56 protein-coding genes, 2 tRNA genes, 2 rRNA genes and 2 pseudogenes (1 of these 62 running past the window's edge) are annotated in these 57,671 nt (G+C 43.5%); 34 read left to right on the top strand and 28 right to left on the bottom strand.

The annotated features are described in order from the left end of the window. Both F988_RS00965 and leuB read left to right on the top strand, forming a co-directional pair. Positions 1 to 32, top strand: the 3' portion of a protein-coding gene (locus F988_RS00965; RefSeq protein WP_004680572.1) for a hypothetical protein. 544 nt of this gene lie to the left of the window's left edge; 32 of the gene's 576 nt are visible here — the last part of the coding sequence; its start codon lies off the left edge, out of view; it ends in the stop codon at positions 30 to 32. A gap of 45 nt (positions 33 to 77) precedes the next feature. Beyond that, positions 78 to 1,157, top strand: a complete 1,080-nt coding sequence (leuB, locus tag F988_RS00960; protein WP_004680571.1) for a 3-isopropylmalate dehydrogenase — start codon at positions 78 to 80, stop codon at positions 1,155 to 1,157. Positions 1,158 to 1,221: 64 nt separating this feature from the next. On the opposite strand, the gene F988_RS15640 is transcribed toward leuB, so the two are convergent. Next, positions 1,222 to 1,590 (bottom strand): hypothetical protein, encoded by a 369-nt coding sequence (locus F988_RS15640; RefSeq protein WP_081399026.1) that lies wholly within the window; start codon positions 1,588 to 1,590, stop codon positions 1,222 to 1,224. Positions 1,591 to 1,772: 182 nt separating this feature from the next. Between F988_RS15640 and F988_RS00955 the strand changes: the two genes are divergently transcribed. Next, positions 1,773 to 2,144, top strand: coding sequence for a lysozyme inhibitor LprI family protein (locus F988_RS00955; RefSeq protein WP_004680570.1), 372 nt, complete (start codon positions 1,773 to 1,775; stop codon positions 2,142 to 2,144). 62 nt (positions 2,145 to 2,206) lie between these two features. Here F988_RS00955 and infA read toward each other — a convergent pair whose 3' ends face one another. Continuing rightward, a complete protein-coding gene (gene infA, locus F988_RS00950; protein ID WP_001284370.1) occupies positions 2,207 to 2,428 on the bottom strand; it encodes a translation initiation factor IF-1 in 222 nt (73 codons plus the stop codon). 229 nt (positions 2,429 to 2,657) lie between these two features. Between infA and F988_RS00945 the strand changes: the two genes are divergently transcribed. Then, the gene (locus tag F988_RS00945) at positions 2,658 to 3,665 is read left to right on the top strand and encodes an AraC family transcriptional regulator (protein ID WP_004680569.1); all 1,008 of its coding nucleotides are present in this window, start codon (positions 2,658 to 2,660) and stop codon (positions 3,663 to 3,665) included. 44 nt (positions 3,666 to 3,709) lie between these two features. On the opposite strand, the gene truA is transcribed toward F988_RS00945, so the two are convergent. The 5 genes from truA to asd all read right to left on the bottom strand — a co-directional run bounded on the left by truA (position 3,710) and on the right by asd (position 9,631). After that, a complete protein-coding gene (gene truA, locus F988_RS00940) occupies positions 3,710 to 4,507 on the bottom strand; it encodes a tRNA pseudouridine(38-40) synthase TruA (protein ID WP_004680568.1) in 798 nt (265 codons plus the stop codon). A 9-nt stretch (positions 4,508 to 4,516) separates the two neighbouring features. Next, entirely contained in the window at positions 4,517 to 5,488 is a 972-nt protein-coding gene (locus tag F988_RS00935; RefSeq protein ID WP_004680567.1) for an asparaginase domain-containing protein, read from the bottom strand. A 62-nt stretch (positions 5,489 to 5,550) separates the two neighbouring features. Continuing rightward, complete coding sequence (locus F988_RS00930) at positions 5,551 to 6,807, bottom strand: hypothetical protein (protein WP_004680565.1); 1,257 nt, start codon at positions 6,805 to 6,807, stop codon at positions 5,551 to 5,553. A gap of 61 nt (positions 6,808 to 6,868) precedes the next feature. Further along, a complete protein-coding gene (locus tag F988_RS00925) occupies positions 6,869 to 8,368 on the bottom strand; it encodes a FimV/HubP-related protein (protein ID WP_004680564.1) in 1,500 nt (499 codons plus the stop codon). 144 nt (positions 8,369 to 8,512) lie between these two features. Continuing rightward, positions 8,513 to 9,631 (bottom strand): aspartate-semialdehyde dehydrogenase, encoded by a 1,119-nt coding sequence (gene asd / locus F988_RS00920; protein WP_004674561.1) that lies wholly within the window; start codon positions 9,629 to 9,631, stop codon positions 8,513 to 8,515. A gap of 202 nt (positions 9,632 to 9,833) precedes the next feature. Between asd and F988_RS00915 the strand changes: the two genes are divergently transcribed. Further along, on the top strand, positions 9,834 to 10,967 hold the full coding sequence (locus F988_RS00915; protein ID WP_004674563.1) for an endonuclease/exonuclease/phosphatase family protein: 1,134 nt from the start codon (positions 9,834 to 9,836) through the stop codon (positions 10,965 to 10,967). A gap of 259 nt (positions 10,968 to 11,226) precedes the next feature. On the opposite strand, the gene F988_RS00910 is transcribed toward F988_RS00915, so the two are convergent. Both F988_RS00910 and F988_RS00905 read right to left on the bottom strand, forming a co-directional pair. After that, positions 11,227 to 12,159: an LpxL/LpxP family acyltransferase gene (locus F988_RS00910; protein WP_004680563.1), complete on the bottom strand. Its 933-nt coding sequence runs from the start codon at positions 12,157 to 12,159 to the stop codon at positions 11,227 to 11,229. A gap of 2 nt (positions 12,160 to 12,161) precedes the next feature. Beyond that, on the bottom strand, positions 12,162 to 14,069 hold the full coding sequence (locus F988_RS00905; RefSeq protein ID WP_004680562.1) for an ATP-binding cassette domain-containing protein: 1,908 nt from the start codon (positions 14,067 to 14,069) through the stop codon (positions 12,162 to 12,164). Between the two features lie 32 nt (positions 14,070 to 14,101). On the opposite strand from F988_RS00905, the gene F988_RS00900 reads away from it, so the two are divergent. From F988_RS00900 to F988_RS00845, 12 genes and pseudogenes are all read left to right on the top strand, one after another. Next, positions 14,102 to 14,347 carry a SlyX family protein gene (locus tag F988_RS00900; RefSeq protein WP_004674576.1) on the top strand — a complete coding sequence of 82 codons (246 nt, stop codon included), beginning with the start codon at positions 14,102 to 14,104 and terminating at the stop codon, positions 14,345 to 14,347. A 15-nt stretch (positions 14,348 to 14,362) separates the two neighbouring features. Further along, positions 14,363 to 15,307: a PIN domain-containing protein gene (locus tag F988_RS00895; protein WP_004680561.1), complete on the top strand. Its 945-nt coding sequence runs from the start codon at positions 14,363 to 14,365 to the stop codon at positions 15,305 to 15,307. Positions 15,308 to 15,379: 72 nt separating this feature from the next. Then, a complete protein-coding gene (locus F988_RS00890; protein WP_004680560.1) occupies positions 15,380 to 15,829 on the top strand; it encodes a hypothetical protein in 450 nt (149 codons plus the stop codon). 33 nt (positions 15,830 to 15,862) lie between these two features. Then, positions 15,863 to 18,502 (top strand): type I DNA topoisomerase, encoded by a 2,640-nt coding sequence (gene topA / locus F988_RS00885; RefSeq protein ID WP_004680559.1) that lies wholly within the window; start codon positions 15,863 to 15,865, stop codon positions 18,500 to 18,502. 88 nt (positions 18,503 to 18,590) lie between these two features. After that, a complete protein-coding gene (locus F988_RS00880; protein WP_004680557.1) occupies positions 18,591 to 19,349 on the top strand; it encodes a hypothetical protein in 759 nt (252 codons plus the stop codon). Between the two features lie 178 nt (positions 19,350 to 19,527). Then, on the top strand, positions 19,528 to 20,100 hold the full coding sequence (locus tag F988_RS00875) for an HdeD family acid-resistance protein (protein ID WP_004674586.1): 573 nt from the start codon (positions 19,528 to 19,530) through the stop codon (positions 20,098 to 20,100). A 122-nt stretch (positions 20,101 to 20,222) separates the two neighbouring features. Then, complete coding sequence (locus F988_RS00870; protein ID WP_004680555.1) at positions 20,223 to 22,202, top strand: ATP-dependent helicase; 1,980 nt, start codon at positions 20,223 to 20,225, stop codon at positions 22,200 to 22,202. Positions 22,203 to 22,263: 61 nt separating this feature from the next. Then, positions 22,264 to 22,509: an RNA recognition motif domain-containing protein gene (locus tag F988_RS00865; RefSeq protein ID WP_004680554.1), complete on the top strand. Its 246-nt coding sequence runs from the start codon at positions 22,264 to 22,266 to the stop codon at positions 22,507 to 22,509. 6 nt (positions 22,510 to 22,515) lie between these two features. Beyond that, positions 22,516 to 22,897: pseudogene (locus tag F988_RS00860) on the top strand (ASCH domain-containing protein). A gap of 89 nt (positions 22,898 to 22,986) precedes the next feature. Beyond that, positions 22,987 to 24,045 carry an RNA-guided endonuclease InsQ/TnpB family protein gene (locus F988_RS00855; RefSeq protein WP_034426780.1) on the top strand — a complete coding sequence of 353 codons (1,059 nt, stop codon included), beginning with the start codon at positions 22,987 to 22,989 and terminating at the stop codon, positions 24,043 to 24,045. Positions 24,046 to 24,161: 116 nt separating this feature from the next. Further along, on the top strand, positions 24,162 to 24,665 hold the full coding sequence (locus F988_RS00850; protein WP_004674592.1) for a DUF6586 family protein: 504 nt from the start codon (positions 24,162 to 24,164) through the stop codon (positions 24,663 to 24,665). 112 nt (positions 24,666 to 24,777) lie between these two features. Then, complete coding sequence (locus F988_RS00845) at positions 24,778 to 25,056, top strand: hypothetical protein (protein ID WP_004674593.1); 279 nt, start codon at positions 24,778 to 24,780, stop codon at positions 25,054 to 25,056. A gap of 56 nt (positions 25,057 to 25,112) precedes the next feature. Here the strand turns inward: F988_RS00845 and F988_RS00840 are convergent, their stop codons facing one another. The 4 genes from F988_RS00840 to F988_RS00825 all read right to left on the bottom strand — a co-directional run bounded on the left by F988_RS00840 (position 25,113) and on the right by F988_RS00825 (position 29,072). Continuing rightward, positions 25,113 to 26,828 (bottom strand): cation:proton antiporter, encoded by a 1,716-nt coding sequence (locus tag F988_RS00840; RefSeq protein WP_004680550.1) that lies wholly within the window; start codon positions 26,826 to 26,828, stop codon positions 25,113 to 25,115. 216 nt (positions 26,829 to 27,044) lie between these two features. After that, complete coding sequence (rpmG, locus tag F988_RS00835; protein WP_003654787.1) at positions 27,045 to 27,200, bottom strand: 50S ribosomal protein L33; 156 nt, start codon at positions 27,198 to 27,200, stop codon at positions 27,045 to 27,047. 12 nt (positions 27,201 to 27,212) lie between these two features. After that, a complete protein-coding gene (gene rpmB / locus F988_RS00830; protein ID WP_004649871.1) occupies positions 27,213 to 27,449 on the bottom strand; it encodes a 50S ribosomal protein L28 in 237 nt (78 codons plus the stop codon). A 168-nt stretch (positions 27,450 to 27,617) separates the two neighbouring features. Beyond that, positions 27,618 to 29,072 (bottom strand): coniferyl aldehyde dehydrogenase, encoded by a 1,455-nt coding sequence (locus F988_RS00825; RefSeq protein ID WP_004680548.1) that lies wholly within the window; start codon positions 29,070 to 29,072, stop codon positions 27,618 to 27,620. Positions 29,073 to 29,192: 120 nt separating this feature from the next. Between F988_RS00825 and F988_RS00820 the strand changes: the two genes are divergently transcribed. The 5 genes from F988_RS00820 to F988_RS00800 all read left to right on the top strand — a co-directional run bounded on the left by F988_RS00820 (position 29,193) and on the right by F988_RS00800 (position 32,877). Then, positions 29,193 to 29,894, top strand: a complete 702-nt coding sequence (locus tag F988_RS00820; protein WP_004680546.1) for a TetR/AcrR family transcriptional regulator — start codon at positions 29,193 to 29,195, stop codon at positions 29,892 to 29,894. 84 nt (positions 29,895 to 29,978) lie between these two features. Beyond that, on the top strand, positions 29,979 to 30,842 hold the full coding sequence (gene purU, locus F988_RS00815) for a formyltetrahydrofolate deformylase (RefSeq protein ID WP_004680545.1): 864 nt from the start codon (positions 29,979 to 29,981) through the stop codon (positions 30,840 to 30,842). Between the two features lie 213 nt (positions 30,843 to 31,055). Continuing rightward, positions 31,056 to 31,808: an energy transducer TonB gene (locus F988_RS00810; protein WP_004680542.1), complete on the top strand. Its 753-nt coding sequence runs from the start codon at positions 31,056 to 31,058 to the stop codon at positions 31,806 to 31,808. A gap of 42 nt (positions 31,809 to 31,850) precedes the next feature. Beyond that, on the top strand, positions 31,851 to 32,471 hold the full coding sequence (locus F988_RS00805) for a MotA/TolQ/ExbB proton channel family protein (RefSeq protein WP_004680541.1): 621 nt from the start codon (positions 31,851 to 31,853) through the stop codon (positions 32,469 to 32,471). Between the two features lies 1 nt (position 32,472). Continuing rightward, on the top strand, positions 32,473 to 32,877 hold the full coding sequence (locus F988_RS00800) for an ExbD/TolR family protein (protein ID WP_004680539.1): 405 nt from the start codon (positions 32,473 to 32,475) through the stop codon (positions 32,875 to 32,877). 55 nt (positions 32,878 to 32,932) lie between these two features. Here F988_RS00800 and msrA read toward each other — a convergent pair whose 3' ends face one another. From msrA to F988_RS00760, 8 genes are all read right to left on the bottom strand, one after another. Next, a complete protein-coding gene (gene msrA, locus F988_RS00795; RefSeq protein ID WP_004674608.1) occupies positions 32,933 to 33,457 on the bottom strand; it encodes a peptide-methionine (S)-S-oxide reductase MsrA in 525 nt (174 codons plus the stop codon). A 107-nt stretch (positions 33,458 to 33,564) separates the two neighbouring features. Further along, positions 33,565 to 33,981 carry an META domain-containing protein gene (locus F988_RS00790; protein ID WP_228127116.1) on the bottom strand — a complete coding sequence of 139 codons (417 nt, stop codon included), beginning with the start codon at positions 33,979 to 33,981 and terminating at the stop codon, positions 33,565 to 33,567. Positions 33,982 to 34,048: 67 nt separating this feature from the next. Next, positions 34,049 to 35,104: an Lnb N-terminal periplasmic domain-containing protein gene (locus F988_RS00785; protein ID WP_004680535.1), complete on the bottom strand. Its 1,056-nt coding sequence runs from the start codon at positions 35,102 to 35,104 to the stop codon at positions 34,049 to 34,051. 20 nt (positions 35,105 to 35,124) lie between these two features. Further along, positions 35,125 to 35,634 (bottom strand): dihydrofolate reductase, encoded by a 510-nt coding sequence (locus F988_RS00780; RefSeq protein ID WP_004680534.1) that lies wholly within the window; start codon positions 35,632 to 35,634, stop codon positions 35,125 to 35,127. 23 nt (positions 35,635 to 35,657) lie between these two features. After that, entirely contained in the window at positions 35,658 to 36,500 is an 843-nt protein-coding gene (gene thyA, locus F988_RS00775; protein WP_004680532.1) for a thymidylate synthase, read from the bottom strand. Between the two features lie 183 nt (positions 36,501 to 36,683). Further along, complete coding sequence (locus tag F988_RS00770; protein ID WP_004674619.1) at positions 36,684 to 37,259, bottom strand: xanthine phosphoribosyltransferase; 576 nt, start codon at positions 37,257 to 37,259, stop codon at positions 36,684 to 36,686. Between the two features lie 144 nt (positions 37,260 to 37,403). Beyond that, a complete protein-coding gene (locus F988_RS00765; RefSeq protein ID WP_004680528.1) occupies positions 37,404 to 38,120 on the bottom strand; it encodes a DUF3108 domain-containing protein in 717 nt (238 codons plus the stop codon). A 463-nt stretch (positions 38,121 to 38,583) separates the two neighbouring features. Further along, entirely contained in the window at positions 38,584 to 39,264 is a 681-nt protein-coding gene (locus F988_RS00760) for a hypothetical protein (protein ID WP_004680526.1), read from the bottom strand. Positions 39,265 to 39,505: 241 nt separating this feature from the next. On the opposite strand from F988_RS00760, the gene F988_RS00755 reads away from it, so the two are divergent. Next, entirely contained in the window at positions 39,506 to 40,390 is an 885-nt protein-coding gene (locus F988_RS00755) for an energy transducer TonB (RefSeq protein WP_004680524.1), read from the top strand. Positions 40,391 to 40,431: 41 nt separating this feature from the next. On the opposite strand, the gene F988_RS00750 is transcribed toward F988_RS00755, so the two are convergent. From F988_RS00750 to miaB, 5 genes and pseudogenes are all read right to left on the bottom strand, one after another. Further along, a complete protein-coding gene (locus F988_RS00750; RefSeq protein WP_034427441.1) occupies positions 40,432 to 41,490 on the bottom strand; it encodes an RNA-guided endonuclease InsQ/TnpB family protein in 1,059 nt (352 codons plus the stop codon). A gap of 144 nt (positions 41,491 to 41,634) precedes the next feature. Continuing rightward, positions 41,635 to 41,742 (bottom strand): annotated as a pseudogene (locus tag F988_RS15310) (antibiotic biosynthesis monooxygenase family protein); the annotation flags it as partial. Positions 41,743 to 41,753: 11 nt separating this feature from the next. Beyond that, positions 41,754 to 42,239, bottom strand: a complete 486-nt coding sequence (gene ybeY / locus F988_RS00745) for an rRNA maturation RNase YbeY (RefSeq protein ID WP_004680521.1) — start codon at positions 42,237 to 42,239, stop codon at positions 41,754 to 41,756. Positions 42,240 to 42,311: 72 nt separating this feature from the next. Continuing rightward, on the bottom strand, positions 42,312 to 43,388 hold the full coding sequence (locus F988_RS00740; RefSeq protein ID WP_004680518.1) for a PhoH family protein: 1,077 nt from the start codon (positions 43,386 to 43,388) through the stop codon (positions 42,312 to 42,314). Between the two features lie 39 nt (positions 43,389 to 43,427). Beyond that, positions 43,428 to 44,879, bottom strand: a complete 1,452-nt coding sequence (miaB, locus tag F988_RS00735) for a tRNA (N6-isopentenyl adenosine(37)-C2)-methylthiotransferase MiaB (protein WP_004680516.1) — start codon at positions 44,877 to 44,879, stop codon at positions 43,428 to 43,430. Between the two features lie 309 nt (positions 44,880 to 45,188). Between miaB and F988_RS00730 the strand changes: the two genes are divergently transcribed. The 4 genes from F988_RS00730 (at position 45,189) to F988_RS00715 (ending at position 49,355) form a co-directional block, all read left to right on the top strand. Then, the gene (locus tag F988_RS00730) at positions 45,189 to 47,087 is read left to right on the top strand and encodes a lytic transglycosylase domain-containing protein (protein ID WP_171055724.1); all 1,899 of its coding nucleotides are present in this window, start codon (positions 45,189 to 45,191) and stop codon (positions 47,085 to 47,087) included. Positions 47,088 to 47,112: 25 nt separating this feature from the next. Then, positions 47,113 to 47,799, top strand: coding sequence for a ribonuclease T2 family protein (locus F988_RS00725; RefSeq protein WP_438837805.1), 687 nt, complete (start codon positions 47,113 to 47,115; stop codon positions 47,797 to 47,799). Positions 47,800 to 47,968: 169 nt separating this feature from the next. After that, positions 47,969 to 48,955 (top strand): malate dehydrogenase, encoded by a 987-nt coding sequence (locus tag F988_RS00720; protein WP_004680510.1) that lies wholly within the window; start codon positions 47,969 to 47,971, stop codon positions 48,953 to 48,955. 157 nt (positions 48,956 to 49,112) lie between these two features. After that, a complete protein-coding gene (locus F988_RS00715; protein WP_004680507.1) occupies positions 49,113 to 49,355 on the top strand; it encodes a DUF2789 family protein in 243 nt (80 codons plus the stop codon). Positions 49,356 to 49,379: 24 nt separating this feature from the next. On the opposite strand, the gene F988_RS00710 is transcribed toward F988_RS00715, so the two are convergent. Further along, complete coding sequence (locus F988_RS00710) at positions 49,380 to 49,907, bottom strand: hypothetical protein (RefSeq protein ID WP_004674632.1); 528 nt, start codon at positions 49,905 to 49,907, stop codon at positions 49,380 to 49,382. Positions 49,908 to 49,971: 64 nt separating this feature from the next. After that, positions 49,972 to 50,580 (bottom strand): 2OG-Fe(II) oxygenase, encoded by a 609-nt coding sequence (locus tag F988_RS00705; protein ID WP_004680506.1) that lies wholly within the window; start codon positions 50,578 to 50,580, stop codon positions 49,972 to 49,974. Positions 50,581 to 50,698: 118 nt separating this feature from the next. Here F988_RS00705 and F988_RS00700 point away from each other — a divergent pair, with 118 nt between their 5' ends. The 7 genes from F988_RS00700 to F988_RS00670 form a co-directional block, all read left to right on the top strand. Beyond that, a complete protein-coding gene (locus F988_RS00700; RefSeq protein WP_004674634.1) occupies positions 50,699 to 51,556 on the top strand; it encodes a 23S rRNA (adenine(2030)-N(6))-methyltransferase RlmJ in 858 nt (285 codons plus the stop codon). Between the two features lie 39 nt (positions 51,557 to 51,595). Further along, positions 51,596 to 52,429 carry a CDP-diacylglycerol--serine O-phosphatidyltransferase gene (gene pssA, locus F988_RS00695; RefSeq protein WP_004674635.1) on the top strand — a complete coding sequence of 278 codons (834 nt, stop codon included), beginning with the start codon at positions 51,596 to 51,598 and terminating at the stop codon, positions 52,427 to 52,429. A gap of 16 nt (positions 52,430 to 52,445) precedes the next feature. Further along, positions 52,446 to 53,507: a DUF6670 family protein gene (locus F988_RS00690; protein WP_004680504.1), complete on the top strand. Its 1,062-nt coding sequence runs from the start codon at positions 52,446 to 52,448 to the stop codon at positions 53,505 to 53,507. 372 nt (positions 53,508 to 53,879) lie between these two features. Then, positions 53,880 to 55,416: ribosomal RNA gene (locus F988_RS00685) — 16S ribosomal RNA — on the top strand. A gap of 177 nt (positions 55,417 to 55,593) precedes the next feature. Next, positions 55,594 to 55,670, top strand: a tRNA-Ile gene (locus tag F988_RS00680). A gap of 71 nt (positions 55,671 to 55,741) precedes the next feature. Beyond that, a tRNA-Ala gene (locus F988_RS00675) sits at positions 55,742 to 55,817 on the top strand. Positions 55,818 to 56,283: 466 nt separating this feature from the next. Continuing rightward, positions 56,284 to 57,671, top strand: a 23S ribosomal RNA gene (locus F988_RS00670); the annotation flags it as partial.

Below are 57,671 nucleotides of genomic sequence, written 5' to 3'. Positions count from 1 at the left end.
GTTTGGGTGAATTTGTTGAGAAAAAGATTTAATCCGCTTGCAGTATGAACGCTGCATATATGAAACTGGAAAAATAGATGTCTAAACATATTTTAATTTTGGCAGGTGATGGGATTGGTCCTGAAATTGTGGGCGCTGCTGAGAAGGTCCTGAACAAGGTCAATGAAAAATTTAATTTGGGTTTGACATGGGAACAGGGTTTGTTGGGGGGGGCTGCGATTGATGCACATGGAGAACCTTACCCAGCTGTCACCAGTGAGCAGGCGAAAAAAGCCGATGCAATCTTGTTGGGCGCGGTTGGTGGGCCTAAATGGGATACCATTGAACGTTCAATCCGTCCAGAGCGTGGCCTGTTAAAAATCCGCAGCGAATTGAACCTGTTTGCCAACCTGCGTCCTGCAATCCTTTATCCACAATTGGCGGGCGCTTCAAGTCTGAAGCCAGAAATTGTTGCTGGTCTGGATATCCTGATTGTACGTGAGCTTACAGGTGGTATCTACTTCGGTCAGCCACGTGGTATTCGTGAACTGGAAAATGGTGAAAAGCAAGGCTATAACACTGATGTTTATTCAGAAAGTGAGATCAAGCGTATTGCCAAGGTGGCGTTTGAGCTTGCAGGTCTGCGTGGTGGCAAGGTGTGTTCAGTTGACAAGGCAAATGTCCTTGAAGTGACTGAATTGTGGAAGCAAACCGTAACTGACTTGCAGCAGGCACAATATCCAGATATCCAGTTGTCACATATGTATGTGGACAATGCAGCGATGCAGTTAGTACGTGCACCAAAGCAGTTTGATGTGATCGTCACAGGTAATTTATTTGGTGATATCCTATCTGACGAAGCAGCAATGTTGACAGGTTCGATCGGCATGTTGCCTTCTGCATCTTTAGATGAAAATGGTAAAGGCATGTATGAGCCATGTCATGGTTCTGCACCAGATATTGCTGGTCAAAATGTTGCTAATCCATTGGCAACTATTCTTTCAGTTGCGATGATGTTACGTTATACCTTCCGTGAAGAAGATGCAGCAAAAGCAATTGAATATGCTGTAGGTCAAGTATTGGATCAAGGTTTGCGTACAGCAGATATTATGTCTGAAGGCATGACAAAAGTTGGCACAGATGCTATGGGTGAAGCTGTAGTTTCAGCACTAAACTAAGTGTTATAGCCAATTTAAAACGCAGCTTAGGCTGCGTTTTTTATAACTCAATGCAATAGGCGAACTAACACACCTTGCCTTCATAGCGAATAGAGCGAGCAATTTGTTGTTGGTCTAGCTCAAAAATGATATGACATTTTAAATTGAGATCATAATTACTATCTGTATTGCCAGCACTTTGAATTGGTATATTTTGAGCACCAAGTCCAGCCGATTGAGCGGTTGGAGTAGGAATACGAATTCGGCGAATGACAGTGTAAATTAGCTGACTGCTTTGTTTGATTGGCTGGGCGATAGTCTGAAAACCTAGAGGTTTTAAATCGAACTGCTGTTGGATTATGATTGCAGATTGCCCAATAAAAAGTTGTAAATAATTAGGTAGGCTGGTTCGATTTTGGTATGCAGTGGTACATGCTTGTAAAGATAATATGATTAGAAATTATAAATACTTAATTTTTCCATTTTGATCTATTTTTATTCAATTCTTAAATTATGTTGGTGGCAAGTTCATTTGTATGAACTGACAAAAATATACAAACTAGTCTATTTTAGGCAATATTCAATTGAGTTCAAATGTGCATAGATAGATCGCAAATAAGCGATTGAGAAAACTTGATGCACAAATTTATATTTGGGCTGATGTGTGGCGCTTTAGCAACATTCAGTCATGCAGATAATTGTGATAAGGCACGCAATACGTATGATGATATTTACTGTACCAATAAAATTTATGCGAGTGCCGATGCTGACTTAAACAAGAATTATCAGCAGTTACGCCAGCAGCTCAATGAGACACAACAAAAGATTCTGAAAAAGGCACAGCTCGCATGGATACGTCATCGCGACGCAAGCTGTACAGATTCACAGCAGAACAGTGTTGATGTGCAATGCCGCCTGACCACAACACAGGAACGCAATCACTGGTTGCTGGAACGTCTACGTGAGTGCCAAACCGTAGGATGTAAAACCACACGTTTAAGTGAATAAACCCTTGTTTATGCACCTAAAAAAGCCACATATTGATGTGGCTTTTTTGCATTCACTAATTCTTAGCGTGCACGGTAAGTGATACGACCCTTGGTTAAGTCATAAGGTGTCATTTCAACTTTTACGCTGTCGCCTGTCAAAATACGGATATAGTGTTTACGCATTTTACCAGAAATGTGAGCAATAACTTCGTGACCGTTTTCTAGACGTACACGGAACATCGTATTAGGAAGCGTTTCGGTGACAACGCCTTCGAACTCAATGAGTTCCTCTTTATTGGCCATAGCCTACCTGATGATCAAATTGGAAAGGGGCAAATTATAGTCAATTTATTTGAATTTTACAAGGTGAAGCTTATGTAAACCTTTTAGATCTTTATTAATAAAAACTGTCAGACAATCGACGAATTTTTTTAACAATAGAAGCAGAATAGTGTTGTCAGTTTGGTCAATCAACGTTAATCTAAATTTAGTGTTATTGTCATAATAAAGTATCTACAGGGAAGGGCACTGCGTGGGTCAGTTAACAGATGCATCAGTTGTATTGCGCTTTGGGTATCAGGCGATTCGTAAAGCTGGATTACCAACTGAAGAGATTTTAACAAAGGCAGGTGTGGCACTCAATCAGGTTGATACAAACGCCAGAACACCATTAAGTGCGCAAAATGCATTCTGGATTGCGGCACAGGAAGTCAGCAATGATCCTGATATTGGATTGCATTTAGGTGAGCATTTACCGCTCTATCGTGGTCAGGTGATTGAGCATCTATTTATCAGTAGTGAAACCTTTGGGGAGGGCCTGAAACGTGCTCTGGCCTATCAGCGCTTGATCAGTGATGCCTTTGATGCCAAACTGGTGATTCAGGATGGACGCTGTTATTTAAGCAATGGCGAACAGTACTGGTCTGACAATCTGGTCAATCGCCATTTTTCTGAATGTGCGATGTCAGGTATTCTTCGTTTCTTTAAATTCATTACCGAAGGGCAGTTTCAGCCAATCTACATTGACTTCAACTTCAATGAAGGTGCGGATGATGATGAATATTTTCGGGTGTATAGTTGCCCTGTCAGTCTGGGTCAAAAAGAAACCCGCCTTTATTTTGATGATGCCGTGCTTGATTATCCATTATGGCAAGCTGAACCTGAATTACTGCAGCTGCATGAACAGCTTGCGATTGAGAAGTTGCAGGAACTGGCTCGATACGATTTAGTGGGTGAGGTACGCCGTGCCATTGGTTCGACACTGGAAAGTGGTGAAACCACACTGGAAACTGTTGCGGCACAACTGAATATTACCCCACGCCGTTTGCGTACCCAGTTGAGTGAAGCCAATACCAGCTTTCAGCAGATTCTTTCCGATTATCGCTGTCGTTTGGCGAAGAGGCTGCTGGCGAGCACCAATGAAAGTGTGGAGCGAATCGTTTATTTAACAGGGTTCTCCGAGCCAAGTACGTTCTACCGTGCCTTTAAGCGCTGGACCAATGAAACGCCAGTGGAATACCGTAAACGCAAACAACGCTAGATTTTTTAGAATGACTAAGCCTTATCTTTTATCGATAGGGCTTTCTATTCAGGCAGGTTTAACCACTGTGGACCTAGTGGTGGCTGTGGCAAGTCAAATTCTTCAGGGTAATAGGCCTGAATAAAGTAAAGTCCGTCAGGCGGTGCAGTAATACCAGCAGCTTTACGGTCCTGTGCAGCGAACATGGTGTCAATATGCTCAATCTCATATAGGCCCTGTCCAATCTCCAGTAAACAACCCATGATATTTCGTACCATATGGTGTAGGAAACCGTCTGCCTGAATATCAAGAACTAAATAACGACCATGTTTAAATAGACGACAATGCTTTACATGGCGTACAGGCTGGTTTGACTGGCAGGCCGCTGCACGGAATGACTCAAAATTATGAGTGCCCTCAAACTTGGCCGCTGCCGCAATCATTTTCTCTGCATTTAACGCATGATAGATATGGGTAACCTGTTTATGGAGTAACGCTGGGCGGTGAGGGGCGTTATACACGACATAGCGATAACGACGCGCAACCGCCTTGAAACGCGCATGAAAATTTTCATCCATGCACTTGATCCACTGAATTGAAATATCCTTTGGAAGCTGGCTGTTCGCACCCATCAGCCAACCGCGTTCAGGGCGGACTGCCTCAGTGTCAAAATGGGCAACCATATTGGTGGCGTGCACGCCTGCATCGGTACGTCCAGCACCATGTAGTAGGATAGGTGCATTGGCAATTTTGCTGAGAACTTTCTCAATGGTTTCCTGAACACTTGCAACGCCTGCCTGTTGGGTTTGCCAGCCACGGTATTGAGTACCACAAAATTCAATACCAATTGCATAACGTTGCATATTTAAACCTCAGTGCGAATGATGATGCCAATGTTCAAAGCGTTGATCATGGGTTGGGTATTTTAAATACATTTGCAATGTTTTTGCATATAAATCGGCATGACTGTGACAATCATTGATTAAAACCCTGGCAGATTGCATCCATGAGCTGACCGCATAACGCTGGTCAAGTTGGCCAAAAGTAACCTGACTGCTGACAATGCTCAGGCACTTTTGATGATATAGATCTTCAAACAAGGCCAAAATCTCATCATTGACAGCGATATTGCCTGTTCCAAAACCTTGCAGCACCAAAAACTGTGGGGGTGCAGCCAGAATGTTTTTGAGTTGTAAGATTAGTTGCTGTTGCGGTATTGGCTGTAGCATGAGGTTAAGCACACACAGTTGTGCAGCCTGTGTAATGTGATCATCTTTTACAATAAACTGATTGGTAGATGTCAGGCATTCTTTGGTAGCAGGGATTCCTGTAAAAGCATCCAGTTCGGTTGTGTGTACTTTCAATGTGGTTTGAGCATGAAAAACCTGTTGGTGGAAAGCAAGATATACACCCTCAGGGAGCTTTAGTACCTGTTCCAGTGCCAAATACAGATTTCCAAGCGCATCGGTAAATTCCCGTGTGTCATTTCCCTCAATATTCAGTAGCGGATACTGGCTTCCTGTAATGATTGCATGGCATGAATCTCCCAGAAAACGGGCAAGTGTTGCCGCAGCATAACTTAGTGTGTCTGTACCATGAATAATCACGAAATATTGGTAATTGTTGTGCTGTAATTGCTGAATCTGTTGTATCAGTTGCAGCCAGTCCACTGCTGTGCATGCACTGCTGTCCTTAATGCTAGGAGCTGCGAAACATTCAACCTGTAAATGGGGGGGGATAACCTTTTCCAGCAAAGGTAAAAAGGCTTGTTCGGGCATTGGCATAAGTGGTTCGCCAATACAGCCAAATGTACCACCCATATAAATCAAAGCGATTTTTTGCATAATCAGAATTTTTGGTATAAAAAAAGCAGTCTATAAGACTGCTTATATTAGACGGATCAAATTCAGGAAGCTATTTTATTGAGTAACTTTTCTGAACGTTGTTGTTGCTCCGCATTTAGAAGCGCTTGGCTGTTCTTTAACAGTTCCCGTGCTGACTCATAGACACCGAGCTCAATATATTGTTCAGCCAGTTCAAGGTTAAGCTGTGCTTCATCAAGCTGTTGCAGATCAGGGAATGATTGGGCCAAAGGATCATTGCCTGTTGCGGGGGCTTGCGGTGCTGGTTCAATAAATGCTGTTTTAGGTTCAGTCTGGGTAACTGTCTCTGTAACGTCAAAGGTGAACTCGATTTTTTCAGCCGCAGGTGGCGTCTCTAGTTTATTCTCAGATGGCTCAAAATTAAAATCCAGGCTTGGGGCTGGAATATCCTCTGACTTGGTTTCAGTCTGGTTTGAACCGACTTCCAGAATGGATAGATCGAAGTTTAATTCTGGCTTGCTCTCTATAGTTTTTGTTTCTTCAACTGCTGGAGAGGTGGTGCTTGGTTCTAAATTGAATGAGAATTCAAGTGGTTGCTGTTGTTGTTTTGTCTCAACGGGTTCAGCTACAGGACTAGGCTCAGCACTTTCTTTCTGTTCAAAAGAAAAGTTGAAATCCAGAGGTTGAACTTCAGGAACTTGTTCAGCAGCTTTCTCCTGTTCAGCAGGTGTGCTGTATTCAGACTGTAAATCATCAAAAGACTGTGTTGCTGGGGTTTGAACCAGTGCATCAAAATCAGCGGTATGGTTCTGAACAGGCGGTGCAGCAGGTGTATGCGGTTGTTGAAAATTGCTTGGGCTAAACTCGATTGTATCAAAGGATTGATCATCAACTACATGATGTTCTTTCTTTTTAGTTTCCGCAGCTTGAACTATATCAAAGAGTTTTAATGATTTAATTTGATTTAGCAATTGATTGTATGCAAAATCATCTTTTTGTGCCAAATGGATATCAAGCAGGAACAGATACAGCTCATGCTGGGTATTATCCTGTTTTAAGGCCTGATTGATCTGTGCCTCAGCAGTCTGGTAGTTGCCACTTTGAATCTGCTGTTCAAGTTTCTGGCGCAGACGGTCTGGAATCGGGTTCGTGGATTGTGGGGCGGCTTTCTGCTCTTGACGTGCCAGTGTTGTACGTGAAACTTTTTTTGTAGCTGCTGTTTTAGCTGTCTTGCTAGCACCTTTTTTGGATGCTGTATTGCCTTGATTGTCACCCCGTTTTTTTAAAACGACTGCAACAACCAGTACGACGACTAGCAGTACAATTATTATAGTTGACATGATCCATACCCCTTGAAGATAGAGCCGCTTTTGTGCAAATTTATGAGAATCTTCCCGTAACCTAGCGTGTTGGCTTTTTAGTTTCCTGTTGCGCTTTCAACTGTTCCTGTAGCTCTGCAAGCCGAGCGTTCAGTAACTGAATTCGTTGTTCCTTACCACGTAATGCCAATTCTAACTGTGTTACGTTTCTTTGTAATGTAACGGTTTTTTCGCGTGCTGTCATAACTTTTAATGATAAATCTGCACTGGTTTTTTGTTGTTGTGTGTCTTTTTTCGCACTTCCAGTACTGGAATCTTGATTACTTTCAGCAATCAGGGTCATTTCCGCCTGTTGTAGGCGATATTTTGCTTTTCCTGCTGGCACACCATGCGCTGTTTGGGCTGCCATTTGATTTGTACTTGGGTTTTTGTGGCTTGGGACAGTGCCCAAATTGAAATTTAAATGAGCACCCTGTCTTAACCGATTGGCATTACCCCCAACAAAAGCATGTTCATTCTGCGCCTTGATCTGGTTCATGACTTTGTACACAGGTTGCTGGGTTTGTCCTGCAATTCTCTGTGCAATGCTCCATAGTGACTCATTACGTCTAACCAGATGTTGCTGTTGACTATTTTCACCTGATGCTGCGGATGGGGTGCTTTGGGGCGGTGGCTGTTTAATTGGCTGCTCTTTATTTTTTGCCTGATACTCAGCCATGGTATCCTGCTTTTTTTCCACAAGTTTATTTTCAGTATTTTGGATTGGTTTCTCAGCAGGAATATTTTCATTGGCTGGCTGGGCATTTGTCGCCTGAACAACCGCAGCCTGCTGAACTTCCTGCTTGATTGTTGGTGCAGGCGTTACTGGTTTTTGCTCGGCCACTGCTGTATTGGAAATAGGAGGCGGTGTTGGATTGTTTGCTGCCTGAATGGTGGTCGTCTGTTCTGCTTTAGCTGGAGGTGCAACCGAGATAGCTGTGACGACAGGCGCTTTGCTCTCTGGAATATTTAATGCAGGAGGAAGAGCAAAGGGTGCGTTTAGGAGTTTCTCCTGCTTTAGGTTTGTTTCTTTTGAATTTGTTGCTGAATTTGCGTTGTAACGTGTGCTTTCTGGCAAGTTCAGTGCTATATCTTTTTCACTGACAATGTATTTAGGCGCCAGCGTTTTTTCATTGCTGCTTTTGGCTGCTGCAATCTGGGTTTTTTGGCGTATTGGCTGTCTGATGTGTTTTAGGTGTGCTGCGCCATTTTCCTGAATTTTAATAATAATGTTCAGCTCGGCGTCGGTCATGGGTCTTGAAGAGGTAATGACAATCACCCCTTCACCCTTGTTGTTACGACGTGTAAAAAAATTAAGGGCGGCGGGTGGTTGGTGTATTGCACCGAGCATCATCAGGTCTTCTGGCGTTGCAAGGCTAACATCCAGTTTTGAATTGGCATCTGCCTGATGAAAGCTCATTTCGGCATAAAGCAACTCGCCTGGTGCGGACTGGATTTGCAATGGATCAAGTGTGATTGCATAAAGATGTTGCGAGGATAATATGGTTAAAATGGCAATTTTTAATTTGTTATAAATAGTCATCTTGATCCATGAAACAGTGATGTTTTAGTCAATTCAAAAGTATACATTACCGTGATGTAAATGAATTGTAAAATCTTCATCGGCAATCACAAGAAAAAAAGCCGATCAACTGTGATCGGCTTTTGATTTTCATCTATTTTTTGCTTAGGCGTTCTTGTATTCCACTAAGATGCGCAGCATGCGGCGTAACGGTTCTGCCGCACCCCACAGCAGTTGGTCACCCACTGTAAATGCGCCTAGGTATTCTTTACCCATATTCAGCTTGCGCAGACGGCCCACTGGAACAGTTAAAGTACCTGTAACCGCCACAGGAGTCAGGTCAGTCATGGAGGCTTCGCGGGTATTTGGAACCACTTTTGCCCACTGGCTTGAATTGCGGATCATGTCCTCAATCTCGTCAAGTGGCACATCTTTTTTCAACTTCAAAGTAATGGCTTGAGAGTGACAACGCATTGCACCAATACGAACACAGTGGCCATCAATAGGAACGATTTGCTGGTTACCCAGGATCTTGTTAGTTTCGACCTGACCTTTCCATTCCTCTTTTGACTGGCCGCTTTCCAGTTGCTTGTCGATATAAGGAATTAGGGAACCTGCCAACGGCACGCCAAAGTTGGCTTTAGGGAAACCCTCACCACGTTGTAAATCAGCAATTTGACGGTCAATGTCAAGGATGGCAGATTTTGGATCGTCTAGTAACGCTTTGGTGTTGTTATACAAATAACCCATGCCGGTTATGAGTTCACGCATGTTTTGCGCGCCCGCACCAGAAGCGGCCTGATAAGTCATTGAGGTTGCCCATTCCACCAAATTGTTCTGGAACAGTGAACCCAGGCCCATCAGCATTAGGGAAACGGTACAGTTGCCGCCAACGAATGTTTTAGTGCCATTCACCAAACCATCCTTGATCACGTTCAGGTTGACTGGATCAAGCACAATGATGGCATCATCCGCCATACGCAGGGTGGATGCGGCATCAATCCAGTAACCATCCCAGCCCTCAGCCTTAAGCTTTGGGAAAACTTCAGAGGTATAGTCACCGCCCTGGCAGGTTAAAATGACATCCATTTGCTTCAGGCTGTTAATGTCTGATGCATCCATAAGTGCTGGGGCAGTCTTACCACCAAATGCAGGTGCTTCACCACCTGCATTACTGGTAGAAAAATAGAATGGCTCAATGTGAGCAAAATCATTCTCTTCAACCATACGTTGCATCAGGACAGAACCAACCATCCCACGCCAACCGACCAGACCTACTTTCATGTCATTGTGCCTCGGTATGTAAAAAACTTTATAAGGGGTTTGAGTGTATCAAAAGTGCCTGCAACTGCAAGCTTTACCTAAATAAAACCATAATTTTCTTGAGTGGAATAACTTGTTTGTATTAGATAGAAAATTGATAAGACCATAATATGATTAAGAAATCCATAATATCAGCAATGAAGTGTAATAAGAGTAGGGCAAAATGATAGCAATTGAGGTTTGTGCGGTGCTGGCGATCTGGTTGAGTGGATGGTCATTGATTCGACGGGATGAGTGGTGGTTTCGGGGGGCTGATTTTCCAAGATTACAGATTCTGTTCGTGGGGTTGGTTGCGCTTGCTGGCCTGCTTTTTATTAATGCAGAGTGGACATCCGTTAGGGAATTGCTGCTTTTGGGTGTGATTGCGGCGGTTGCCTACCAACTTAAGATGGTGCTGCCTTATACACCTGTCTGGAAAAAGCAGGTTTTGCATGTGCGTCAGGATCAACTGAATGTTGAGCAGCAAATCTCATTGCTGGTCGCCAATGTGCTGACCCCGAACCATAAATATCACCTGTTGCTGGAACAGATTAATCGTTTGCAGCCTGATGTGGTGCTGACACTGGAAACTGACCAGGTTTGGCAGGAAGCATTAAAACCGATTGAAGCGGATTATCCTTACCGCGTTGCAGTGCCTCAGGATAATTTGTATGGAATGCATCTATATAGCCGCTTGCCGTTAGCGGACACCGAAGTGAAATTCATCCTGAGTGATGAAACTCCATCCATCCATGCAACAATACGCCTGCGTTCGGGGCTAAGTGTGCAGTTGTACTGTCTGCATCCAAAGCCGCCAAGTCCCACAGAGGCAAAGGATTCCACCTTAAGGGATGCTGAACTCCTGATTGTGGGCGACCAGATCAAGGATATTGATGAGAGCTGTATTGTGATGGGTGACCTGAATGATGTGGCATGGTCAAGAACCACCCGCCTGTTCCAGCGGATCAGTGGTCTGCTTGACCCGCGTGTGGGGCGTTATTTTATGAATACCTTTCATGCGGATTATCCACTATTACGTTGGTCGCTGGACCATATTTTCCACAGTACAGACTTTGGTCTGGTTGAAATGAAGCGTTTGCCCCATATTGGTTCAGACCATTTTCCAATCTATGTGGTGCTGCAAACGGGACGGATATTTGAACAAAAGCAGCAAGAGCTGGAGCAGACAGAAAGTGATGAGGATGAGGCACAGCAGGCGATTCAGGAGGGTATAGCGAAAGCGGAGCAGGAGGGGAAAGTGGTGGTGGATGAACTTGCCCAGACTCATAAAAGTGTAATCATTAAGAATAAGCACTAAACGCTCATGTAAGCATTATCGTACAGTGATTTCAGTCCACAGCGAATAGTCATGGTCGCTTAAAAGATTTATTCTAAATACATCAGCACAGGGATGCAGGAAAGGATTTTCGATTAAGGATAGCAACGCTGAGATGGAAAAAGCATTATGGATATGATGCATGCTATGGAAGCAAGATAATAAAAATATTGTGAAAGCACAACCTCATTTGCCCGAGCTTTGCAGGATGCGAAACTCGGGTTTTAATTTTTTCAAATTATTAATAAATTTTCTCGTAACCCTCAGCTCTAGTTTTAAAACGGCGGTGGAACCACATCCATTGTGTTGGTGCAATACGAAGCTGGGCTTCAATAATCTTATTCACGCGAACAGCATCAGCCACCTCATCTCCACTTGGCATATTTTCAACAACAGGTTCAAGTACAACTTTATATTGCGGATTCCGAATATCGCCATAACGATAAAAATACAGCGGAATAGCAACACATTTCGACATTTTGATGAGTCGACGATACGCTGTAACGGTAGCGGCAGGCACGCCAAAGAATGGTGCCATGACCCCTTGTTTTAAGCCAAAATCCTGATCGGGACTATACCAAACGGTAGCACCCGCTTTTAAGTGGCGAATTAAACCCCGCATATCATCATGATCAATTTGATGTTGATAAATCGTGGCACGGCAACGATAAATTAGCATATCCAGCATGGGATTGTTTTGTGGACGATAAACCACATCGGGCTCAAAGTATTGAGCACAGATATAACCACCTGCATCCAGCAGGGTACTATGTGTGCCAAGCAATAAGATGCCTTTACCCTGTGCTTTGGCATGGGTAATGTGTTCCAGACCGTCAATGCTATGACGACCTTTAAACCATTTCGGACAGTACCAGGCATTCAAGGTTTCAAATACGCCTAACATCATATCGACAAAGACTTGCTTGGCCTGTGCTTCAACCTCAGCAGGTGACCATTCGGGAAAACACAATTCCAGGTTTCTAAGCGTGGTTCTACGACGTGACTTGAGTAAATGCCAACATAATGCCGCCAGACTATGTGCCAGTCGCCATTGAATTGACCACGGTAAAATCGCTAATAACATCAGAAAAATAATGGCAATCCAGATTTTCCAATATTTAGGTAGTAAGAATTCCCATTGAAATTCTCCTGCGATGTATTGTTTCCGCCCCATGTTTAGTTGCCCTTTGACAGGTTCTCCAACGTATCCCAACGTTCCAGTTTTTCCAGCATGACTTCCTCAATTTCTGCTAAACGCTGGCTGGCTTTGGTGGCTGCTTCTGCATCTTTTACAAACCACGAACCATCCGCAAGTTTTGCAGAAAGCTCAGCCTGTTCCTTTTCCAGTTTCTCAATTTCAGCAGGAAGCTGTTCAAGCTCACGCTGATCTTTATAACTCAGTTTGACTTTTTTCGGTGCAGTCGTAGCCAATGCTGCTGCCTCTGCTTTGGCCTGAGCTTTTTTCACATCGCTTTTTTGATCAACCACTTTTTGGTCAGGACGTTGCTCCAGATAGTCTTGATAGCCACCGATATACTCATCAATATTGCCCTTGCCATCAAAGACCCAGGTTGAAGTCACGACATTGTCCATAAAGGCACGGTCATGCGAGATCAGCAACAGGGTGCCTTTATACTCAGACAGCATTTCTTCCAGCAGTTCCAGCGTCACCATATCCAGATCATTGGTTGGCTCATCCATCACAATCAGGTTTGATGGTTTAAGCAATAATTTTGCCAGTAGAATGCGGTTTCTCTCACCACCAGACAGTGCTTTGACGGGCGTACGAGCGCGCTCTGGTGAGAATAAAAAATCTTGTAAATAGCTATAGATATGACGGCGGTTACCATTCACATCGACAAAATCAGAGCCTTCTGACACGTTCGCCATTACGCTCTTTTCTAAGTCTAGGGCATTACGCAGTTGGTCAAAATAAGCCACTTCCAGTTGAGTACCTGTTTTCACCGCACCGCTATGTTCAATTTCACCTAAAATCGCTTTGATCAAGGTGGTTTTACCCACACCATTGTCACCGACTAAACCAATGCGATCACCACGTAATACGATCGCTGAGAAGTCTTTGATTAATGGTTGTTCACCATAACTAACGCTTAGGTTCTCAATCTCAAACACCAGCTTGCCTGAGCGATGAGCTTCTTGTGTCGCCATACTGACCTTGCCCTGCTGTGAACGACGCGCTTTAGATTGTTCACGTAAGTCTTTTAAGGCACGGACACGTCCCTCGTTACGGGTACGGCGTGCCTTGATGCCTTGACGAATCCACGCTTCTTCTTCAGCTAATTTTTTATCAAATAAAGCATTTTGTTTTTCTTCTGCCTCCATTTGTTGTGCTTTGAGGTCGAGGTAACGTGAATAATTGCCCTCATAACCACGCAAAACACCACGATCAAGTTCAACAATACGTGTTGCAATGCTGTCAACAAAGGAACGGTCATGTGAAATAAATAAAAGAGTTAGATTATTCTGGTCGAGCAGGAATTTCTCCAGCCATTCAATGCTTTCAACATCCAGATGGTTGGTTGGTTCGTCCAGCAATAACACATCAGGCTGGGTCAGTAGGGCACGGGCAAGCAAGACACGACGCTTACGCCCACCAGACAAGTCAGCCAGATCGGCATTTGGGTCTAGCCCCATTTTGCCCAAAATGGTATTGACCTTGTTTTCCAGTGCCCAGCCATCCAGTTGGTCGAGTTTGTGCTGGAGCATGCCCATACGGTCACAGGCTTCCATATCGCCTAATACACAGGCATCACTTGCTTCATGGTAGTCTTTGAGTACGGTTGCAGCTTCGCCTGCGCCATCAGCAACAATATCGGCCACTTTGCCTGAATCCATCGGCACGTCTTGGGCTAGCATGGAAACAGTTAAACCATTTTGAATCGAAACTTCACCTGTATCAGGTAATAGGCTTCCCTCAATCAGTTTTAATAAAGTAGACTTACCCTCGCCATTACGACCGATTAAACAGACTCGTTCGCCACGCTCCAGATTAAAGTTCGCGCCGTCGAGTAGGGCAGGTCCGCCAAATGCGAGATGGACATCCCTTAAAGTAATATAGGCCATAATGTTTCCTAAAAGCTCAGATGAGGTCTGAAATGACTAAACCAAAAAATTTTGATGATCACGCGTCATTTTCCGCACCCATTGAAGATTTGCAAGTGCGAATTGCATTTTTGGATGATTTAGTTGAGCAATTGAATCAACAGCTCGCCATTCAGACGCGTGAAATTGCTGATTTAAAAAAACAGATGCAGTTGTTGTACCAGCGTGTTGAGGCATCTGACTTGTCTGAGGGAATAGCCGCTTTTGATCCCATGAGTAATAAACCACCACATTATTAAAATATGATAGGTCATATGCAGAACATATTATTATTGGATATCGAAAACCAACCCAAAAAAGTTCGTGAATTAAACTTTCTATTAAAACAATACAGTCAAGTGATTTTGGTTTATGCAAATTCACATTTAAATATTGCACTAGATGATTTAATGGAACTCAGTCTTGCCATACAAGATAAACGCTTGCTCATCATTAAAATGCCTAAAACAGGTGCAAATTCTGCTGACTTTGGTTTGACATTCATAGCTGGGCGTTTGTCTGCTCAGTTAGATAAAGGAAGCTCAATTGATGTCATGTCAAATGATGCAGCGATGTCTTATGCAGTTGAGTTACTTGAACAAGTGGGAATTCAATCGGCACAACTCAAACAGCAATTAACTGAACCTAAGAAAATGGTTGAGGTAGCTGTCACAACGATTGAAACTAAAATCAACCCATTACAAGTGACTTTTGTAGATGATGCTATACATAAGGCTGTGCAACTTTTACTTAAAAATCAGCCCAAAAAGAGCAAATCGTTGCTGAAATCATTAATGTCCTGGTGTAGTTTAAATCAACAACAAGCTGAAGATATGTTACTTGATTTACAAAAATTACAGATGGTTTCAATCAAGCAGAATAAACTTGAATATCATCAAAAACAAATGAAAAAGTTTCTACAAGTCAATGGAACAAAAGCAGTAAGTGATGATGATAAAATGACAATGGCATATATTAAAGAACGTCCACATTTGATGCATATCAAGCAATACTGTGACTATTTATCCAAAGTCAACAATAACAAACCCTCAAAGTTAGAAACCTTATCTAATTCAATCAAGGCAGCATTGAAGTTTGAAAACCAAGCGCAAATTACACATATGCTAAATTTGCTGAAAAAGTATCAAATCGTTCAAATTCAGGAAAATAAACCTGTTTATTTACAAAATAATATCGACCTTTGGGCAATGCTAAAATAAATATAATGTGATCAACTTGCCTTTTAACTTAAACTTATGTAACGCTAATAAAAGGAAGTTTTAGGCGGCTTTATGAGTAATATTGGAATTTGGATCACGGTTGCGATTGTACTGTTTGTACTTGGCTCTATTTTTGGCTTACGTGTCAGTCCACGGGAAAAGGCGCTTGGCATGATGCGTGAGCAGGCGCGTAAAATGGGGCTGCATCCACGTTTGATTGTGGCACCTGAATGGACAAAGATTCCAATGGCATCCGAAAAACGTGCCAGCATGGTGGCTTATTATAGTGTACTGATTCCAGATGCACGTTTGGCACTCATGCGCGCGCGCGTGGTGGATGGAAAACTTCAGGTGGTGCAGGGTGATCAGAAATTTAATGATTTACCCATTGCATTAAAAGGAGTTTATGCTATTGATATGCAAGCAAACTGTGTCGGGCTATATTGGGATGAAGAAACTGATTTAAGAGCCACTCAGCTTGAAGCAATGAAAGCATATTTACATGAATTAGCTCAGCGCTAATTATTTGATTAATTATAGGAAAAACGATTTATTATGGCGAATACTCCACGCTCTGCTTCCAAAAGCACAGCAGCTTCTAACTCTGCTGCAACTAAACGTGCCTTAGTGATTGTGGAGTCGCCTGCAAAAGCGAAAACCATTAATAAATATTTGGGTTCACAATTTATTGTCAGGTCATCGGTCGGTCATGTGCGTGACCTACCTACAGGTGGCGGTGCAAAATCGACTGAAAAGAAGCCTGCCACCCGTACCAAACTGACCGAAGCGGAAAAAGAACAAAAAGCACAATCTGCCCTGATCAACCGTATGGGTGTCGATCCAGAACATGACTGGATTGCCCATTATGAAGTACTGCCTGGCAAGGAACATGTGGTTGCCGAACTAAAAAAACTCGCTAAAGATGCGGATGCCATCTATCTCGCAACGGACTTGGATAGGGAAGGAGAGGCAATTGCATGGCATCTACGGGAAGTGATCGGTGGTGATGATAGCCGTTACCATCGTGTGGTCTTTAACGAAATTACCAAGAATGCCATTCAGGAAGCATTTAAACAGCCAACACGTCTAGATTTAAACCGTGTCAACGCGCAACAGGCACGCCGTTTCCTTGACCGTGTGGTGGGCTTTATGGTGTCGCCATTGCTGTGGGAGAAAATTGCCCGTGGTTTATCGGCAGGCCGTGTTCAATCGGTTGCGGTAAAACTGGTGGTAGAACGTGAACGTGAAATCCGTGCCTTTATCCCAGAAGAATATTGGCAGGTTTTTGCAGACACGCTATCAAAGAAAGAAGAAATTCGCTTAGAGGCGGTTAAGCAGGCAGGTAAAACGCTTAAACTCAAGAATAAAGCAGAAACGGATGCGTTGTTAAACGTATTAAAAGATGCCGAATATAAGGTGGCACTGCGTGAGGATAAACCGACCAAGGTCAATCCAAGTGCGCCATATATCACCTCGACCCTGCAACAGGCAGCCAGCACACGTTTAGGTTTTTCAGTGAAGAAAACCATGATGCTGGCGCAGCGTTTGTATGAGGGTGGTTTTATTACCTATATGCGTACTGACTCAACCTTTTTGAGTGATGATGCGGTGAATATGGTGCGTAACTATATCCAGCAAAATTTTGGTGAAAAATATGTCCCAGCCAAACCAAACCGTTATGGTAACAAGGCGGGTGCGCAAGAGGCGCATGAAGCAATCCGTCCATCGGATGTAGGATTGACGGGCGATAAACTGGCGGGCGTGGAGCGTGATGCACAACGTCTGTATGACTTGATCTGGCGACAATTTGTTGCCTGTCAGATGACCCCAGCAGAATACCTATCCTCAACCTTAACGGTTGAAGCGGCGAATGTTGAGTTAAAGGCAAAAGGCCGTACTTTGGTATTTGATGGTTTTACTCGTGTTCGTGGTGCCAATAAATCTGATGATGATATTTTATTACCTGCGGTAAAAGTGGGCGAAGTGCTTAAGTTGGAAAAACTTGACCCAAGCCAGCATTTTACCAAACCACCTGCACGTTTTACCGAAGCATCTTTGGTTAAGGAACTGGAAAAACGTAGTATTGGTCGTCCATCAACCTACGCCGCGATTATTTCCACCATTCAGGAACGTGGTTATGTAAAACTGGAAAATCGCCGTCTTTTTGCAGAAAAGATGGGTGAGATCGTGACTGACCGTTTGGATGAAAGTTTTAATAACCTGATGAATTATGCGTTTACCGCAGATTTGGAGGCGCAACTGGACCGTGTGGCGACAGGTGAGCGTAACTGGAAAGAATTACTGGATACATTCTATGGTGACTTTAAAAAGCGTTTGACTAATGCACAAGGTGAGAACGGTATGCGCCGTAATCAACCTATCGAAGTTGCCGATGTCTCTTGCCCTGAATGTTCTCGCCCAATGCAGGTTCGTACAGGCACAACAGGTGTATTCCTAGGATGTTCTGGTTATAACCTGCCACCAAAAGAACGTTGTAAAGGTACATTGAACTTAACGCCTGTCGAGTCTTTGGCTGCATTGTCTGATGATGATGGTGCTGAAACAGCAGACTTGATGTCAAAACATCGCTGTCCTAAATGCGGTACAGCGATGGACAGCTATGTGGTGGATGGTGGCCGTAAACTGCATGTCTGTGGTAATAACCCTGACTGTGATGGCTACGAAGTCGAAAAAGGTGAATTTAAGATAAAGGGTTATGATGGCCCAACCATTCCATGTGATAAGTGTGATGGTGAAATGCAGTTGAAAACAGGTCGATTTGGTCCATACTTCGCCTGCTCAAGCTGTGACAATACCCGTAAAGTGTTGAAGAATGGCCAGCCTGCGCCACCGCGTGTTGACCCAATCAAAATGGAACACCTACGCTCAACCAAACACGATGATTTCTTTGTGTTGCGTGATGGTGCGGCAGGTCTGTTCTTAGCAGCCAGCAAATTTCCGAAAATTCGTGAGACCCGTGCACCAAAAGTGGCTGAATTACGCAGTGTGGCTGAGCAGCTTGATCCGAAGTATCAGTTCTTGTTAGAAGCACCAGATGTTGATCCAGAAGGTAATCCAACGGTCGTGAAATTCAGCCGTAAGAATCAAGCACAATATGTAGGTTCTGAAACCGCTGAAGGCAAGCAAACCAAGTGGAGTCTGGTGTTCCAAGATGGGAAATGGGTAGAAGCTTAAACATTAAAGTTTAAAAAATGCTGGCGATTGCTGGCATTTTTTATTGAACAAATAAAAAGAAAAATTAATTTTGATTGGGGTGAAATGCATGTGGAAAAATATTCGAGTCGCTTGCTTACTACTGGTGTTATTGATTGTTGCAGTCAATGCTTATCGTGATCAAAATCAGGATTGGAATCAGCCGATAAATATTCTTTTGCATCCGATCAACGCTGATGGTTTACCCTCTACCCAAAAATATATCCAGCAATTGCAGTTGGATGATTTCTATGAAGTCAAACATTATCTGGAAAAAAATAGCCAGCAATATCGAGGGCAAAGCAGTTACTTTATGATCGAGATTGGGCGGGAACTACAGCAAGCACCGCCGAAGATGTCTGAGCAGCCAAGTATTCTGAATAATATTCTATGGAGTCTAAAGTTTAGATTTTATGGATGGAGGCAGCATCAATCGATTGATGGTTCACCGAGTTTAACTTTATATCTGAATTTCTATGATCCGAAGCAAAATCGGGAACTCAAGCATTCAACTGCGCTGGAACGTGGACGCATTGGTTCAGTCAATCTGTTTGCCTCAGCTAAACAGACACAGCAAAACAATGTGGTATTGGTACATGAGTTATTGCATGGTTTTGGCGCTACCGATAAATATAACTTAGCCAATGGTGAACCTATTTTCCCGATTGGCTATGCACAGGCAGATAAACAGCCGCTCTATCCACAAACCGAAGCTGAAATTATGGGCGGACGGATTCCATTGTCCGAACATAAAAGTAAAATGCCGAATGATTTGGAACAAACCGTGATCAGTGTACTGACTGCTCAGGAAATTGGCTGGATCAAGTAAATTGTGGATAAGTTTTGACTTATCCATATCTTGCAAAACAACAAGCTCAATAAAAAATTATGGAATAAAACACAGGTTTTTCAACATTTTGTTATGAATTCTCAACATGACTTATACAGAATTAGGTCTACAACACGCTCAATATATACATAGCACATTGATGATAAAAGAGTAAATCATGATGAAAACGGTGGGTAACGATCTGATTCGCAATCAGCTACACGCTGATCGTAAATGGTATCTGTTATTGGGTGTCTTGTTGGTTGTTTTCGGTTTGATTCTTTTAGCTGCTTTGCCATTCGCAACATTGTCTGCCGTACTGCTGTTCGGTGTATTGATGATGCTGGGTGGTATCCTGCATTTTGTTGCGGCATTTACGGTGTTTAAGGGCGGTACACGCTGGTTGTGGGCGTTGTTTGGTGTGTTGTATTTGGTGGCAGGTTACTTTGCCTTTACCACACCTGTGATAACCGCTGTTGTGTTGACCAGCTTTTTGGCAGTTGCCTTAATTATTGCGGGGATTATCCGTAGCGTAAACGCATTTATCCTGAGGCCGATTTCAGGCTGGGGATGGGTGTTGTTTTCAGGTGTATTAACACTTTTAACAGGTATCCTGATTTTATCATCACCTGATTCACCGTTCTGGGTATTGGGAATGTTCCTTGCAATTGATATTTTATTTCAGGGAATCAACTATCTGAGTTTTGCAGGAGCGATTAAGCAGTTACCCCATAGTTCAACCACAGTTTAATTCATGATTCATTTGACAAGTGAGAGCATGTGTCACACATGCTCTTTTTGTTTTGTAGCAGAAAATATCTCTCGTACTTTTAGTCTGTTAAAATAGCACTTCGCTTTTAATTGATTGCTTTTATGACGCTTGCCAAGCTAATTGATGAACTGAATCCACAACAAAAACGGGCTGCCACCGCAACAGCACAAAACTGTCTGGTGCTGGCAGGGGCAGGTTGTGGCAAGACCAAAACCATTGTGGCAAGGGCAGCGTATTTAATTGATCAAGGTTTGCCAGCGCAACAGGTCCAGATTCTGACCTTTACCCGTCGTGCAGCCAGTGAAATCGTGACCCGCGTTGAACAGCATATGGGCGCACAAGCCAAAGGGCTACGAGCTTCGACCTTTCATACCTTTTGTATGTATTTATTGCGCCGCAATCCTAAAGCCTTTGGTCTCACACAGTTTAGTATTATTGATCGGGATGATCAGTTGCTGATGTTTCGCCTGTTGCGCGGTAAGGATAAGGGCAATGTCTTACCCAAAGCGGCTGAACTCTGCGATCTATATTCCTATGCACGTAATACACAAACCAAGCTGTCGGATGCTTTAGTTGAGCAGTTGCCTCAAGCCATCGAATATAAAACACAAATTGCTGAATTGATGAAAGCCTACGAACAGCGTAAGCAGGAACGTAATTTCTTGGATTATGACGATATTCTGGCGATTGTTGCGGTGCATTTGCAAAGTTCACCTGAGTTGGTGAATTGGGTCACAGGCTTTTGTTCGGCACTATTAGTCGATGAAATGCAGGACACCAACCCCCTGCAATGGGACTTACTACAACCTTTGATTGGCAAGGTTAAGCTATTTTGTGTTGGGGATGATGCACAATCCATTTATGGTTTCCGTGGCGCTGACTTTGAAAATATTCATCACTTTAAAGAGCGTGTACCTGATGCTGAAGTGCTGACGCTGGAAATGAATTATCGTTCCACACAAGGCATTCTGGATCTATCCAACTGGTTGCTGGGACAAAGTCCGATTGAGTATGGCAAACATTTACAGGCCTATCGTGGTCAAGGTTTAAAACCACAACTGCATATCTTGAGTAATGAGTTTGAAGAAGCCAACTGGATTGTTCAGGATTTAAATCAGCGACATCTGCAAGGTGCTGCTTGGGCTGAACACATGGTTCTGTTGCGTTCAGGATTTAGCGGTCGTTATCTTGAGGGAGCGTTAATTGCGGCAAATATTCCATATCGTTTTATTGGTGGAGTGAAGCTGCTTGAATCAGCGCATGTCAAAGACGTGTTGAGCTTGCTTCGCGTTAGTGTCAATCCACAGGATGATCTGGCCTGGATGCGTTTCCTGACGCTCTGGGATGGGGTGGGTGATGTCGGTGCCAGCAAATTGGCGCAGGAATTGATTCAATTACCTGATATTGAGGCACGCTGCCAGCGTTTGGAACGACATGGCAAAGTACCACAACAAGCGATTTTAATCTTGATGCAACTGGATGTATTGCAACAGCATGTCGAAGCCTGCATTGGACTGGCACTGGATGCCTTGAATGAACAGCTGGAAAATAATTATAAAGCTAAAGACTGGACACGCCGTGTCAAAGACTTTGACCTAGTCAAACAACTGGCACGCAAGCACAGTTCGCTTGGAGAATTCCTTGAGGAATATGTACTTGATCCGATTTCAGTTTCAGAAATTGATAAAACTCCAGATCAGGACTTGGTGACATTGATTACCATCCATTCAGCTAAGGGTGCTGAACAAAAAGTCTGTTATGTTCCACATGTATCTCCCAATCAATATCCACATGCACGGGCGCAGGGTGATTTTAACGATGTCGAAGAGGAGAGACGTGTTTTGTATGTCGCATTGACGCGTGCAGAAAATGAGTTGATTTTAACCAAACAAAACTTAAATTTATGGTCACAAGATCAATATGATGAGTTAGGAAGAAAAATAGAAAGTTACTTCCTCAATGATTTACCTCAACATTTAGTCGATGTTCAGATTCATCGGCAAATTCCGCAAAGTTTTGGACAATCACAGACTCGATATCGTGTTGCAAACAATTTAGGTTTTGGCATTGATTTCGATTAAACTACCCAGATTGATTTTTTGATTCGCCTATTTAAGCGTGAATCATCTTTTAGGTTTTAGCATGAAAATTTTAGTTCGTAATTTAGACCGTAATGTGACTGATGCGGAAATTCTCGACTTATTTAAAGCATATGGAAAAGTTGAGTCTTGTGTCGTGGTCAAAGACGAAGCAACGGGTAAATCGAAAGGTTTCGGTTTTGTTGAAATGCCAAATCCACGTGAGGCGGTTAAGGCTGTTAAAGGCCTAAATACCTTGAAAGTGAAAGGCGCTGGTATCCGTGTGAAAATAGCGGAAGACAAAGCCTAAATCCAGATATTAAAGCAATATACCACGTTATCTATTGTCACACCGAATGTTGGGCGGATTGCACAAGGGCTAAAGACCCTGGAGGTTCGCTCATGGCAACTTGAAAAGCTTTTCATTAAAAAACCTGGTCATTGTTGAGAATCAAAACTTCCTTTTGAATGATGGTGATGAGGAAGCGGGATTGGCAGTGGTGCTGATTGACATTCAATCAGCGCATCCGTGGCAGCCAGACGAAATGAATGCTGCATGTGCATCTTATTGGGCAGATGGATATTATGCCTGGGCGATCAATAATGTTCGTCCATTATTACAGCCACTTGAAGTAAGGGCTAAAATAAAGCTTTATCCATTGGAGCGTAAAACCTCGGGGTTTAGCCCGAGGATATAAGCGACTGGCGTAAGCCATACGACATGAAATGTCGTTTTAAATACTTTTGCTATAATCACTATTAAGAAAAATACGGTTAAAATAATTGTATGAAGACACTCAAATTACGAATAAAAGACAAACATTGCAAGATGCTAGACCAACTAGCGTTGGAGGTAAACTTTGTTTGGAATTATGTCAATGATTTGTGTTTCAAGCATCTACAACGCAAACAACAATTCTTTTCAGCATACGACATTGCCAAATACACAAAAGGCACATCGAAAGAATGTAATTTGCATAGCCAAACGATTCAGGCGGTCACAGAAGAATTAGTGACAAGACGCAAGCAATTCAAAAAAGCAAAACTGAAATGGCGAGTCAGCAATAAAAAATCAGCTAGGCGTTCATTGGGCTGGATACCGTTCAAGAAAGTAGCAATCAAATATGCTGATGGCTATGTTCAATATGGCAAGCACCAATTCAAACTATGGGACAGCTACGGACTAAGCAAATACAATGTTAAAACAGGCTCATTTGTTGAGGATAGTCGTGGGCGTTGGTATGTCTGTTTAGTTGTAGAAGCACCAAAGATAGAGAAAACAACATCAAGCACAGCCATTGGCATTGATCTAGGGCTAAAAGACCTTGCAACATGCTCAGATGGTGTGAAACTCAAAGCCCCTAAAATCTATCGCCAATATGAACAAAAACTTGGCATAGCCCAACGAGCTAGAAATAAAAAGCGCGTCAAAGCAATCCACGCCAAGATTAAAAATATACGTCAAAACATGCTGCATCAATTCAGCCATAAACTGGTGAATGAACATGCAGCAATCTTCGTTGGCAATGTGAATGCCAAAGCACTCGCACAAACTAAATTAGCTAAATCAGTGCTAGATGCAAGTTGGACAACACTAAGAACCATGCTTAAGTATAAATGCGAGAACGCAGGGGCATGGTATGAAGAAGTCAATGAGGCCTATACCACCCAAACGTGTTCGTGCTGTGGCTCACGCTGTAGTAGTCCGAAAGGTAGGACAGGTCTTGGAATAAGAGAATGGCAGTGCATGGAGTGCGGTACGCTCCATAATCGAGATATAAACTCAGCACTGAATATTCTTGCGCTCGGACATGAGCGTCTAGCAGTAGGAATCCCCGTCCTTTAGGTCGGGGAGGATGTCAAACTCTTGAATTGCATGAATGATCTGAAAGATCGCTTTTGTTTTTGAGATAATTCATTTTACAATCTGATTCACTCCTACCTGATTTATAGGTTATCGTTATGTCCCGTGTTGCCCGTTACCATGCTGATCGCACCAATCAAAAACTGTATTTTGCCCGACTCGCATGTCAACAAGCTGAGCAAACTGAACATATCCAACAGGCACAGGCCTATCGTGAAGCTGCGGTTTTCCATTTGCACGGGGCGATTCTAGCTTTTTTGCAGGAACTGGTGCGCTACTACCGCTTAAATGATTTACAGCCGACCTTTAAATCCATTGAGGAACACATGGCGGACAAGGGGCAGGTGTCGCCAGAAGTGCTTGTGTTGCAGCAACTGGCGAAAGATGGCTTTATTGCCGAATTAAAACGTGCTTACCGCATGTGTCAATACGCACCTGAGCCAACAGCACCAGAACCTGAAAATGAGACTTCATCGAATTTGATTATTAAAGTGACTCAAAGTCCTCAAGCATGGTTACCCGATGCGAAAATATTACGAGAATGGCATCGTGAGTTAAGCCATTTAATTGATGGTTTTCGTAACGAGATGGTTGAGTTTTAGCCTGAATTGATCTTAGACTTGAAATCTGCGCAAACAGGACTCATATAGATAAGACGTGAGAGCGCAAAGTGCAAGGGTACTTTGCTACCATGTTGAAGCATGGAGAAAATATATGTCAATGCAACAGTTAAAAGAGTTATTCGGTAATCAGGAAGCGATACTGGAATTGGTTCAACTTGAAGGTGGCGAACTTGCTTTGCGTAATGCTGGTTCTGAACAGGAACCCTTGGTGAAGATACAGTTTAGTGATGAAGTTAAGGCAATTTTAGGTGAACAGACACCAATGGTTGCACAGCATATGATTCAGGCAGCCCTGTTTGGTTTGCTGGAAAAGCAGATGAATGAGTTGCAGGCCGAGATTGTGGATGAACAACCTACCCATTTCAGCTAATGCTGAATGTTAAAAAAGCGTACTTTGGGTACGCTTTTTTATTGTCCTGAAAATGCTTAATGTGCAGGGTATTGGTGTGCGAGTTCAATCTGGTTCAAGATATGATGACTCATATTCTTTGCCATTTCTTCCTTGGCATAGAATACTTCACCCAGGTTTTCCTGCCGAATCACGGCAGCCTCTTCCTTGCTTTCAGCACAGATCAGCACCTGAATCTCAGGGTTAAGCTGTTTGGAAATATCAACAATACGGTGAATATCCAGAATATCCATTGGGGAAATAACCAGTAGGCGTGCATGCTGGATATGGGCCTGAATCAGCACATTGGGTTCAGTTGCCTCACCGCTGACCGCGGCAATGCCTTGAGAACGCAGTTTTTCCACAATCTCACGGTTCTCTTCAGCAATCACCACCTTGATGTTTTGCTGTATCAGGTTTTCACTGATACGGCGACCTACGCCTCCATAGCCAATAATCACCACCTGATCACGTAAATAAGCCTGATCCACCTCATCTGGCAGTATGGCCAGTGGGTCAGCACTACGCTCTAATAACCGTGCTAAATGCGAACGCTCCCGAATCCAGCGTTGAACAGGCTCAATGGCTGAGAACACAAATGAGTTGAGGGTAATGGAGAACAGTGCACCCGCCAGAATCAGGTTCTGTGCATCGGGAGTCAGTAAACCTAGTGATAAGCCGAGTGTCGCAAGAATAAATGAAAACTCACCGATTTGCGCCAAACTGGCACCGACTGTTAAAGCGGTATTGATGGGATAGCGGAAGAATAAAACCAGTGCTATCGCAGCCAAAGTTTTACCCACCATAATAATGGCAATCACAGCCAAAATGCGTAAAGGCTCTTCAATCAGGATACTTGGATCGAACAACATCCCAACTGAGACAAAGAATAAAATTGAGAAGATTTCACGTAATGGTAGAGTTTCCTCTTCTGCACGATGGCTAAAGTCGGACTCTTTCACCACCATACCCGCGAAGAAAGCGCCAAGTGCCATGGAAACGCCAAAAACAGCATAGGAACCGTAGGCAATTGAAACTGCGGCAGCAACCACGGTGAGCGTAAAGAGTTCACGGGAACCTAAACGAGCGACAAACTGCATGATCATTGGGACAAGACGTTTACCAATAATCAGCATAAATGCAATAAAGCCTGTGACTTTGAGTAGGGTAATGCCAATCGTCAGCCAGATACTTTGTGAGGTGTCTGTACCAGGCAAGGCGTGTCCGCCCAGTAACACGGCGGTTGCAGGTAAAAGAACCAGCGCGAGAACCATGACAAGGTCTTCAACCAACAGCCAGCCCACTGCGATTTTCCCATTGACCGAGTCGAGTAGCCCACGATCACCCAGTGCCTTGAGCAAGACCACGGTACTGGCACACGATAAACTTAAACCAAAGATGAGCGCTGAACCGAAGCTCCAACCCCAGTACATGGAAACACCGATACCAAGCAGGGTGGCAACCGCAATTTGTAGAATCGCACCAGGTAGGGCAATACGGCGCACCTGAAGTAAATCATTGAGGGAAAAATGCATTCCCACACCAAACATCAAAAACATAACACCTAGCTCTGCAAGCTGGTTGGCGAGATGAATGTCACCGACGATACCTGGTGTATTTGGGCTAATGATAATGCCCGCAATTAAATAACCGATCAGAGGAGGTAGGCGTAAACGTGCTGCGATATAGCCAAAAATAAGAGCCATACCAAAGCCAACAGCAAGTAATATAATTAAATCAACATCATGTGGCATCGAAGCTCCTTAATCGTTGCGGTTAAGGTAGAAATAAATGAGCATAAAACATGCCAAGAAAACAGCGAATAAATTGTAACAAGTAAAATCGAATTTGTTGATGATAATTTTTTTAATGATCAAAAAAAATCATGTAACTCATTTCTTACTATTAATAGCATTTTTTAGGCAATAAAAAACGGCTTCAAAAGAAGCCGTTTTTTAAGAAAACTAAAATTATTTAATTTTAGCTTCTTTGAAGATTACGTGTTGACGGATTTTTGGATCAAATTTTTTGATTTCCATCTTTTCCGGCATAGTACGTTTATTTTTAGTTGTGGTATAGAAATAACCAGTACCAGCTGTAGAAACGAGACGAATCTTATCACGCATTGCTCAGACTCCTTAGATCTTTTGACCTTGAGCACGGAGATCAGCAACAACTTTCTCGATACCCAATTTATCAATAATACGCATACCTTTAGTGGTTAAGCGAAGACGTACAAAACGTTTTTCGCTTTCTAACCAAAAGCGGTGGTGGTGCAGGTTCGGCTCGAACCGGCGTTTGGTTTTGTTGTTTGCGTGCGATACGTTGTTACCAACGATAGGACGCTTGCCGGTAACTTGGCAAACCTTAGACATGGTGAACTCCATTGCTAGTTCATACAGCACGGTTTCGTGCAACTAGCCATTCAAGTAAACGGATGAAATCATTCAAGGGGCGTTTTATACCAAAAATACGATTAAAAGACAAGCGAATTTGGTAAAAACAGGGCATGATCTAGTGTAATAGATCATGCCTTGATCAGCTTAACGAAATAGGGTTTTCAAAAGCAGTTTGTGTGCTGCTTTATTGTACGGCGGCAAAATAAATTTGAGGCTGTACAGTTTTGGACTGACTGGATTAGACATCACTGAGCGTTCATGTGAGAAGCTGAAAAAGCCTTCTTTGCCGTGGTATTTACCCATACCCGATGCACCTATACCACCAAATGGTAGATCATCTTGCGCTACATGAGTGAGGGTTTGGTTAATACCAAAATGTCCAGAATGGGTGCGTCCTGCAACATAATCAGCACGAGCCATATCAATATCAAAATAATAGAACGCCAATGGACGTGGTCGACTATTGATAAATTGAAGTGCATCTTCAATATGTTCATATTCTAGAATAGGAAGAATTGGACCAAAGATCTCATTTTTCATAATTTCCATTTCTGTGGTTACACCTGTGAGTAACGTTGGTGCAATTTTACGAACTTCAGTTAAAGATTCTTTCTTGCTGTTTAACTCGATGATCGTCGCACCTTGATCACGTGCATCTTCTAAATAGCCTTGAAGACGATTGTATTGTTTGTCATTGACAATAGAGGTATAGTCCTTGTTGTCACGCAGTGTTGGGTACATGGTGTTCACAAAATCCTGATAGTGTTTGGTGAATTCTGCCGTTTTGCCTTTAGGTAGGAATATGTAATCAGGTGCAACGCAAGTTTGACCTGCATTCCAAAGTTTACCTACCGCAATACGTTGTGCCACATCACGAATATTCATTGCCGAATGTACAAGAGCAGGCGATTTTCCACCTAGTTCCAGAATTACAGGAACAAGGTTCTGTGAAGCGGCAGCCATCACGGTTTTGCCGACAGACGTTGAACCTGTGAAAATTAATTTATCAAATGCTAAATGACTAAAGGCATCTGAAATCGCGCCACCACCATTGACCACGCTCACCAATTCTTGTGGGAATGCTTCAGAAAGGGCATTTTCAAGTACATAACCGAATTTTGATGATGCACTTGAAATCTTGATCATGGCATGGTTACCCGCAGCCAATGCACAGATCAGTGGGCCAACTGAAAGTAGCAGTGGGTAGTTCCACGGTGCAATAATGCCGATCACGCCCAATGGCTGATACTGTACCCAGCCTTTTGCAGGTTGGTGTAACATGCTGATATGGCGCTTAGAGGGCTGCATCCATTCAGTCAGGTTCTTGCTATAGTACTTGATATGCTCTAAACAGGTAAGAACTTCACCAATCTTGGTTTCCATAATGGCACGGTTGCCATAATCCTGACTGATTGCGTTCGCAAATTGATCTTGATATTTTACCAAGATGTTTTTAAGTCGGGCTAAGCGTTCAATACGTTCTTTTGCGCTTGGTACAGGATGGCGTTGGTAGGCTGCTTGCTGCTGCTCAAGCAAATCATGTAACCGTTGCACATCGACACGAGGTGTCATCGCGGTTGTTTTTGTTTGACTGTTCATAGGAGTAGACCAAAAAAAGCTTATTATTTTTTAATTTTTAGAGTAAATACTCTAAAGTGTCAAGTCGCTTTATAGGTTTGTTTTATAACCTATTGATAATGTTATAGATGGTTAAAATCAATGTCGCATGCTAAACCGAACAAAACCAAAGATCGAATTTTGCAAATCAGTTTGCAGTTGTTTAATGAGCGTGGCGAGCGTTCGGTCACAACCAACCACATTGCGGCTGAACTGGGGATCAGCCCAGGCAACCTGTATTATCATTTTAGAAACAAGCAGGAAATTATTAAGGAATTAGCACAGCAATATCAGGCTGAAACTTTGGAAATGTTGGCATTACCAACAGATCGACCTTTAAATGCCAATGACAAAATCAGGTATTTTCAGGTGTTGAGCAACCAGTTGTGGGCTTATCGTTTTATTCATCGCGATGTCTATCATCTTGTTGAAAACAATGAGGACTTCCGAAAGGTTTATCCTCGCTTTGCTGGACAGGTGATGCAACAGGGCCAGAAAATTTACCGTGCATTCGTGGATGCTGGCCTGATGAAAATGACGGACTCGGAAATTGAGGCATTGATCATCAACCTTTGGATTGTGCTGACCAACTGGACCAACTTTTTGTATATGTCGGGCCATATCAGTGACAACAACCGTCTGGAGGAAAAGTGGGTCTGGCAGGCACTGCGTCAAATGGTTTTCCTGGAAGGTCCATATTTAATGGGGGAAAGCCGTCAGACCTACGAGCAGTTGCTGCGCTCACTCGGTCCATCAGAATTGTTTGCCAGCCTCTCCAACCTTAAAAATGACGACGATGAGTAGGCTTCACCTATTTAGTCAATGACAAAAAAGCGCTAGAATGCTCGGCTTGATTTTAACTTGATTCGAATAAGTGATATTAACCACATGAACACGACTACTGCCCATACGGCACGACTACTGATTACTTGCGAAGATAAGCCAGGGATCGTGCAAGCTGTATCGAGCTTTTTGTATCATCAGGGAGCAAATATTACCGCACTTGATCAGTATGCTACAGAAGCTCAAGGCGGACGTTATTTCATGCGTGTTGAGTTTGAACTTGATCATTTGCAATCTCGTAAAGAAGCATTAATGCAAACCTTTGCTGCCAACGTTGCTGAACGTTATGAAATGCAATGGAAATTGACTTTTGTGGGTGAACTAAAGAAAGTGGGTATTCTGGTTTCTAAAGTAGACCATGCTTTATTGGAATTGTTATGGCGCCATGCACGTGGCTCATTGCCATGTGAAATTACCCAAGTCATCTCAAACCATCCAGATTTGCGTGAATCGGTTGAAAATTTTGGTATTCCATTCCATGTAATACCAGTCAATAAAGACAATAAAGTCGAAGCTTATGCGCAAATTGATGAAATGATGCAGGGCAATGATCTATTGATCTTGGCGCGTTATATGCAGATTTTGAGTGAAGACTTTGTTGCCAAGTGGGAAATGAAGATTATCAATATTCACCATTCATTCTTACCTGCTTTCGTAGGTGCAAATCCTTATAAGCAAGCGTATGAGAAAGGGGTGAAGCTGATTGGTGCAACAGCACATTACGTGACTGCTGATCTCGACCAAGGTCCAATCATTGAACAAGATGTTGAACGTGTTAGCCACGATTACAATGTTGAGCAATTGCGCGAGTTGGGCGAGGATGTAGAGCGTAATGTATTGGCACGTGCAGTCAAATGGCATCTGGAAGACCGCATCATTGTCGATGGCAATAAAACCGTAGTGTTCTAATCTATTATTGTGTATGCATTATGTAAAAATAACATGCTTCAGGGCATGTTTTTTTATGCCTATTTTTCAATGGATAATGATTCGACAAGAAAAAATAGTTGAAAATGAAAACACTTCTCATTTATTATTACGGCACTTTCATTGTTCTATCCGATGAGTGAAATCGTTTTTTTATTTTTAAAGCGTCACCATCTATTAGGTAACTAGATTCTCATGAGTCAATCTCCTGCACTATTGAATACATCTCATCCGATGAAGAAAAAAATCCTTGCCGCCCTCGTGGTGGTCGTGATGGGTCATGTGGGAGTTCTGTGGGCGGTGAACCACATGAAAACGATGGAACTTAAACCAGTTGAAAAAGATCCAATCAGGATAAAATTTGTCAAGATTCAGGAACCACCTAAGCCTGAGCCACCGAAGCCTAAAGAAAAGCCCAAACCACCAGAACCTAAAAAAGAAGTGAAACAGGTCAAGGTGGTTGAAAAGGCATTACCACCACCTAAAAAAATAGAAAAAATTCAGCAGGTTAAAAAAGCCGAGGCACCGAAACCTGTGGTTGAAAAAGTTGAGCCAAAGGTTGAGTCGGTTGTGGTGAACACGACTGTCACAGAAAAAGTGATTGAGAAACCTCAGCCTGTTGTTGAAGTGCCTAAAGCCGCAGCGCCGCCAGCCGATCCATCGCCAAAACGTGTTTCAATTGGTGGTTCAGGCGTGCAGTGGAGCCGTTCACCAAAACTGTCAGTGTCCGCAAAAGATCTGGAAAACCAGCCGCGTTCGGCAATGGTACTCATCGAAGCAGATGAGAAAGGTAAAATTACCAATGCCCGTATTACGCGCAGTAGTGGTTTGCCAGGTCTGGATGAAAAGATTTTACGTGCCGTTAAAAGTGCGAAATTTAAACCCTATATGGAAAATGGTGTTGCGTACCCAATTCGCGCAGAACAACCGTTTGATCTTAGTCCTTAACCAATTTGAGTCCTCGCGACAGATAAAATCAGGAGTTCGTATATGAACTTTTCAGTTTATTGGCAACATGCAGATGCAGTGAGTAAAACCCTGTATTTCATCCTTTTAGCAATGTCGATTGCGACATGGACTATTTTCATTCTACGCCTATTGGGAACACGCCAGTTGAAGCAACAGGCCTATGCCCAGCTTGCTCAGGCTCTGGCAACCTTGAAATCTAAACTACAGCCTTTAACCTTTGAACAGCGCAAGGCGGTTGCGGAGCAGGCATTGCTTCGCCAGATCTCTGCCGAAAAGTCACAGGCGGAAAAAGGTGTCTCTGTTCTTGGGACGATTGCCTCACTTGCACCATTTGTGGGTTTGTTTGGTACGGTGTGGGGAATTTTCCATGCACTGGTCGCTGTAGGTACGAGCGGTCAGGCAGGCTTAGCGCAAGTCGCAACACCTGTTGGTGAAGCGTTGATCATGACTGGTTTGGGATTATCTGTAGCGATTCCTGCGGTATTGGCTTACAACATTTGTGTACGTTTCAATCGTGGCTTGGCACATGATTTACAAGATCAAGCGCATAGCCTGTTAATCGATACGATGTTGCAGCAAGAGACACCTATAAAAACAGAAACTAAAGCGACTCAACAAAGCTTAGTTGGAGGTCAAGCTTAAGATGGGTTTTCAATTGGGTGAAGACCACGATAGTGGCATGAATGAGATGAACCTCATTCCTCTGATCGACATTATGCTGGTATTGATGATTATTTTCTTGGTCACAGCAACGGTTGCCAACCCCTCCATTCCATTAACCTTGCCAAAAACAACGGCTGAGATACAGCCACCGCCACAGAAACCGATCACGATTAACGTGAACCAGCAAGGTGAAGTGGCTTGGAATGCGGAAGTGGTAAGTCTGGATGAGCTTGAGCAACGCTTTCAGGATCAGGCGAAGCAGTCTGTTCAGCCTACCATTGTGTTAAGGGCGGATAAAGAATCAAAATATGATACAGTTGCTCAGGTGATGTCCCGTGCCAGTGAGGCAGGTTTGACAGATATCGCATTTGCCAGTGAAAACTGATCTTGTAGTGGGCTGGATAAAAAAGCAACTCTATGATGAGTTGCTTTTTTTTGGGCTATTCGGTTTTGAGCAAGTCCGCAAACCTCGAGCGTAGCTTGGAAAGCTTGGGTGGAATGCTAAAGTTGCAATAACCCTGTGATGGGTTACGGGCATAGAAATTCTGGTGATACTCTTCCGCAGGATAAAATGTAGGTGCTGGACTTAACTCGGTGACAATGTTGAGGTTTTCATCTTCCAGACCCTGAATGACCTGTTCAGCCTGCTGTTTCTGTTCATCATTAAAATAGTAAATGACGGAACGGTATTGTGTGCCAATATCATTGCCCTGACGGTTTAATGTGGTTGGATCATGTGTGGTGAAAAACACGTTCAGGAGTTGTGAATAGCTGATCTGCTGTTCATCAAAATCAATCAGGACCACCTCGGCATGCTGTGTATTGCCCTGACAGACCTGCTCATAATTTGGGTTGTGGACAATACCGCCCGCATAGCCACTCACCACTTTTTCTACACCTTTAAGTTGTAAAAACACAGCCTCTACACACCAAAAACATCCACCACCAAACAGTGCCTGCTGCATATATTTCCCTTTTCTAATTTTTCAGAATGCTATTAAAGTAAACGAAGTGCCTAAAAAGTAAAAGCCCGTATTTGAAACGGGTTTTTACTTTTTACTTCAAGACATTATCAGTTCTTGAAAGGAAGCGGCTGAATAACCGTCACAAACTTCACTAAAGTTTGACCTGATTTATCTAGAAACTTCAGCTCATGTCCTTTCACCTCATAGCGATTGGTTTGTGCCAGTGCATCATTGTATTCACGAGAAATAGTATCCTGGGCACCATGACAGGCCATTAATGTTGACGCTATTTGACCCAGCTTTAAGTGTTGATTATTGCTGTCAAAGCTATCCTGTATTTTGTTACAACCATCTGCACCTGCAAAACGCTTGTTTTTTGCATCAAAATAAATAGCAGGGCGGTTGGGACTGTCGACCTCTAGGAATTTGCCGTTGATTTCTGTGCCAATCCACGGACGTTCAAATAGGGTAATTGTTTGTTTTGCTGAATATATTACATCAAAATATAATATGAAATGATTCACGGTTTTATATGTCTTTTCGTAGGATGAACGTAGTTTTTGGTAAATATTCACGTGAATTTATACTTAATTATTCATTCTTTGGTAAACCTGTTCGAATCAATCTGGAAAATGCCTCACTGCTTTGGTCTGACTGCTGCCCAAAATCTGCGGTACGCGTATTGATATGGGCCATCTGATACCATTCTTTCATGCTGTAATTTTGATCCACTGCCTTAAGATCATAGAGGTAATTGGGTAGATAGCCTGATGCCAATAAACGGTAATCTTTAGGCAGTCGTTGTGGATTAATCGCCTGTATCATATCAAATACCAGCGTAGTACAGTTACTGGTCAGCGTGTTGTACCATTTCGCCTCAGCTTGCAACTCATCAGCCTTGTCGAGATACTCGATGAAGAGGGCCTTGCGTTCAGTGGCAGGCATTTTAATGGGAAATAAATAGACTTGTTCATGGCGGATATTGCTTCGGGTATACACAATGTCTTTTTCGTCAGAGGCAACTAGGCTAAGTTCATATTTACGAAAAAAACCGCCAATGGCTGAAAACTCTTCACCCTTTTCTTTGCGAATTTCAATAGAAAAAACCAGGGGCTTTTGATCAGAGAAATCAAAGCTGACCAATGTATGGGCAATTTGTGGCCCCATCCAGTAGGAGGTAATCACATTCACGCCCGTGATTTTATTCAGGTCTATGTGACGGTCTTCCCAGCGAATATCGTAGCTGCCATCTTTATGCCAGTCAAAATTGCGGACCTTATGCAAGGTTACAAGGTCACCGTGTTTTTCATAACTCAACTGCTCGGCAACTTCAGGATCCCAGTCTCGGTTCTGTTTTGCATCCTGGGAAAAATACCAGCCAAGTGAACAGGCAAACACCAGAAAGTAGATAATGATGTCGGTACGGCGGTTAAATAAATGCCCACTGACATAAAAGCCAATCAGACTCAGGGCAAATAAGCCCCAGATGACAATGACCACACGGCTAAGCAGCGTTCCAAGAGGTTGTTGAATCCATAAAGCAAGGCATAACCAGATACTGGAGATGATCACGAACAGGGCAAAAAGGCTGTGTAGGAAACCAATCCCTAGAGCAATAAAGAACTCTCGTGATGCAATGTTATGCATAAGCCTTCGCAATCCATTTTTTATTTTTGGTAGCTTGCAAACTCGAACGCTATATCGGTTTTTTCATCAGTATAATGTTCTGAGTTTACTTTATAAAAATCCTCAGAGAGTTCTGGATAATGTGCGTCTCCCCGAACATCCAGATCCACATGGGTCAGTTCAAGGCGATCGGCAATCGCAAGTGTTTGGTTGAAGATCTCTCCTCCACCTATAATAAATAAGGATGACTTTTCAGCTTGTTGTACGTCTGTAAGTGCACCATCAAGTGCCTCTTCGATGCTGTGCGCCACCTTGACACCCTCATACTGCCATGACGGATCACGGGTAATCACCCAGTTCACACGGTTTGGCAGGGCACGTCCCATTGATTCCAGGGTTTTACGGCCCATGATCAGCACACCACCTTGGGTGATGGCCTTGAAATGCTTGAGGTCAGCAGAAATATGCCAGGGTAGAGCATTGCCCTTGCCGATGCAGTTGTTTTTATCCATTGCCACCACGTGAACAACTTCTATACCTTGCCATGCCATTTGATCGTCTCCCTCATCTGATTTTAAACTGCCACAGGTGCCTTGATCGCAGGATGTGATTCATAACCCACAATTTCAATATCTTCAAATTTAAAATCGAAAATATCCTTGATGTCTGGGTTAAGCTTTAACTGGCACAACGATAAGGGTTCACGCGTAAGCTGTAACTGGGCCTGCTTAAAATGGTTGGCATATAAATGCGTATCACCGCCTGTCCAGACAAAGTCACCTACCTCTAAACCGCATACCTGCGCAATCATATGTGTAAGCAGGGCATAGCTGGCAATATTAAATGGCACACCTAGAAATACATCCGCGCTACGCTGGTAAAGCTGGCATGACAGTTTGTTATCCTGAACAAAAAACTGGAACAGGGTATGACAGGGCGGCAAAGCCACTTTCCCAGCCTCGTTTGGATTCCAGCCTGACACAATCAAACGGCGTGAATTGGGATTGGTCTTGATTTCATTAACCAGCCATTTGATTTGGTCAAAACCATTTTGCTGGTAGCTGCCATCTTCATTTTGTGTGGCGCCAAAGTTGCGCCACTGGTGGCCATAAACTGGCCCAAGCTCACCCTCTGGACGACCAAAGCGGGCGGTTTGTTCCGCAGTTGCCCATTCATCCCAAATGGTGACTTTATTGTCCTTGAGATATTGAACATTGGTATCACCTTTTAGGAACCAAAGTAGCTCAATCACAATGGAACGAAAGTGAACTTTCTTTGTGGTTAAAAGTGGGAAACCTTTGGAAAGGTCAAAGCGCATCTGATGACCAAATACCGAACGTGTACCCGTTCCAGTGCGGTCACCCTTGTCACCGCCATTGTCTAGGATATGTTGTAAAAGGTCTAAATATGTACGCATAACTTTCTCTAAAACATTCTGTGGTTAATCAGGATAGGGATTGAAACCAATGAATATGGAACAGCAAAATTGTTGTCATGATACCCTGATTGCGCCCAGCATGACACTTGCGATGTGTAGTATTTTTTCATTTTCCAATATAAAAAAAGAGCGCTCAAGGCGCCCTTTCGTCAGCAGTCAGGCTTATTCTGTGATAAAGCTAACTTTACCATCCGCCAGGGATTTTACACGTGCCAGCGACTCGACACGGTAGCCTTTCTCAAGCAAGACATCACGGCCTGGCTGGAATGATTTTTCAATCACAATCCCCACACCCACAACTTCCGCATTGGCTTGATGAATGAGGTCGATGAGGCCCAGTGCAGCCTGACCATTTGCCAGAAAGTCATCAATCACCAGTGCCTTGTCGGTTGAACTGAGATGCTTGTTTGAAATGGCAATAGTGCTTTCAGTTTGCTTGGTGAAGGAGAACACTTTAGAACGATAAAGATCATCTTTTAAAGTCAATGACTGGTATTTACGAGCAAAAATCACAGGAACACCAAGCTCTAAACCTGCCATGATCGCAGGTGCAATCCCAGATGCTTCAATGGTAATAATCTTAGTAATGCCTGCATCTTTAAAACGAGCGGCAAATTCCTTACCAATTAACTGCATCAGTACAGGGTCGATTTGGTGGTTCAAGAAAGCGTCAACTTTCAAAACTTGGTCAGATAGAACGATACCTTCATTTAAGATTTTCTGTTCTAAAGCGTACACGGGAGAATCCTCTAAACGGATGCTTTTTCAAGCAAAGGCATATTTTAAAAAGCATCCCAAAAATTGCAAGCCAAAATTATCGGGTTGATGCAGTTTTCAACCCTATTTACACACTGAACACGAAGCCGCATATTATTTTAAAAATTAGTTGGTTTTCCCTGAATAGCCTGTCAATAAAAGGCCATAGGATGATTTGCCATCATTATGGGTCACTTTTACTGGCAGATAGTCGAGCTTTGGTGCCAGCCAGAAAACGGTATTGCGTTCAGGCTTATCATGCTGGAGTACCACCTTAATTGTGTTAAAAGTACCATAATTGGTCTTGACGGTTTCGTTGCCCTGTTTCACAAAACGACGTTCATCCACAGCCTTGTCATCAGCAATCAAGTAGCGCGGCTGGAGTGTGTTGCCATTCTTTAGGTCTTCACGCAACTGGAGTTCGGCGTTCAACTCATCCAGTGCACCTGCCTGCCAGGCAAATGAACGGGTTTTGTCATCCTTTTTGGTGTTGATCACCTTGCTGGCTGGATTGAAGTTGATGCTCATGGTGTTGTTGTTGATCAGGACTTTACTGCTGCGGCTAAATTTTTGTGAGATGATTTTATTGTCCACAAAACTAAACTGGCTGGTTTCAGTTGCGGATGCAATACCACCTGCCTTTGCATTGAATACATAGGTCCAGTTGTTGCCTTGTTGCGAAAGGGTACGTGTCGCAGAACCGAGATTCTTGTTATTGTAGCTGAACTGATAGCTCGCCTGAAAAGGGGCCATTGCCAATGCATGACTCGATAAGCCTGCACATAGGATTGCAGCTGAGGTTACTGTCGTAAAACCAAGAACTTTCGATAATTTCTTTGTCATAACATGGTTTCCTTTGAGTGAGTCGCAAAGTAGAACACTCATTTATCATTAAGATTTATAGGGTCTGTTGATATTTCACAGATGCTTGCGACAGAGGACATTTTTTAGACGGTACAAGGCATGACTTACGAAATTTAGCTATCCTAAATGAGTAAGGCATAACGCAGTAGCGGCAAAAAATGTCCCTGTCCCGCAGGGTTATGGCTAAAACTTCTCTAAACTGCGTTATGAAACTTGACAAGGGGGTCGCCATTGCCTGCGTTTCATGCCTTGTTTATGTCGTTTTAGCCGATAACGCAATGCATGGCTGAAATGTCAACAGACCCTAGTTATTATGCCTGTAGATTATGAAGAAAAGATCAGGTTTTTTACTAAGCGCTTGTTAATTTTTCGTATAAAACATGAAGATGTGTATTTTTGAGGCGTGAAAGATTTTATAACATGCCCTATGTATGCGATTTCCTTACCTTCTGCTATCTTTCTGTTGGATAGGGGTAACTTCAGTCTCGTCCAGCCCATCATCATCAAGGTGATCTTCGTTGGATGGATACAGGATTGCGGCCAGATTGACATTGCCCCAGACAATCAATTCGGCGGGGCGTACTCTGGCACGGTTCACATGCACCTTGCTCAGTGTTTCGATAATACTTGGCTTATTTTTAAACCATTGGTTTAAATCAAGATAAAGTAAATCACCTTCGACACTAACGACTTTAAAATGCTCTAAAATTTTGCCTAGAGGATCTTCATCACGAAATTTTTGATAATACCAAATCGCAATATAAAATCCCCATTTCTGCAAGATGTGCTTGAAACGTGCTTCAATGACCTGAGTATTGCTAATCTGTTCAAACACCATTAACTGTACATCTTGATTCATTTCCATCTGAATCAATTTTAAGTCGACAGATAAAGTTGTGTGTAAGCCCTTAACGTCCAGAGTGGTATAGAGGCGTAGCCAGCCATCATAGAGGTCAGCATGCAGGTCTTGCATAATACTGACATTTTCTGTGACATAACGTTCCATTGTCGCATTGACAAACACTTGTGACAATGAAAACTCTCTTTCTTCTTCGATGAATTCTTCGGCTTTTTGGTAAACTTTACGTAGACGTTTAACAACGGATGAAATTAGCGTTTGCATAAAAGTTGTTCCAGAAAGTGAATTGTTTTTAATGCAATGCCACAATCTTTGTAATAACTAAAAATAAAAATAAATTTCTAACTTGCAGTGTAGCAAAATTAATTGCTACATTTTCATAAAATGATGGTATGGAAACACTGTAGCTATAAGTGGATCACATTTTTGTAAAATTTTGAATATCGGTTAGGTTTTTATACGTTAACCACCGTTGGGGATGAGGCATTTTTGTCGCTTGAATCGCATGTTGAAGAAAATAAATTTTCGTTCTGAACTGTCTCCTTATTGGTGGCAAGATCCAGTCTTTATTGCAGCAGTGGCTTTGGCGATGCTGTTGCATGGTGTTGTTTTGACCATTCAGTTTGCGATGCCATCACCCGCCGATACCTCAACCAAGGAAATTGCGGTCACGGTTCATCCCAGCAAGGAGCAGGTGAAAGATGCCGACTTTTTGGCACAGGCTGACCAAAAGGGTTCAGGTGAATTCCGCGAGGCACACTTGATGTCGAGTGACATGCCCTCACCAATGCAGGCCGATGCAACGACAGGTGAGTCAGAACTGGAAAGCTTGGAAAAGGTTCAACAAAAACGGGAATTAAAATTCGAAGAAAAAGTCTTGATGACCGTACTTAGCTGGCAGAAACAGGCTGAACAGAGTGAGCGGAAAAAGGCACTGGATGAATTGCAAAGCCAGTTTCAGGCGAAAGCGGCAATGGTGGCAAGCCTTGAGGCCCAGTATCTGAAACGCCAGCAAAACTTTAGCCGTAAACAGCGTATTAAAACGGTTGATGGCATTCAGGCAAAGCAGGATGCTTCGGCGGCTTATCTGGATAAGTTCCGTCAGAAAGTTGAGTTGTATGGCAACCGTTACTATCCAGATGAAGCAAAACAACAGCGCCTGTCGGGTGAAGTGCGTCTAATGGTCATCCTGAATGCGCAGGGGGGTATCCGTGCCATTCGCCTTATTGAAAGCTCTGGACATGCAATTCTGGATGAGGCAGCAAAAGCCTCTGTACGCCGTGGTGCACCATTTGGAGCTTTTGATGCCAATATGAAAGATATTTCTGAGTTACGAATTGTGCGTACCTGGCGTTTTGATCCTGTCGATGCTGAATTTGAGGTGCATTGATTATATGGGCGAACAGCATATTGATTGACATCCTCCCCGACCTAAAGGACGGGGATTCCTACTGCTAGACGCTCATGTCCGAGCGCAAGAATATTCAGTGCTGAGTTTATATCTCGATTATGGAGCGTACCGCACTCCATGCACTGCCATTCTCTTATTCCAAGACCTGTCCTACCTTTCGGACTACTACAGCGTGAGCCACAGCACGAACACGTTTGGGTGGTATAGGCCTCATTGACTTCTTCATACCATGCCCCTGCGTTCTCGCATTTATACTTGAGCATGGTTCTTAGTGTTGTCCAACTTGCATCTAGCACTGATTTAGCTAATTTAGTTTGTGCTAATGCCTTGGCATTTACATTGCCAACGAAGATTGCTGCATGTTCATTCACCAGTTTATGGCTGAATTGATGCAGCATGTTTTGACGTATATTTTTAATCTTGGCGTGAATTGCTTTGACACGTTTCTTATTTCTAGCTCGTTGGGCTATGCCAAGTTTTTGTTCATATTGGCGATAGATTTTAGGAGCTTTGAGCTTTATACCATCTGAACAAGTAGCTAAGTCTTTTAATCCCAAATCTATACCAATTGAGGTTTTAGCGCTGGTTTTCTCTGTTTTAATTGAATCAACTACAAGACAGACATACCAACGCCCACGACTATCCTCTACAAACGAGCCTGTTTTAACATTGTATTTGCTTAGTCCGTAGCTGTCCCATAGTTTGAATTGATGCTTGCCGTATTGAACATATCCATCAGCATATTTGATTGCTACTTTCTTGAACGGTATCCAGCCCAATGAACGCCTAGCTGATTTTTTATTGCTGACTCGCCATTTTAATTTTGCTTTTTTGAATTGCTTTCTGCGTGTAATGAGTTCTTCTGTTATGGCTTGAATGGTTTGACTATGCAAATTGCATTCTTTCGATGTGCCTTTTGTGTATTTAGCAATATCGTATGCTGAAAAGAATTGTTGTTTTCGTTGTAGATGTTTAAAACACAAATCATTCACGTAATTCCAGACAAAATTCACCTCAGATGCCATCTGATTTAGCACCTTGCAATGTTTGTCTTTTATGCGTAATTTGAGTGTCTTCATACAATTATTTTAACCGTATTTTTCTTAATAGTGATTATGGCAAAAGTATTTAAAACGACATTTCATGTCGTATGGCTTACGCCAGTCGCTTATATCCTCGGGCTAAACCCCGAGGTTTTACGCTCCAATGGATAAAACGTAATGCCTTATTCCTTTAAATTGACTCAATGCCTTATTCCTCAGCTTTTGTGCCATTGCTGAGTGGGTTGAATCCAGTTCTTTGACAGTGGCTTTAAAAATAACGATATACATGGGAGGTTATTCTAGATTTCATCTGCCTGATATGGATTTGCAACACCAAGCTTTTTAAGAATCTCAATTTCCAACGCTTCCATTTCTTCAGCATCAGCTTCAGTGGTTTCATGGTCATAGCCAAGCAAATGCAGGATGCCGTGAACCAATAAATGGGTGAAATGATCAGTTGCTCTTTTTTGCTGTTCTGCGGCTTCTTGTAAAACCACGGGAATACAAATCACCAAGTCACCCAAAGGTTCTGCATCCAGTAAGCTAAGCACTTCTTCTGGAATGTCACTTGGAAAAGACAGTACATTGGTGGGTTTGTCTTTCTCGCGGTATTGTAGATTCAACTCGTGGCTTTCTGCCAGATCAACACAGGCAATACCTATTTCACAGTCTGTATTGAAACCAACATGACGCAGTGTGGTTTCAATCTGCTTTTTAATTTGACCACGTTTTAGTGGTAATTCATTCGCTTGAAAGTCTTGTTGAAGACTTAAATTGATTTTCAAAATAGATCCTTAAAATCGTCCCCCTGATATGCGATTAAAGTATTGCAATAAAAGGGGGAGTGAGGGGGATTTTTAAATGTGTTGTGCATCTGCCGCAGAATCATTTTCTGCAATCAATGCTTCTTGTCGAGCTTTGCGTTCGGCACGGGCTTCAGCAGACAGGCGTTGCTGTTCGCTGTCCCAGCCCTCGTAGGCCTCAACAATTTTTTGTACCAGTTGATGACGCACCACATCACGGGAATGGAAACGGGTAATATGAATTTCATGGACATTTTCAAGCACCCGTAAGGCATGAGCCAAACCAGATTGCTGTCCACGAGGTAAGTCCACCTGAGTCACGTCACCTGTAATCACGGCACGCGAACCAAAACCTAAACGGGTCAGGAACATCTTCATCTGTTCAGGTGTGGTATTTTGTGCCTCATCTAAAATGACGAAAGAATGATTCAGGGTTCGTCCACGCATATAGGCAAGCGGAGCAACCTCAATTACCTGACGTTCAATCAGTTTGGCCACTTTTTCAAAGCCCAGCATTTCATAGAGGGCATCGTAAAGTGGGCGTAAATAAGGGTCAATTTTCTGGGTGAGGTCACCTGGCAGGAAACCTAGCTTTTCACCCGCTTCAACCGCAGGACGGACCAATAAGATTCTCTGGATTTCATTGCGTTCCAGCATGTCCACTGCGGCAGCAACGGCGAGATAGGTTTTACCAGTACCCGCAGGGCCAATTCCGAATGAAATGTCACTTTGTAAAATACGCTGCACATAGCGTTTCTGGTTGGCACCACGCGGATTGATTCGTCCTTTGCGGGTCTGCAACCAAACGCTATCCAGTCCTGTATGTTCCTGATCTGAATCATCCATCAGTTCACGGTCGGTCTGTGAACCCTGAATCATCAAATGCAGGACATCGGCACTGATTTGTGAAGAAATTTCTGATTCTTGATAGAGCCGTTGCAACAGTGCCTCGGCCCTTTCGATTGTTTCGATATCACCGTCTAGATAAAAGGCATCGCCTCGGTGAGTAATTTTGACATCTAAACGTTGTTCGATTTGCTTTAAATGCCCGTTGTATGCACCGAGCATTCGTTTTAAATGTTCCATGGAAATTTCAGGGAACGTTACAGTACGTTTAATCGCTGAAGTCAAGAGAAACCCTTTTAGCTCACGTGTAGGAATACCCTTACATTACGCCACGTCAGGTTCAAGATTCAAGAGTTCACCATAAACTAAATTTAAAGTTTTAATTTCAGTGATCTCAATCTCCGCGAAACGCCCAATCCACGCGACATCACCGATAAAGCTCACAAGACGGGTATTGTCCGCTGTACCAATTAAAACATTCGGGTCCTTGTCAGACACCTTTTCAATCAGGACACGTTCAATTTTACCCAGCATGGCATCGGTCTTATCAATACTTGATTGCTTAATCACTTGCTGAACCTGAGCCAAACGGTCTTTTTTCACCTGTTCAGGCGTATCATCTGGCAGGTCTGACGCAGGCGTACCAGGTCGTTTTGAATAGATAAAACTATAGGAATGGTCGAAATCCAAGTCCTTAATGAACTGTAGGGTTTCAGCAAAGTGTGCATCGGTTTCACCTGGGAAACCAATAATAAAGTCGCTGGATAAATGCATATCTGGGCGGACCTTACGCAATTTCGCGATCTTATCGATGTAGACATCAATGGTGTGGTTACGTTTCATTGCCTGTAACACATCGTTGGAACCACTTTGCACAGGCAAGTGCAGATGCGACACCATCTGTGGCAGGTCACGGTAGCATTGAATCAGGTCATCTGAAAATTCAAGCGGGTGGGAGGTGGTATAACGCAAACGACCAATCCCTGGAATTTCGGCCACTAAACGCAGTAATTCAGGGAAAGTGCAGATTTCACCATCAAAGGTTTCACCACGATAACCATTCACGTTTTGACCGAGTAGGCTGATCTCGCGTACGCCTTTTTCAGCCAGCCCTGCAATTTCTGCCAACACATCATCCAGTGGGCGAGAAACCTCTTCACCACGAGTATACGGCACTACACAGAATGAACAGTATTTTGAACAGCCTTCCATAATCGAGACAAAGGCTTTAAATCCCTCAACACGTGGTTCAGGCAGGAAGTCGAACTTTTCAATGTCAGGGAAAGAAATATCAACCAGTTTGATTTTTTCTTTCTTCGGCTTTTCCACCTGTGCCTGATGCTGATCAAGCATTTGTGGCAAACGGTGCAGGGTTTGCGGGCCAAACACCATGTCCACATAGGGCGCACGTTTCTGGATGTTGTCACCTTCCTGAGACGCAACACAGCCACCCACACCAATCACCAGATCAGGATTCTGTTCTTTTAGCTTACGCCAGCGGCCTAAACCGCTAAACACTTTCTCCTGCGCTTTTTCACGGATCGAGCAGGTGTTCATGAGCAGAATATCTGCCTCATTTGGATTGTCGGTGAGCACATAGCCATGTGAATCACCCAGCAAATCTGCCATACGATGACTGTCATACTCATTCATCTGACACCCTTGAGTTTCAATATACAGCTTCTTTATTGAAACATCAGCGGTGTGCATTGGCTGGGTAACAGTGTTTTCTGAGGCAGCTTTTACAGCACTGGGAATGAATGTTTGAACCGTCATGCAGGCTCCTAAACAAGGTAGATTTAAACAAACCGCGGATTATAGCAGTATTTTTCGATGTGCGCAGAGAATAAAAAACTGAAAAAAATGGACACATTGTGGGTGAAATTACGTGAATCTTAATGAATATGAATCAGCAAGTTACATAACACAACAATAGTGGGGAGCCAGACTTATTACACTATAACCGTAGGGCAAAACTGGGCAAATGTATTGATGAAGATGAATAAGCAACATGATTTTATAACAACCGTGACCAACAAACTGAATAACAAGAAAAACTTCCGCCGTATTGTGGCGGTTGGTGGAATGATTGTGTGCTCTTCTGTCTATGCGCTGGATGAACAGTTTAACGATGCCCTGCGTGCGGCCAATAGCAGCAACACCGCCTTGCTGGATCAATATCAAGCTGCGATGCAGAATGATGTATTGGGCTATTATCCAGAATATTGGAAACTCAACACCAATCTCGGTTTTCAGCCTGCGTCCTCAATTCTCAGCTTTGCCCAACGCTACCCAAAATCTGCAATGGCTGAGAAGCTAGCGGCGGATTATGTAGAAGAAAAAGTCAAACAAGCGAATTTTAGCGAAGCAAAACCCGTTTTAAGCTATGTGACCAATCCAGACCAGGCCGAAAGTTGCGCGGTTGCGCAGGTCAGGGCACAGACAGGCGACAGTCTGGTTTATGCGGAATATAAAGATGTCTGGTTAGCCACCAATGCCCAGCCTGACTCATGCACGGGATTGGGGCGAATGATGCTTTCCAGCCCGCTTATGACTGCTCAGGACCGTCAGCAACGCTTGTGGGGACAGTTGCGCGCAGGGCAGTCGGGGCAGGCTATTGCAACCGCACAAACTATGGGGCTGAATCTTTCACTTGCCCAGTTGAATCAGATTCAGGAAAACCCATTGGGGTATTTATGGAGTGCGCCAAAAACCAATGATGCGGATTATGCCTATCTGATTTTTGCTCTGGGGCGTGTGGCTGACAGTGATTTAAGCAATGCCCTGGCAAATATCCAGCGCGCGGCTCAGGATACGCCACCGCCTGTACAAAAATATTTGTACCGTACCATTGGATATGTGGGTGGCACCACAGTGATGAAAAATGGTTTTAATCGTGAAGTGCTCAATGCCTACGACCAAAGTTATGGCTATCCGCTGAGCCCAGAGGAAGCCGAAATTTACGCGCGTCAGGCGATTCGTTTCGGTGCATGGGAAAGCTTGATTCGTGCGATTGATGCGATGTCAGTCACCCAGAAACAGGAAGATCGTTGGCAATATTGGTTGGCGCGTGCCTCTGAGCAACGTTCAAATGCGGCATCAAAACAGGCGGCGCAGCAGATTTATCGCAAACTGGCGCAAAGTGGTGATGACTATCATAACTTGCTTGCCAAGGATCGTTTGGGCGAGCGTTATAACCATCAACCCTATGATGAGCAGCCGAGTTCACAGGATATACAGCGTTTAAATCAAAACATCCATTTTAGACGTGCATTTGCACTTCGGGATGTGAATGCGCCAGCAAACTACATCAACAGGGAATGGAACTGGGCGGTTCGTCAGGCCTACTTGCAGCAGGATGATGGAATGTTGCTGGCCGCGGCAAAACGTGCACATGACATGGGTTGGTATGATCGGGCAATCTATGCGGCTGACCGTACCATCAACAAGCATAACGACACCTACCGTTTTCCAACACCGCACCGTAGCAATGTCACCAGCCATAGTTACAATGCTGGTATTGATCCTGCCTGGGCGTATGGTTTAATGCGTCAGGAAAGCCGATTTGTAACAACAGCGCGTTCCAATGTTGGAGCGGGTGGCTTGATGCAGATCATGCCAAACACGGCCAAGTTGGTTGCCCGCCAAATGGGGGAAACCTATAACCCAGCCGCACTGAGCGAAATGAATACCAATATTCGCTATGGCACCTATTACTTGTCCATGATTCAAAGCCAGCTCAGTGGCAATGCGGTACTGGCAACAGCAGGTTATAACGCTGGTCCAAATCGGGCAAGACGCTGGCAGCCAGATTTCCAGAGCATGGCGGCAGACCAGTACACAGAAAGCATTCCATTATTGGAAACACGTGATTACGTCAAGCATGTCATGACCAATGCAACACATTATGGCGTGGTACTAGGGCAGGGTGCGCAATCCTTGCAGAAACGCATGAATATCATTCCTGTGCGCAATGAACCCTAGAACACGAGATGTTTAATTTGAAACAATGAAGTTTTTGTATTTGATGAAATTGAAAAAAATATTCAAGCGATCAATGTTGTTAACCTTGCAGAGCCTGTTCTGCTACTTGGTTCTATCATTCAGTGCGCCATTATATGCAGCAGATAATAACGATCTGGTGGGTTATGTCATGCATATACAAATGACGCCTGCGGCTTGTGAATTGGATACATCGAAGCAGAAACAGCGAAAATGTCTGGAGGGTTATTCACTAACCATCTCTAGTCTGCTGCCAGAAGTGCCTGTCAATAAAAACTGTGAAACCAAGACTTCAGCAAAACTAAGCCCATTGCAGGCAAGAGTTGTCGCACGGGTTATGCCTGATGAAAACGCACGGGTTCAACTTTGGCAAAATGTTGGCGGCTGTGTCCCTATGAATGCCAGTCAGTATTTCAGGACGGTGATCAACTTTGCCGAGCGCCTGAAAATTCCTGCCGACCTGACAAGTCCAAATACCATTAAGGTGCAAAAGGAAAACCTGCGTCAGCAATTTGCCAAGCTCAATCCATCCCTGCCACCAAACGGAATCCGTTTTAGCTGTCAGGCTTCCAGATTCGATTTCATCCTGACGGAAATCCGTGTGTGTTACCAGAAAAATGGGCAATACAAACAATGTGCAAGCCATATTGTCACGGGCTGTCCAAACGAATTTACCATCAAGGGCAGCTATTAGGCATTTTTTTCTAGCTTAATTTGTATTTTCTATCAGACTTTTGTTGAAATCCATTCTCTTTCACATGCATCTATGTTCGCTTTAGAGTACAATCTTTGCCGTCTATGATAATTCGGTTGAATAACAAGAAAATTCAATCGTGCTAACGCATCTCACTGGAGAATATCACATGAAGCAACCCGTTCGTGTTGCCGTTACAGGCGCTGCTGGTCAAATTGGTTATAGCTTACTATTCCGTATAGCAAGCGGTGAAATGTTAGGTAAAGATCAACCAGTCATTCTGCAATTGCTTGAAGTTCCTGTTGAAAAAGCTCAACAAGCGCTTAAAGGCGTAATGATGGAACTTGATGACTGTGCTTTCCCATTATTGGCAGGCATGATCGGGACTGATGATCCAAAGGTTGCATTTAAAGATGCAGACTATGCGTTGTTGGTAGGTTCTCGTCCACGTGGCCCTGGTATGGAACGTGCTGACCTGTTGAAAGTAAATGGCGAAATCTTCATCGGTCAAGGTCAGGCTTTAAACGAAGTTGCCAGCCGTAACGTTAAGGTATTGGTTGTAGGTAACCCTGCAAACACCAACGCTTATATCGCGATGAAATCTGCTCCAGACCTTCCAGCGAAAAACTTCACCGCAATGTTGCGTCTTGACCATAACCGTGCGTTGACCCAGATCGCTCAGAAAGCGGGTGTTGCGGTTGCTGACATCGAGAAATTGACAGTTTGGGGTAACCACTCTCCAACAATGTATGCTGACTACCGTTTTGCAACTGCAAATGGCGAAAGCTTGAAAGACAAGATCAACGATGCGGAATGGAATAAAGATGTATTCCTTCCAACTGTTGGTAAACGTGGTGCTGCGATTATCGAAGCGCGTGGTTTGTCTTCAGCTGCTTCAGCTGCCAACGCTGCAATAGACCATATGCGTGACTGGGCGTTGGGTACAAATGGCAAATGGGTAACTATGGGTATTCCATCTGACGGTTCTTACGGTATCCCTGAAGGCGTAATGTACGGTGTGCCAGTGACTTGTGAAAATGGCGAGTACACCCGTGTTGAAGGTCTTGAAATTGATGAGTTCAGCCGTGAACGTATGTACAAGACACTTCAGGAACTTGAAGAAGAACGTGCGGCAATTGCTGACATGCTAAAATAATTTATCTTTTTGATAAATTGAAAGCACTCTCCAAGAGAGTGCTTTTTTTGTTGCGATAAAAAACAAAAAACAACAAGAAAATATAGACATACCTCTCCATGTAATCAGTATTTGCTGGTAGATTATTTTGATCTGGATAATGATGTGGAGAATAACAATGTTTGAACAACAACCAACGCTTAAGCTTTTATTTGAACAACTGGGACTTGAGGCGGATGATGCCTCAATTGAAAGTTTTGTAAAAACCCATCAGCTTGGGGCTGATCAAAAACTACATGAGGCTGAGTTCTGGAGTGCTGGCCAGCGTGATTTCCTAAAAAGCCATTGGGATAAAGATGACGACTGGGCCATTGTGATTGATGAGTTGAATCAGCAACTGCATTTAGATAGCACTCAATAGGCACACATAAAAATAAAGCTCACATTAGTGAGCTTTATTTCGAATCAGGGTTTTAAACCATTCTTTCTCACGGGCAAGGCTAAATGCAGGGTGAACCTGTAACAGTTCCAGATCATGGTCTAAACAGGAGACATACTTTTTCAGCCAATGTTGCGTTAATGCTTGTTCCTTTTTCGCTGCTGAGGCATAAGCCAGAAAGAAATAAATCTCTAAGCTTTCGGTATAAGCCAAAGGTTTAAGAATTTGCTGAGTAATTAAGGCGAACCGTTGCTCCTTAGTCAATTCAAAATAAATCATATAAGCCTTTGCAAGGCATAAAGACAGATTTAAATATAGACTTAAAGGCATTTCTTCATATTCAATGCGAGCCTGTTCAAGTAGAACAATCGCTTCCTGCAAAAAATGCAACTGTTCCTGACGGACATGGCTCAGCAAGACTAGTTGCAAACGCAATTCAGCCCGCTCCAAAGCCAGTTCAGGGGTATTACCATTTAAATAAAGTTGGTCGGTTTCACCAATCCGTGCAATCACCTGTTTGGTTTCATTTGACATTTATCGATCCAAAATCGTCAGTTATACCGAGTTATATCGGGCTGTTTTTCGTAATTTAAAGGATTTAACCATTCCATATTGAGTTTCCACGTCGTAGCCATGCGGTGATGGATAAACGCTGTTGTTTCGATAACAGAACTTCATGTAATAAATCACTTTGAAAGATCGCAAGGCGATTGGGTAGGGGCTGGATGATATGCCACTGATCATTCTTATCCTGCAAACGTAATTGACCACCCCAATCCTCCTGCCAGTCTTTATGCAGATAGAACACGGTTGAAATCATGCGGTCATTTTTCTGTTGTGGATTATCCCGATGCAGCGTATAAAACTCACCTGCGTGATAACAGGCAAAATGCGCCTCCACCTCTTTAATTCCCAGATAAAAAGCCTGATTCAAAACTTTGGATAAATGTTTCAGAGTCTGGATATGTTGCTGCGCAATCGGAAGTTGACCATCAATCCATAAAATATGATCGCTACGAATGTGACTCATCACACCATTCTGTACACCTGCCGCCCTGAACTGTTCCAGATGTAAACTACATTCATCTACCAGAGCCTGTACATATTCATTTGGATACACCTCATCAATCAGGGCAAATCCAGCATCATTTAAATCATCCAGAATCTTGTCCAGATTCCAGTGGCTTGGGAGGGAAGAAGATTGCATACAGTTCCAGTTCACGCTTAATCGTTTATAGGGCAATTTGAGGTGATCACATCAATGCTAAAGAATAGCCTCTATTTTCATGTTAAACTATCCTCTGAATTGAGGAATAATTGTCAACATGAATTACCGTCACCATTTCCATGCGGGTAACTTTGCCGATGTTATGAAGCATGTACTCTTGCTTCAACTACTCACGCGTTTAAATGCCAAAGATAAACCATATCGATATATTGATACTCATGGCGGGGCGGGCAAGTATGATCTATCACTTGCGCCAGCGCAAAAATCTGGCGAATTCTTAACAGGGATTCATCGTCTGGTACAGTTGGGTGAAATGGAAAAACGCCAGGCACCTGAAGCCATTCAGGAATACCTGAAACTGGTGGAAAGCCTGCGTGCTGAAGAGGGCAAAGGCAGCTATCCTGGTTCTCCGTGGTTTGCCTTGCAGGCGATGCGTGAAATTGATAAAGCGACTGTGTTTGAAATGCAGCGTGATGTATTCCAGCAATTACGCCACAACATCCGTGATAAACGTATGGGCTTGCATGAGCGTGATGCTTATGAGGGTTTGTTGGGTGTTATTCCACCTAAAGAAAAACGTGGTTTGGTCATGATCGACCCACCTTATGAGATCGAGCGTAAAGATTTCCCACAACTGGTTGAGCTGTTGCAGACTGCCTATAAAAAATGGCCTACAGGTGTATTTGCGGTTTGGTATCCAATTAAAGACCGTGCCATGATCGAACGTTTTGAAAAGAAAATGTTCAAGACGGGGATTCGCCGTCAGTTGGTGTGCGAAATCTGTGTATGGCCAGATGACACACCAGTCGGGTTAAATGGCTGTGGTTTGTTGGTGATCAACCCACCCTGGAAGTTCTCAGAAGATGCGGACCAGGCTCTACAATGGCTATTCCCACATTTGCGCATGAGTGAAAATGGTGGTCACGCTGCGGTGCGTTGGTTGGTGGGTGAATAAGCCCACCACCGTCACGATATTCTCGAGGAATTGAAAATAATGACAAATTCTCTTAAACCAGATTCTGATTTAGATAATAGAGACCATTCTTTCGATGGCATCACATTTGAAGTGGAAGAAGAAGAGCAGACGCATGAGGGACAGAAAGTAAAACGCCGTGGCATCTATCTATGGCCTAACCTGATTACCACTGCTGCACTTCTTTCGGGTTTCTATTCCATCATCGCAAGCATGAATGGAAACTTTAACCAGGCGATTTATGCCATTTTTCTGGCGGCATTGCTGGATGGTCTGGATGGTCGTGTTGCACGCGCAATCGGGGCACAAAGTGCATTTGGCGAACAATATGATTCACTGTCTGACCTATTGGCATTTGGTGTTGCGCCAGCAATTCTGATGTATAGCTGGAGTTTACATGACCTTGGCCGTATTGGTTTGGCATGTTGCTTTATCTATACGGCCTGTGCCGCATTCCGTTTAGCACGTTTCAATGTGCAGATTGGCGTGGTAGACAAGCGTTACTTTATTGGAATTGCCAGCCCGCTTGCAGCGGTGACGGTGATCTCAATGGTCTGGGTTGAACAGGATTTTCCATTCGTTTTTGACTTAAAGGATATCGTGGTTCAGGTTGTTAACTGTGTGGTTATGATAGGTATTGGCCTATTGATGATTTCAAATATCAAGTACTACTCATTTAAACAAATGGACCGCAAACGTGTACCTTTTGTTGTGATGCTGCCTGTGGTCTTGATTTTTGCCGCAATCACGTACAACATTCCAGTAGGAATCCTGATGGTATCTATTCTCTATATTCTTTCAGGCTTGGTAACCACTTTATTTGCCAAAAAGAATGATTCAAAAATAACAACCTAAAAAATGGAGGTTCAGTATGCCAATATTGATGAATAACAATCAATTAAAGCTGCTGAACCTGAATAAGACAGATGCTTTAACTTTTTATCTCCCAAAAGGCTTGTTCAAGATCGTCTATCAGGCCTTGATTTTGCCAAACTTGCCTGAACCGTTTCATTACCTCAACTTTATCAGCCTGATTGGGCAACCACGAATTCCTGTCTGTTATAACGCCAGCTCAATTGCGACCACAGCTATTGATACCGCAACCGTTTTGGTCAGTAGTAGTGTTGCCACTGTAGGGCATCTCAAAAGTTATAGTGCCAAAGAACAGTGTCAGTTTGAAATGGACCGTTATCAATTTTTAGATGTTGACCATATTCAGGCAGAATTTCCCAATTATTACTTTAAGCGTATTGATGAAGAATTAAGTTGTCAGCTTAAGGTAAATACCCATGCGGAAATAGAAAATCATTCAGCTTTACAATGGGGTGTAGCGGACTATTGGTATGCAAGATGCCAGTGTGAGGGTGAAATCACCTACAAAAAACAGAAATACCAAATTGAGGCACAGGGTATCTTAAAACATGCCAGGGCAATTTACTTACCTTTCATAGCCTTTAATTTTTTTACTTATCAAATTATTCAGGTGACTCCAGACTTACAAATCGTATTCTCAGAACTAAGGAACCAATGGAACAACATCGTTTTTTCAAGAATTGAGATTCAGTCTGCGGGACAGGAAACACGACTTTATGAGAAACAGGTCATTTTTGATGTGACACGGGTCTATCCTAAAATCCAGACACCCAATGGTCGGGAAATGTATTTGCCCAGAGAATTTATTTGGCAGTATCAGGAAAATGATGAGGTTGTTTTTCATCTACAGGCACAAAGCCGAGGGGACTATAAATTTGGCTTGGCAGCGGGTTATGTGGGAAGCTTCAACTACCAATTGTTCTGGAAAAATGAAAATTATGAGGGTTCAGGCTACTGCGAATATGTGGACTGTCGTCCCTTGCATTGGCAGGAAAAAAGTAAAACTGAACAAATAATGGACCAAATTCCACATTTTCAACCCTATTTGTGCAAGAAGTAGGCAGTTGTTGCAATAATTTAAAGAAAGGGGTTGCAAGGTATTTAGAATGATCTATAATGCGACTCCATCGGCGGTGCTGTTGATTGAAAGTTGTTTTAAATCAATTATTTAAAGTGGTTTAAAATAAAGTTGAAATTACCTGTTGACTTTAAAGAGATTTAGGGTAACATAGCCGACCTAGCTTGATGATGACGAATCATCGAGAAGATCATTAAGAGAATAGAAGAACAACTTGTGTGGATTTTTACTGATTGATTGATCGATATATTATCATTGATTGAATGGTAGAAATTTCTCGAAGTTTATTTGAGCGAATTTTTAGTCAGAAAATTGATGAGCCAAGATTTGTAGCCATAAGCTACTAATGATTTTAAACTGAAGAGTTTGATCATGGCTCAGATTGAACGCTGGCGGCAGGCTTAACACATGCAAGTCGAGCGGGGATTGGGTGCTTGCACCTAATCTTAGCGGCGGACGGGTGAGTAATGCTTAGGAATCTGCCTATTAGTGGGGGACAACATTCCGAAAGGAATGCTAATACCGCATACGTCCTACGGGAGAAAGCAGGGGATCTTCGGACCTTGCGCTAATAGATGAGCCTAAGTCGGATTAGCTAGTTGGTGGGGTAAAGGCCTACCAAGGCGACGATCTGTAGCGGGTCTGAGAGGATGATCCGCCACACTGGGACTGAGACACGGCCCAGACTCCTACGGGAGGCAGCAGTGGGGAATATTGGACAATGGGCGGAAGCCTGATCCAGCCATGCCGCGTGTGTGAAGAAGGCCTTTTGGTTGTAAAGCACTTTAAGCGAGGAGGAGGCTACCTGGATTAATACTCTAGGATAGTGGACGTTACTCGCAGAATAAGCACCGGCTAACTCTGTGCCAGCAGCCGCGGTAATACAGAGGGTGCGAGCGTTAATCGGATTTACTGGGCGTAAAGCGTGCGTAGGCGGCTGATTAAGTCGGATGTGAAATCCCTGAGCTTAACTTAGGAATTGCATTCGATACTGGTCAGCTAGAGTATGGGAGAGGATGGTAGAATTCCAGGTGTAGCGGTGAAATGCGTAGAGATCTGGAGGAATACCGATGGCGAAGGCAGCCATCTGGCCTAATACTGACGCTGAGGTACGAAAGCATGGGGAGCAAACAGGATTAGATACCCTGGTAGTCCATGCCGTAAACGATGTCTACTAGCCGTTGGGGCCTTTGAGGCTTTAGTGGCGCAGCTAACGCGATAAGTAGACCGCCTGGGGAGTACGGTCGCAAGACTAAAACTCAAATGAATTGACGGGGGCCCGCACAAGCGGTGGAGCATGTGGTTTAATTCGATGCAACGCGAAGAACCTTACCTGGCCTTGACATAGTAGAAACTTTCCAGAGATGGATTGGTGCCTTCGGGAATCTACATACAGGTGCTGCATGGCTGTCGTCAGCTCGTGTCGTGAGATGTTGGGTTAAGTCCCGCAACGAGCGCAACCCTTTTCCTTACTTGCCAGCATTTCGGATGGGAACTTTAAGGATACTGCCAGTGACAAACTGGAGGAAGGCGGGGACGACGTCAAGTCATCATGGCCCTTACGGCCAGGGCTACACACGTGCTACAATGGTCGGTACAAAGGGTTGCTACCTAGCGATAGGATGCTAATCTCAAAAAGCCGATCGTAGTCCGGATTGGAGTCTGCAACTCGACTCCATGAAGTCGGAATCGCTAGTAATCGCGGATCAGAATGCCGCGGTGAATACGTTCCCGGGCCTTGTACACACCGCCCGTCACACCATGGGAGTTTGTTGCACCAGAAGTAGGTAGTCTAACCTTAGGGGGGACGCTTACCACGGTGTGGCCGATGACTGGGGTGAAGTCGTAACAAGGTAGCCGTAGGGGAACCTGCGGCTGGATCACCTCCTTAACGAAAGATTGACGATCGGTAAGAATCCACAACAAGTTGTTCTTCGAGATATATCGAATGAAAGATAGAAAAAGTATTGTTTCTCTTTTTTAATTTTAGAGATAAGTCGTGCACTACGCGCTGCGCTTGTCTTGCGAAATAAAAGAAGAGATCAACGATCTCTTCTTTTATTTCTCAGGGTCTGTAGCTCAGTTGGTTAGAGCACACGCTTGATAAGCGTGGGGTCACAAGTTCAAGTCTTGTCAGACCCACCACTACTGACGAAGTGATGAATAATCACAAGCTACTAGATGAGAAGATATATCGTTCATTATGATTGTAAGCTGGGGACTTAGCTTAGTTGGTAGAGCGCCTGCTTTGCACGCAGGAGGTCAGGAGTTCGACTCTCCTAGTCTCCACCAGAGCTTCGATCAGCAAAGCAACGCTTTGCCGAAGCGCAAGACAAGCAGCTATGCTGCGCGTAGTATCTGATCTAATATGGTAGTGAAAGATATTTTTAAATTATAGAACTTAATAAATAAGGTGAATCAAGAGATTGATTTAGATTTATTAACTTCTGTGATTTATCACAGTTTACTGCAAGCTGACGAGGCTGTAGTTAATCATTAACAGATTAGAATTTGAGTCTGAAATAAATTGTTCACTCATTCAATAACAAAGCAAGAAGAATTAATTCTTTAAGCTGAGTTGTTAGAAATGAGAACTAGCAAAAACACTGAATCAAGCGTTTTGGTATATGAATTTAGATTGAAGCTGTACGGTGCTTAAGTGCACGGGACTTCGAACTGTAGATTAAATAGATCATTAATTATTTATTTAATTGTCTTAATCCTACTTGTAGGGATTAACGACTGTTTGGGGTTCTATAGTCAAGTAATTAAGTGCATGTGGTGGATGCCTTGGCAGTCAGAGGCGAAGAAAGACGTGATAGCCTGCGAAAAGCTCCGGGGAGGCGGCAAATATCCTGTGATCCGGAGATATCTGAATGGGGGAACCCACTTACCATAAGGTAGGTATTGCAACATGAATACATAGTGTTGCAAGGCGAACGAGGGGAAGTGAAACATCTCAGTACCCTTAGGAAAAGAAATCAATTGAGATTCCCTTAGTAGCGGCGAGCGAACGGGGAGTAGCCCATTAAGTTATGTGTGTTTTAGTGGAACGCTCTGGGAAGTGCGAACGTAGAGGGTGATATTCCCGTACACGAAAGGGCACACATAATGATGACGAGTAGGGCGAGGCACGTGAAACCTTGTCTGAATATGGGGGGACCATCCTCCAAGGCTAAATACTCCTGACTGACCGATAGTGAACCAGTACCGTGAGGGAAAGGCGAAAAGAACCCCTGTGAGGGGAGTGAAATAGATCCTGAAACCGCATGCATACAAGCAGTGGGAGCCGACATGTTCGGTGACTGCGTACCTTTTGTATAATGGGTCAGCGACTTATATTCAGTAGCGAGGTTAACCGAATAGGGGAGCCGTAGAGAAATCGAGTCTTAATAGGGCGTTTAGTTGCTGGGTATAGACCCGAAACCAGGCGATCTATCCATGAGCAGGTTGAAGGTTGGGTAACACTAACTGGAGGACCGAACCCACTGTCGTTGAAAAGCCAGGGGATGACTTGTGGATAGGGGTGAAAGGCTAATCAAGCCTGGTGATAGCTGGTTCTCCCCGAAAGCTATTTAGGTAGCGCCTCGGACGAATACCATTGGGGGTAGAGCACTGTTTCGGCTAGGGGGTCATCCCGACTTACCAAACCGATGCAAACTCCGAATACCAATGAGTACTATCCGGGAGACAGACTGCGGGTGCTAACGTCCGTAGTCAAGAGGAAAACAATCCAGACCGCCAGCTAAGGCCCCAAAATCATAGTTAAGTGGGAAACGATGTGGGAAGGCATAGACAGCTAGGAGGTTGGCTTAGAAGCAGCCACCCTTTAAAGAAAGCGTAATAGCTCACTAGTCGAGTCGGCCTGCGCGGAAGATGTAACGGGGCTAAAACTATGTGCCGAAGCTGCGGATGTAACTTTTAAGTTACGTGGTAGGGGAGCGTTCTGTAAGCCGAAGAAGGTGTATTGAGAAGTATGCTGGAGGTATCAGAAGTGCGAATGCTGACGTGAGTAACGACAAAACGGGTGAAAAACCCGTTCGCTGAAAGACCAAGGGTTCCAGTCCAACGTTAATCGGGGCTGGGTGAGTCGACCCCTAAGGCGAGGCCGAGAGGCGTAGTCGATGGGAAATTGGTTAATATTCC

Source organism: Acinetobacter parvus DSM 16617 = CIP 108168, assembly GCF_000368025.1.
GTDB lineage: Bacteria > Pseudomonadota > Gammaproteobacteria > Pseudomonadales > Moraxellaceae > Acinetobacter > Acinetobacter parvus.
Note: the sequence above shows the minus strand (reverse complement) of the source record. Positions and strands in the feature narration are given on the sequence as shown.

Coding starts and splice junctions, on each gene's coding strand:
- F988_RS00840 (WP_004680550.1), bottom strand. CDS start 26,828: ATGCCACATGATGTTGATTTAATTATATTACTTGCTGTTGGCTTTGGT.
- infA (WP_001284370.1), bottom strand. CDS start 2,428: ATGGCCAATAAAGAGGAACTCATTGAGTTCGAAGGCGTTGTCACCGAA.
- F988_RS00855 (WP_034426780.1), top strand. CDS start 22,987: ATGAAGACACTCAAATTACGAATAAAAGACAAACATTGCAAGATGCTA.
- F988_RS00850 (WP_004674592.1), top strand. CDS start 24,162: ATGTCCCGTGTTGCCCGTTACCATGCTGATCGCACCAATCAAAAACTG.
- pssA (WP_004674635.1), top strand. CDS start 51,596: ATGACAAATTCTCTTAAACCAGATTCTGATTTAGATAATAGAGACCAT.
- rpmB (WP_004649871.1), bottom strand. CDS start 27,449: ATGTCTAAGGTTTGCCAAGTTACCGGCAAGCGTCCTATCGTTGGTAAC.
- msrA (WP_004674608.1), bottom strand. CDS start 33,457: ATGCAGCAGGCACTGTTTGGTGGTGGATGTTTTTGGTGTGTAGAGGCT.
- F988_RS00825 (WP_004680548.1), bottom strand. CDS start 29,072: ATGAACAGTCAAACAAAAACAACCGCGATGACACCTCGTGTCGATGTG.
- truA (WP_004680568.1), bottom strand. CDS start 4,507: ATGCAACGTTATGCAATTGGTATTGAATTTTGTGGTACTCAATACCGT.
- F988_RS00730 (WP_171055724.1), top strand. CDS start 45,189: ATGATTGTGTGCTCTTCTGTCTATGCGCTGGATGAACAGTTTAACGAT.
- F988_RS00880 (WP_004680557.1), top strand. CDS start 18,591: ATGTGGAAAAATATTCGAGTCGCTTGCTTACTACTGGTGTTATTGATT.
- F988_RS00910 (WP_004680563.1), bottom strand. CDS start 12,159: ATGGGGCGGAAACAATACATCGCAGGAGAATTTCAATGGGAATTCTTA.
- F988_RS00895 (WP_004680561.1), top strand. CDS start 14,363: ATGCAGAACATATTATTATTGGATATCGAAAACCAACCCAAAAAAGTT.
- F988_RS00915 (WP_004674563.1), top strand. CDS start 9,834: ATGATAGCAATTGAGGTTTGTGCGGTGCTGGCGATCTGGTTGAGTGGA.
- F988_RS00935 (WP_004680567.1), bottom strand. CDS start 5,488: ATGCAAAAAATCGCTTTGATTTATATGGGTGGTACATTTGGCTGTATT.
- F988_RS00905 (WP_004680562.1), bottom strand. CDS start 14,069: ATGGCCTATATTACTTTAAGGGATGTCCATCTCGCATTTGGCGGACCT.
- F988_RS00780 (WP_004680534.1), bottom strand. CDS start 35,634: ATGGCATGGCAAGGTATAGAAGTTGTTCACGTGGTGGCAATGGATAAA.
- F988_RS00930 (WP_004680565.1), bottom strand. CDS start 6,807: ATGTCAACTATAATAATTGTACTGCTAGTCGTCGTACTGGTTGTTGCA.
- F988_RS00845 (WP_004674593.1), top strand. CDS start 24,778: ATGTCAATGCAACAGTTAAAAGAGTTATTCGGTAATCAGGAAGCGATA.
- F988_RS00720 (WP_004680510.1), top strand. CDS start 47,969: ATGAAGCAACCCGTTCGTGTTGCCGTTACAGGCGCTGCTGGTCAAATT.
- F988_RS00690 (WP_004680504.1), top strand. CDS start 52,446: ATGCCAATATTGATGAATAACAATCAATTAAAGCTGCTGAACCTGAAT.
- F988_RS00725 (WP_438837805.1), top strand. CDS start 47,113: ATGAAGTTTTTGTATTTGATGAAATTGAAAAAAATATTCAAGCGATCA.
- miaB (WP_004680516.1), bottom strand. CDS start 44,879: ATGACGGTTCAAACATTCATTCCCAGTGCTGTAAAAGCTGCCTCAGAA.
- F988_RS00750 (WP_034427441.1), bottom strand. CDS start 41,490: ATGAAGACACTCAAATTACGCATAAAAGACAAACATTGCAAGGTGCTA.
- F988_RS00820 (WP_004680546.1), top strand. CDS start 29,193: ATGTCGCATGCTAAACCGAACAAAACCAAAGATCGAATTTTGCAAATC.
- F988_RS00760 (WP_004680526.1), bottom strand. CDS start 39,264: ATGCAAACGCTAATTTCATCCGTTGTTAAACGTCTACGTAAAGTTTAC.
- F988_RS00705 (WP_004680506.1), bottom strand. CDS start 50,580: ATGCAATCTTCTTCCCTCCCAAGCCACTGGAATCTGGACAAGATTCTG.
- F988_RS00715 (WP_004680507.1), top strand. CDS start 49,113: ATGTTTGAACAACAACCAACGCTTAAGCTTTTATTTGAACAACTGGGA.
- F988_RS00925 (WP_004680564.1), bottom strand. CDS start 8,368: ATGACTATTTATAACAAATTAAAAATTGCCATTTTAACCATATTATCC.
- purU (WP_004680545.1), top strand. CDS start 29,979: ATGAACACGACTACTGCCCATACGGCACGACTACTGATTACTTGCGAA.
- F988_RS00800 (WP_004680539.1), top strand. CDS start 32,473: ATGGGTTTTCAATTGGGTGAAGACCACGATAGTGGCATGAATGAGATG.
- F988_RS00900 (WP_004674576.1), top strand. CDS start 14,102: ATGACTAAACCAAAAAATTTTGATGATCACGCGTCATTTTCCGCACCC.
- F988_RS00875 (WP_004674586.1), top strand. CDS start 19,528: ATGATGAAAACGGTGGGTAACGATCTGATTCGCAATCAGCTACACGCT.
- F988_RS00710 (WP_004674632.1), bottom strand. CDS start 49,907: ATGTCAAATGAAACCAAACAGGTGATTGCACGGATTGGTGAAACCGAC.
- F988_RS00810 (WP_004680542.1), top strand. CDS start 31,056: ATGAGTCAATCTCCTGCACTATTGAATACATCTCATCCGATGAAGAAA.
- topA (WP_004680559.1), top strand. CDS start 15,863: ATGGCGAATACTCCACGCTCTGCTTCCAAAAGCACAGCAGCTTCTAAC.
- F988_RS00890 (WP_004680560.1), top strand. CDS start 15,380: ATGAGTAATATTGGAATTTGGATCACGGTTGCGATTGTACTGTTTGTA.
- thyA (WP_004680532.1), bottom strand. CDS start 36,500: ATGCGTACATATTTAGACCTTTTACAACATATCCTAGACAATGGCGGT.
- F988_RS00785 (WP_004680535.1), bottom strand. CDS start 35,104: ATGCATAACATTGCATCACGAGAGTTCTTTATTGCTCTAGGGATTGGT.
- F988_RS00870 (WP_004680555.1), top strand. CDS start 20,223: ATGACGCTTGCCAAGCTAATTGATGAACTGAATCCACAACAAAAACGG.
- F988_RS00865 (WP_004680554.1), top strand. CDS start 22,264: ATGAAAATTTTAGTTCGTAATTTAGACCGTAATGTGACTGATGCGGAA.
- rpmG (WP_003654787.1), bottom strand. CDS start 27,200: ATGCGTGATAAGATTCGTCTCGTTTCTACAGCTGGTACTGGTTATTTC.
- leuB (WP_004680571.1), top strand. CDS start 78: ATGTCTAAACATATTTTAATTTTGGCAGGTGATGGGATTGGTCCTGAA.
- F988_RS00700 (WP_004674634.1), top strand. CDS start 50,699: ATGAATTACCGTCACCATTTCCATGCGGGTAACTTTGCCGATGTTATG.
- F988_RS00955 (WP_004680570.1), top strand. CDS start 1,773: ATGCACAAATTTATATTTGGGCTGATGTGTGGCGCTTTAGCAACATTC.
- F988_RS00765 (WP_004680528.1), bottom strand. CDS start 38,120: ATGACAAAGAAATTATCGAAAGTTCTTGGTTTTACGACAGTAACCTCA.
- asd (WP_004674561.1), bottom strand. CDS start 9,631: ATGAAAGTAGGTCTGGTCGGTTGGCGTGGGATGGTTGGTTCTGTCCTG.
- F988_RS00805 (WP_004680541.1), top strand. CDS start 31,851: ATGAACTTTTCAGTTTATTGGCAACATGCAGATGCAGTGAGTAAAACC.
- F988_RS00755 (WP_004680524.1), top strand. CDS start 39,506: ATGTTGAAGAAAATAAATTTTCGTTCTGAACTGTCTCCTTATTGGTGG.